Here is a 57,379-nt window from a genome sequence, read left to right as displayed (position 1 = left end):
TGATCATCGCCGCCAGCAGGACGTTCTTGACCCGCCGGTTGAACAGCGTGAACGGGAAGGCGACCTGCACCGCGACCGTCCCGTACGTCACCAGCATCACCATGACGCCGTGGGACGACAGCAGGTGGGCGAGAGCGGGCCACGGCGAGAAGGACTCCAGCTGGAGGGGGTAGTAAACGGCGGTGCCGTCCTGCCAGCGCGAACCCTGGATCTTGTACCAGCCCGCCGTCGCGTAGATCAGACAGGCCTCGGCCATGATCACGACCAGGGCGCCGTTGTGGACGATGTTGGCGACCACGTCGAGCGCGATCCGCGGCTGGTCCGACCTGGCGAAGCGCCCGATCACCCACCACAGGGCCTGCGTCAGCCACAGGGCCCACAGCAGCGCCGGAACCACCCAGTCGCCGCCCAGCTTGCCGAGGAACGCCGCCGCCCCCAGGACCAACCCGAGAGCGACCCACAGGGCCGGCCCGACCCGGTCCACGACGTGCTCCCCACGCGCGCGTGCCTCACGGGTACGCCGGGCCCGCCGCTCGTCCAGCGACCAGACCTGGCCGCAGCGCGTGAAGACGAGGTAGATGCACATCAGGTGCAGGACGTTGTCGCCGCCGTCGCCCATGAAGATGCTGCGGTTCTGCAGCGACAGCACGCCGACCATGAACAGAACGGACATCGTGCGAGTGCGCCAGCCCAGCAGCAGCAGGAAGCTCGACAGGACGGCGAGCACATAGACGGTCTCGAACCAGAATCGGCCGTCCGACCACATCAGCGCCGTGAACGCGCCGTTGGTCGCGATCAGCTGCTCGGCGAGATTCCAGTTCCACGGGCCGTCCGGGCCGTAGAGCTCCTGGCGGTGCGGGAACTCACGCAACAGGAACAGCAGCCAGGTCGCGCTGAAGCCGATGCGGATCATCGCGCTCTGCCAGGGGCCCAGGGTGGCTTCGGTGACGCGGGCGATGGCGTTGGACACCGCCAGGGCGAATCGGTTCACCGGGTGCTCCCCTCGGTGTCGTCCGCCGTCACGGCCCACCAGGACAGCTCACGGTAGACCGGCTGCACCGAGACCTTCTCCTCGCTCCACTTCGGCGGGGGGACGTTGGCGGTCCTGGAGCGGACCTGGACGCTTGTGAGGACGCCGCCCCGCGCGGTGGCGTTCTCGCGATCCAGCCGCAGCACCACGATGCGCCGCAGATACGTCTCGGACAGAGTGCCGCGCAGACCGATCGGACGGTTGCCGGAGTCGTGCGTGGCGACGAAGAAGTCCCAGGAGCGGCGCAACTCGTTCTGCTGGGTGTGACTCGGCAGCGGATTGCCGTCTATGGCCCGGCCGTCCTGGGCGGACAGGTCGTACCAGCCCGTCGTACGACTGCCGCCGTCTGCGCTGCGGATCCGGGCCCGTACCTGCACCGCGATGTCCTGCTGGAGCGGGTTCGGCGCGAACAGCTTCCAGTTCTGCTCGAACTCCGGGTAGATCCAGTCGTCGACCGCGCTGCCGTGCTGCTTGGTCACCGTGTTCGACGGCGCGACATGCAGGAACACCATTCCGATGTGCACACAGACGGCGATGGCTACGACGGCCAACGCCAGGGCGACACCGATCTGGTAGCGGAAGGAGAGTGCGGCGACACCGGTACGGGGGTCGGGGAACGCGGTGTGTCCGGCGGCGTGGCCGGGAGGTTCTTCGCGGAAGCCGGGGGGAGTCACGCCGGGTTCGTGGTGCGTAGCGGGCACGGGGCGACGTATCACGGTGTGGGTGTCCGTGTGCCCGGCAGGTCGGTCTGTGGTGACCGGGCGTCCGTCACCCGCGGGATGCTCGATAGGCGTCGTCGAATCCGCCCGCTCGGCGGGGGTGGTCGGTGCGGGGGCTGCGGTGGGTGCGGTCGGCTCGTCCCGGCCGTCCGGCCCGGGGGCATCGCCCGGCCCGCTCGGAGCACCCGGTCGTCGCCGGGCGTTCGAGCCTCCGTCGTACGCGTCCATTCCGCCCCGTTCCCGATTCCGGTCCGTCTTCCGGCCCCCACGGCCGCAGGGCGCCACGGCACCCGTGAACGGCACCTGCGCCCGCGTTGCCGCGGTGGCTCGCACCGGCACGGTACTCAGGCCCGACCACCCCGCACAGCCCTCGTCGACAGGCCCCGCCGTGGCCGTTCTCACGCCCACCGGGTTTTCCACAGGCGGCACCCCGGGTTTTCCACAGCGGTTGACACCATACGGCGCCCGGCACACCATGGAATCGCACGAACCGAACGATCGGTCGGGAGCGGATTCCGGCGGAGCCCAGGTCGAGGGGGCCTCATGGCGACAGCAGCCGTGCACCAGACGGCGAGTACACAGGCGTACGGCACTCAGGATGCCGTCGGCGACACGACCGCGTACGAGAGGGACTTCGACGCCGCCGTGGCCGCCGACGAGCGCATCGAGCCACGCGACTGGATGCCCGACGCCTACCGCGCGACCCTCGTCCGCCAGATCGCCCAGCACGCCCACTCCGAGATCATCGGCATGCAGCCGGAGGCGAACTGGATCACGCGTGCGCCCTCCCTGCGCCGCAAGGCCATCCTGATGGCCAAGGTCCAGGACGAGGCAGGGCACGGTCTCTACCTGTACAGCGCGGCCGAAACGCTCGGCACCAGCCGCGACGAACTCCTGGACAAGCTGCACTCCGGCCGCCAGAAATACTCCTCGATCTTCAACTACCCCACCCTGACCTGGGCGGACGTCGGTGCGATCGGCTGGCTGGTGGACGGCGCCGCGATCACCAACCAGGTCCCCCTGTGCCGCTGCTCCTACGGCCCGTACGCGCGCGCCATGGTCCGTGTCTGCAAGGAGGAGTCCTTCCACCAGCGCCAGGGCTACGAACTGCTGCTGGCCCTGAGCAACGGCACCCCCGAGCAGCACGCGATGGCCCAGGACGCGGTGAACCGCTGGTGGTGGCCGTCCCTGATGATGTTCGGCCCGCCCGACGACGAGTCCGCGCACTCCGCTCAGTCGATGGCGTGGAAGATCAAGCGCCACTCCAACGACGAGCTGCGCCGGCGCTTCGTGGACATCTGCGTCCCGCAGGCCGAGTCCCTGGGACTCACACTCCCGGACCCGGACCTCAGGTGGAACGAGGAGCGGGGGCACCACGACTTCGGCCCGATCGACTGGACGGAGTTCCGGGAGGTCCTGAAGGGCAACGGCCCGTGCAACGAACAGCGCATAAGCCGGCGCAGGAAGGCGCACGAAGAGGGCGCCTGGGTGCGGGAGGCGGCCGCGGCCTACGCGGCGAAGCACACCGGCGAGACAGGAGCGGCACGCGCATGACGAACATCGAATGGCCCCTGTGGGAGGTCTTCGTGCGCTCGCGCCGCGGTCTCTCCCACACCCACGCCGGCAGCCTGCACGCCCCGGACGCGGAACTCGCCCTGCGCAACGCCCGCGATCTGTACACCCGGCGCGGCGAGGGCATCTCGATCTGGGTGGTTCCCTCGTCCGCGATCACGGCTTCCTCACCCGACGAGAAGGACCCGTTCTTCGAGCCGTCCGCCGACAAGCCGTACCGGCACCCGACGTTCTACGAGATCCCGGAAGGGGTGAAGCACCTGTGACGACATCGGAGACGATGACCCCGCAGCCGACGACTGCGCCCACCCCGTCCGCCCCGGCCGCACACCCGCCCGCCCCCGTCATCGCCGCGGCCGCCCTCGCCCTCGGCGACGACGCGCTGGTGCTCTCCCACCGCCTGGGCGAATGGGCGGGCCACGCCCCCGTCCTGGAGGAGGAGGTCGCCCTCGCCAACATCGCCCTGGACCTGCTCGGCCAGGCCCGGGTGCTGCTGTCCATGGTCGGCGACGAGGACGAGTTGGCGTATCTGCGCGAGGAGCGCGCCTTCCGCAACCTCCAGCTGGTGGAGCAGCCGCGCGGCGACTTCGCCCACACCATCGTCCGCCAGCTCTACTTCTCCACCTACCAGCATCTGCTCCACGCCGAACTGGCCGCGGGCGGCGGCCCCTTCGCCCCGCTCGCCGCGAAGGCCGTCAAGGAGGTCGCGTATCACCGCGACCACGCCGAGCAGTGGACCCTGCGGCTCGGCGACGGCACCGAGGAGAGTCACAAGCTGATGCAGCGGGCCTGCGAGGCGCTGTGGCGGTTCACCGGCGAGATGTTCCAGCCGGTGAAGGGCCTCGACGTCGACGTGGAGCGCATGGAAGCGGCCTGGCTCGCGTCCGTCGGGGATGTGCTGCGCCGGGCCACCCTGACCGTGCCCGAGGGTCCGCGGACGGGTGCGTGGAAGGCCGGGGCGGGACGACAGGGCCTGCACACCGAGTCCTTCGGACGGATGCTCGCCGAGATGCAGCACCTGCACCGCAGCCACCCGGGGGCGTCATGGTGACGCTCACCCCCCTGGAGACCGAACTGTTCGCCCTCGCCGGTTCGGTACCCGACCCGGAACTGCCCGTCATCACCCTGCGCGAGCTGGGTGTGCTGCGCTCGGTGCGTGCGCGGGGCGCGGACTCGGTCGAGGTCGAGCTGACCCCGACCTACACCGGCTGCCCGGCCGTCGAGGCGATGTCCCTGGACATAGAGCGGGTGCTGCGCGAACACGGCATGCGCGAGGTCACCGTCCGCACGGTCCTCGCACCGGCCTGGTCGACCGACGACATCACGGCCGAAGGCCGCCGCAAGCTACGGGAGTTCGGCATCGCCCCACCCCGCGCGAACAGGGCGGCGGGGCCGGTCGCGATGCAGTTGGGGCCGACACGAACGCGCGATGCGGAAGCCGACCCGGTGACGCCCTCGTCGCAGACCAGCTCCGGCGCCACCATCGGAGCACCTCTCGCCGCCACTCCCGACGCGGAGCCCGTCCGCTGCCCGCTCTGCGGCTCCGCCGAGACGGAACTGCTCAGCCGCTTCTCCTCCACCGCGTGCAAGGCGCTGCGGCGGTGCCTCGACTGCCGTGAACCGTTCGACCACTTCAAGGAGTTGTGATGGCCCGCTTCCACCCGCTCCCGGTGGCCGCGGTCGACCGGCTCACCGAGGACTCCGTGGCCCTGACCTTCACCGTGCCGCCCGGGCTGCGCGAGGAGTACCGGCACGCACCGGGCCAGCATCTCGCGCTGCGCCGCACGGCCGACGGCGAGGAGATACGCCGGACCTACTCGATCTGCTCCCCGGCACCCGACGGCGAGGGACCGGGCGAACTGCGGGTCGGGGTGCGGCTGGTGGAGGGCGGGGCCTTCTCGACGTACGCGCTCAAGGAGATCAACGTCGGCGACGAGCTGGAGGTGATGACACCGGCGGGCCGGTTCACCCTGGACCCGGCGCCCGGGCTGTACGCGGCCATCGTCGGCGGCAGCGGCATCACCCCGGTGCTGTCGATCGTGGCGACGCTGCTGGCGCGTGAGCCCGAGGCACGGTTCTGTCTGATCCGCAGCGACCGCACCTCCGCGTCCACGATGTTCCTGGAGGAGGTGGCGGACCTGAAGGACCGCTACCCCGAGAGGTTCCAGCTCGTCACGATGCTCTCGCGTGAGGAGCAGCAGGCCGGGCTGCCGTCCGGCCGGCTCGACCGGGAGCGGCTGACCGGACTGCTGCCCGCGCTGTTGCCGGTGGAGCGGGTGGCGGGGTGGTTCCTGTGCGGGCCGTTCGGGCTGGTGCAGGGCGCGGAACGTGCGTTGCGGGAGCTCGGCGTTCCCCGCACCCACATCCACGAGGAGATCTTCCACGTGGACGCCGGAACGGCCCCGGCGCAGACCGTGCCCGCGCTCGCGCACAGCACGGTGACCGCCCGGCTCGACGGACGCGGCGGCAGCTGGCCCGTCCAGGACGGCGAGTCGCTCCTGGAGACGGTGCTGCGCAACCGGCCCGACGCGCCCTACGCCTGCAAGGGCGGGGTGTGCGGGACCTGCCGGGCGTTCCTCGTCTCGGGAGAGGTGCGCATGAACCGCAACTTCGCGCTGGAACCGGAGGAGACGGAAGCCGGGTACGTGCTGGCATGCCAGTCGCATCCGGTGACGGAGAAGGTGGAGCTCGACTTCGACAGGTGAACAACGGGACAGCGGAGCGACGGAACAGGGAGCGGGCGGGCCAGGGAGCCGGCCGGGAGCTGTTCACCGGCACGTCGGACTCGGCAGCCCGTTCCCTTCTTCTAGAACCTGTTCTATCTTGACGGACCGTCAGATCGGCTGACCGTCGGAAGGACAGGACCGTGGACTTCACCTTCAGCGAGGAGCAGCAGGCGGCGGCCGAGGCGGCACGGGGGGTGTTCGCCGATGTCGCACCGGACGCGGTGCCGAGCCCGGCGCTGACCACGGGCGCCGTGGCCGACACACACGACCGCGCGCTGTGGGCCAAGCTCGCCGACGCGGGCCTGCTGAGCCTGCTGGTGGCCGAGGAACACGGCGGGGCGGGCCTGGACGCCGTAGCGCTGTGCCTGGTGCTGCGCGAGTCGGCGAAGGTGCTGGCCCGGGTGCCGCTGCTGGAGAGCAGCGCGGCCATGGCGGTCGTACAGGCTCACGGCGGGCCGGAGTTGAGGGCCGAGTTGCTGGAGCGGGCCGGCCGCGGGGAGGTCGTGCTGACCGTCGCCTCGAGCGGCCGCACCGGCCACGACGCTGCCGAACTCGCCGTCACCGCGCGGCAGGACGAGGGGGAGGGCGGCGACTGGACGCTGGACGGAGTGCAGACGGCGGTGCCCTGGGCGTACGACGCGGACTTCGTCGTCGTACCCGCACACACGGCAGCAGGCCGGACCGTCCTCGCGCTGGTACCCCGGGTTCATGACGGGGTCGTGCTCGGTGAGCAGTTCTCCACCAGTGGGGAGCGGCTGGGTGAGCTGCGGCTGGAGTCGGCGCGGATCGTCGCGCGGGACGTGATCGACGTCGAGGGTGCGTGGGAGTGGCTGCGGGACCTGCTGACCACGGGGACGTGCGCGCTGGCGCTCGGTCTGGGCGAGCGGGTGCTGCGGATGAGCAGCGAATACACCAGCAAGCGGGAGCAGTTCGGGTTCCCGGTGGCCACCTTCCAGGCCGTCGCCGTGCAGGCCGCCGACCGCTACATCGACCTGCGCGCGATGGAGGTCACCCTTTGGCAGGCCGCGTGGCGGATCTCCTCGGGGGCGCGGGGCGCGCTGCCGGTCGCCGGGGACGTCGCGGTGGCGAAGATCTGGGCCTCGGAGGGGGTACGGCGGGTGGTGCAGACGGCCCAGCATCTGCACGGCGGCTTCGGCGCGGACGTCAGCTACCCTCTGCACCGCTACCACGCCTGGGCCAAGCACCTGGAGCTGTCGCTCGGTCCGGCGGCGGCACACGAGGAGGCGTTGGGGGACCTGCTGGCGGCACATCCCCTGGGGTGAGGCGGGACCGCGGTCTGCCTGGGCCGGCGGACCGAGAGGAGGCCGCGCACGATCACGCTCGTTCTGTCTTTTTCCGTCGGCTTCTGACCGGCGTTCTCGTGCTCGCCGTCGGCGGATGCGTCCGCGTCCCGTGGGCGGCACGGGACGGCCCGAACCGGGTCCGTGCGGTAGCCCCCACGCCCTCGCGGTGGGCGAGCCGGTCCGCGCGCGAACCGCGGGGACCGCCAGCCGAGCGGAGGGCACGAGGCCAGCACCCTGTACCGACCGACCGACGGCAGACCCCGGACCGCAGGCCCCGGGCCGCAGACCGAAAGCCGTCGGCGGCAGCCGGTCAGCCGGACGCCGCCGCCCGGTAGCTGTCGGCTGAAAACTGTCAGTCCGAAGCCGTCAGACAGACGCCGTCAGGCACAAGCCGCCGACCGAAACCTGTCGGCCAGAAGCCGTCCGCCATAAATGATCGGTCAGGGACCTTCGGCCAGAAACCTTCGGCTAGAGCACGAACCCCGGGCTGCCGTCGTCGGTCACCACAGGGCGCCCCGTCTCGGCCCACAACTGCATGCCGCCGTCGACGTTCGCGGCGTCGATGCCCTGCTGGGCGAGATACATCGTGACCTGGGCGGACCGGCCACCGGAACGGCAGATGACGTGGACGCGGCCGTCCTGCGGGGCGGCCTCGGTCAGCTCGCCGTAGCGGGCCACGAACTCACTGATGGGGATGTGAAGTGCCCCTTCGGCGTGACCCGCCTGCCATTCGTCGTCCTCGCGGACGTCCAGCAGGAAGTCGTCGTCCTTGAGGTCCGTGACCTGCACCGTGGGCACACCAGCACCGAAATTCATGGGCCCGACGCTACCTGACACCCACGGCGGGGTGGTCGGTCACTCCTGTGCGAGCAGCTCCGCGAGTTCCGCCTCGCGCGCGGAGACATCGGCGAGGAGCTTCTCGGCGATCTCCTCCAGGAGGCGGTCCGGGTCGTCCGGCGCCATCCGCAGCATCGAACCGATCGCGCCCTCCTCCAGTTCCCGCGCGACCACGGAGAGCAGTTCCTTGCGCCGGGCGAGCCATTCGAGGCGGGCGTAGAGCTCCTCGCTGGGCGTGGGTCCCTGCTCCGGAGGCTTGGGACCAGCGGCCCATTCCTCGGCCAGTTCGTGCAGGAGCACCTCGTCGCCGCGGGAGTAGGCCGCGTTGACCCGGGTGATGAACTCCTCGCGCCGCGCCCGCTCGGTCTCGTCCTGGGCCAGATCCGGGTGGGCCTTGCGGGCGAGCTCGCGGTAGAGCTTGCGGGCCTCGTCGCTGGGGCGCACCCGCTGCGGGGGCCGCACCGGCTGGTCGGTGAGCATCGCGGCGGCCTCGGGGAACAGGCCCTCCCCGTCCATCCAGCCGTGGAACAACTCCTCCACGCCGGGCATCGGCATCACCCGGGCGCGGGCCTCGTCCGCTCTGCGCTGGTCCTCCGGGTCGCCGGTTCGGGCGGCCCGGGCCTCGGCGAGCTGGGCGTCCAGCTCGTCGAGGCGGGTGTACATGGGGCCGAGCTTCTGGTGGTGCAGCCGGGAGAAGTTCTCCACCTCGATGCGGAAGGTCTCCACCGCGATCTCGTACTCGATGAGCGCCTGCTCCGCGGCGCGCACGGCCCGCTCCAACCGCTCCTCGGGCCGGGGCGTGCCCTGGCCCTCGGCAGTCACCTGCTCCGCGCCGGCGCCACCATCGTGCCGCTCAGCTTCCGGGGTCGTCATCCGAACAGCGTAGGCCACGACCGGAGCGCCGCCTCGACGATCGCCCCGGGTACCGCCGCACCGGCCCTCCTGGACCGTGTCCGGACACGTCGTCAGCCGGACGGCACGGGTGGCTCACACCCCCGGCTCACCCGCGATCCGCCCCGTCCGTACCGCTGTCACCAGGTCCGCGTGGTCCGCCTCCGTGCGGTCCGCGTAGGTCACGGCGAACGCGGCGATCGCCTCGTCGAGTTCGTCGCTCTTGCCGCAGTAGCCGGAGATCATGCGGGGGTCGACGCTGTGGGAGTGGGCGCGGGCCAGCAGGGCGCCGGTCATGCGGCCGTAGTCGTCTATCTGGTCGGCGGCGAGCGCGGCCGGGTCGACGCTGCCCTTGCGGTTGCGGAACTGGCGGACCTGGAAGGGGCGCCCCTCGACGGTCGTCCAGCCCAGCAGGATGTCGCTGACGACCTGCATCCGCTTCTGGCCCAGCACGACCCGGCGGCCCTCGTGGTCGACCGACGGTGTCTCGAAGCCCGCGGTGACCAGGTGGGGCAGCAGGGCCGAGGCCCTCGCCTCCTTGACCTGGAGGACCAGCGGTTCCCCGCGGTGGTCCAGGAGCAGCACCACGTACGAGCGCATGCCCACACTGCCCGTGCCCACGACGCGGAACGCCACATCGTGCACGGCGTGCCGGGCCAGCAGCGGGAGGCGGTCCTCGGAGAGCGTGCCCAGGTAGTGCTCCAGGGCCGCGGCCACCGCCGCCGCCTCCTCGTCCGGCACCCGGCGCAGCACCGGAGCGGCATCCACGAAACGGCGTCCGCCGTCCTCGGTGAGCTCCGTCGACTTCGCCGCGAAGCGTCCGCTGGTGTTGGCCCGCGCCTTCTCCGAGACCCGCTCCAGCGTCCCGACCAGGTCGTGGGCGTTCGCGTGGGAGACGAGTTCCTCGTCGGCGATCGCGTTCCACGCGTCCAGCACCGGGAGCTTGGCGAGCAGCCGCATGGTGCGCCGGTACGCGCCCACGGCGCCGTGCGCCGCCGCACGGCAGGTGTCCTCGTCCGCACCGATCTCCCGGCCCGCGAGGACCAGGGAGGCGGTGAGCCGCTTGAGATCCCACTCCCAGGGGCCGTGCACGGTCTCGTCGAAGTCGTTCAGGTCGATGACCAGGTCACCGCGCGCGTCGCCGTACAGGCCGAAGTTGCCCGCGTGCGCGTCACCGCAGATCTGGGCGCGGATCCTGGTCATGGGGGTGCGGGCCAGGTCGTACGCCATGAGGCCCGCGGAGCCGCGCAGGAAGGCGAACGGTGTGGCCGCCATGCGGCCCACCCGGATCGGCGCGAGCTCGGGAATGCGGCCGAGGCTCGACTCCTCGACCGCGCTCACCGCGCCCGGACGGTCGATGTCGAGGTCGAGCGCGGCGTGGGCACTGCGCGGGACGCTCGCACGCAGGGCCTTGCCCTCCTTCTTGGGCGAGCCCTCGACGGGCCACTGGGCGAAGCCGCGCACCAGGGGCCGCCGTGCCGATCCCGCACCGGCCGTCGGCGTCGCCGCCGATGACATCGCCGCAGACGGCTCCTGGGCATCGGCCGACCCACCGGCACGCGTCCCGGCCGTCGCCTCCACACCGGCCTCGGTCACCGTGACCGCCTCCCCCGTGACTAGCAAGAACATCAACTCGTGCCGACCGTACAACCACCGGCCGAAACGCGTCAGACCCTGTGGACAACTCCACAGTTGTGGACAACGGATGTCCACGCGGCCCCGTCCACGCGGACCCGGGGCTCAGTCCCACTCGTCCACCACCTGGCGGCACGTCCACGCCGTCACGTCGCACGACGACTCGCCCCGCCCCCTCACCCGGATGGCACAGCCTGACGTCACGCCCGCAAATACGCGAGCACCGCCAGCACCCGTCTGTGCGTCTCGTCCGCCGGCGGCAGATCCAGCTTCGTCAGGATCCCCCCGATGTGCTTGCCCACCGCGGCCTCGGACACGACCAGCTCCCGTGCGATCGCCCCGTTGGACCTGCCCTCCGCTACGAGCGCGAGGACCTCTCGCTCGCGCGGGGTGAGCCGCTCCAGCGGATCCCGGCGACGGCGCAGCAACTGCCGTACGACCTCGGGGTCCACGACCGTGCCGCCCTCCGCGACCTCGGACAGCGCGTCGACGAACTCCTCGACCTGTCCGACACGGTCCTTGAGCAGGTAGCCGATGCCCGTGCCGTCGCCGGAGTCGAGGAGTTCGGAGGCGTACGTCCGCTGCAAAGCTGGCCCACCCCCGCGCGGTACCCGAGGCGACCGTGGCGAGGCTCCGGCGGCTCGGCACGGTCGTCGCGGACCGGTCCTTCGCCGTGCGGGCCACGAAGGGCCCCGGCGATCTGGTCGGCCATCCCTGGTCCACGGCCGCCTTCGCGCCGTACGAGATCGGGGCGGGCCGTGCGCCCGCGTCGCCCGACGAGGTCGTCGTCACCGGTGACTGGGCCCGGCCCGGCGAGCACGTCACCACCGACCGCGGCACCGTGACGGTCGTCGGTACCGTCACCGCACGCGGCTTCGAGGACGCCGTCTTCTACACGGACGCCCGTGCCGCCGAACTGTCGCCGAAGAGCACACAGTTGGTGGTCGAGGCGCCCGCCGCGGACGTCCGCGCAGCCGTCGAGGGCCAGGATCTCCGGGTCCTCACCGGCCCCGGCCGCCGCCTCGCCGACGCTGACCCGGACCGCGACAGGGAAGCGCTCACCGCGATGAACGCCATGTTCGGCACCGCCGGCGGGGTCACCGCGTTCGTCTCGGTGTTCGTCGTGGCGTCCACGTTCGCCTTCGCGGTCGCCCAGCGGCGCCGGGAGTTCGGCCTGCTGCGCACGGCGGGGGCCACGCCCGGCCAGGTCCGCCGGATGGTCTTCGCGGAGGCGCTGGTGATCGGCGTGCTCGCGTCGGCCACCGGCTGTGTGCTCGGCGCGTACGGCGCCCCGAGGCTCGCCGCGTGGGTGGTGGACGGCGGTCTCGCACCCACGTGGTTCACCATCGGCGACTTCACCTGGCCCTACCACCTGGCCTTCTGGACCGGTCTGCTCGTCGCCCTGCTCGGAGTGCTCGCCGCGTCCTGGCGAGCCGGCCGCACCGGCCCCGCCCAAGCGCTGCGCGATGCGTCCGTGGACACGAAGGCGATGACGTGGGGCCGCCGACTTTCCGGGGCGGGCCTGCTGCTGACCGCTGCGGTGACCTTGGCCATGGCCCTGGCCGACGACCCCGGCGAGCTGCTGCACCGCAAGACCTACGTGAGCCGTCCGATGCTGCTGATCACCGCGATCGCGTTGCTCGCGCCGGTCCTGGTGCGCCCGCTCACCCGGCTGATCGCCTGGCTGCCGGCCCAACTGCCCGGTGCGGGCGGGATGCTGGCCCGGGAGAACGCGGCTGCCGGAATCCGTCGTACGGCGGCCGTCGCGGCTCCCGTCCTGGTCACCGTCGCCCTCACGGGGTCGCTGCTGGGAGCCACGGGCACGCTGAACGAGGCGAAGGCCACCGAGACGCGGGCGCAGACCGCCGCCGCGTTCGTCGTCACCCAGCCCCGGGGCAGCGGGTTCGACGCGGCGGCGGTGAAGAAGCTCGAAGCGGTCCGGGGCGCGGAGTTGTCGGCGACTTCGTCGAGTGCCGTGTACGTCCTGGAGGAGGGCGTCGCCCTCATCAAGTCCGAGGCCCGCGCGGCCGAGACGGGTCCGCTCGCAAGGACCGTACGTCTGCCGCTGGCCGCCGGGAAGGTGAGCGATCTCGACGACGGCTCGATCATCGTCAACGAGGAGTGGGAGAAGCACACCGTCGGGCAGACCGTCAACGTCTGGCTCGGCGACGGGACCAGGAAGACGCTGCGGATCGCCGCGGTGATGACGACCGGCACCGGCGACAACGGCGCCTACGTCACCCCCGCCAACGCACCCGGCGCGAGCGTCGACCGCGTGGACGTCACCCTCGCCGACGGCGCCGACCCTGCCGCCGTGGCCGCAGCGCTCACCAAGGCGGGCGGACACGTCTTCACCAGGAGCCAGTGGGTGCGGGCCAGCCGCCCCGAGACCAACCGGACCACGCGGTACGGCTTCGTGCTGGTCCTCGGCATAGCCCTCCTCTACACCGGAATCTCCCTGGCCAACACGATGGTCATGGCGACCTCCGACCGGGTCCGCGACCTGGCCGTCCTACGGCTGGCCGGAGCCACCCGGGGACAGGTGCTGCGGCTGATCGCCGGCGAGGCACTGATGGTCGTCGGGGTCGGCGGAGTGCTCGGCCTCCTGGTCGCCGGGCTCAATCTGGCGGGCATGTGGAGCGCGCTCGGCCTGCTGTCGGTGTGGAGCCCGATAGTGATGCCGTGGGCGGAGCTCGGGGTGACCGTGGGCGCGTGTGCCGTGCTCGCCGTGGCGTTCTCCGTCGTCCCGGCCGCGCTGGCCATGCGCCGCCGGGCAGTGGAGTCGGCCGGCCTGCGGGAGTGAGCCCCAGGCCCGGCACAGCCCGGCACCCCCCGGTATCTCCCTAGTCCCGGTCGGCGGGCAGCTACAACTCACCGTTCCGCTATGGCCGTCCAGTAGGCACATGTTTCACGTGAAACGTCGGCCGGTCAGCTCCCAAGTCGAACGCGACTGGCCGCCGTCGTTCAGGCCCGCCGTGGCGAGGCTGCTGGCGACGCGCTCCTGAGTCCGCCGGCTCAGCCCGCCCCGCTACCCGACACCGACAGACCCCACCCCCACCCGCACCCCCACACCCACCCGTGAAATTGATCACGGGCCGGAGCCCCCTGCATGTCCTGACAAGGTTGTGTGATGCCTCACAGGGACCAGCACAACGAGGAACGGGCCCCTGCGGTGACTTCCGTCACCAGCAGAGACCCGTTCCGTCGGTTCTTCGCTGTGCGCGAGGGGGGAGTTGAACCCCCACGCCCTTTCGGGCACTGGAACCTGAATCCAGCGCGTCTGCCTATTCCGCCACCCGCGCATTGGGTGTGTCCTCGGGCCCCGTGCCTTGCGGTGCGGCGCCCTGCGACATGCAGAACATTAGCACGCTGGAGGTGGTGGGTTCACAACTCATATCGGGGGGCAGCCGCCCACCAGCGGCTTCGCGGACGGCCCCCCGAACCGGGGTGCCGCGGGCCACGTATCAACCCGTGCCGGTTCACGTATCAACCTCGTACCGGTAGCCCCCGTCTCCCCAGGAGCCGGTCGGGGTGCACAGTCAGGTGCGGGACACTGGTCCACGGCCGCCTCTACGATCCTTGACAAAGGAGTTCGACAGCGGAGTTCGAAGTGGAGCTCCACAGGGAACTTCGGAGGCGTCGACACCTGTCGACAGTGCCGACAGGGGGAACCAGCCGATTCACCGGCGCGTGGATACGATCAGTAAGCAGTACCAGGTAGCCAGCACGCAGCGCAGTACCCAGGACGGCAAGGACGGAGGAGGTGCCTCATGGGAGTCCTGAAGAAGTTCGAGCAGCGTCTCGAAGGTCTGGTCAACGGCACCTTCGCCAAGGTGTTCAAGTCCGAGGTCCAGCCCGTGGAGATCGCGGGAGCGCTCCAGCGGGAGTGCGACAACAACGCGACCATCTGGAACCGCGACCGCACGGTCGTACCCAATGACTTCATCGTGGAGCTGAGCACGCCGGACTTCGAGCGGCTCAGCCCCTACTCGGGCCAGCTCGGCGACGAGCTCGCCGGCATGGTGCGCGACTACGCCAAGCAGCAGCGATACGCCTTCATGGGCCCGATCAAGGTCAACCTCGAGAAGGCGGACGACCTCGACACCGGCCTGTACCGGGTGCGCAGTCGTACGCTCGCCGGCTCCACCGACCAGCAGGCCCCCGGAACCGCGGCCCCGGCCGGCCGGCCCGGCGCGCAGGGACCCGGCGCGGGAGCCGGCGGCTACGGCTTCCCGCCGTCGGCCGCTCCCTCCGGCCCCCCGCCCATGCCGGCCGCACCGCCGCCCGCCGGCCGAGGCGCCGCGGGCGGCTACGGCTACCCGCAGCAGGCCCAGCCCCACCGCCCGGCAGGCGGCCCGGTCGGCGCGCCCGCTCCGGGCTCCCGCACCCGCCACTGGATCGAGATCAACGGCGCCCGCCATCAGATCTCCCGCGCAACGCTGGTGCTGGGACGCAGCACCGAAGCCGACGTGCGGATCGACGACCCCGGCGTCTCGCGCCGGCACTGTGAGATCCGGACCGGAACGCCCTCGACGATCCAGGATCTCGGGTCCACCAACGGCATCGTGGTGGACGGGCAGCACACCACCCGCGCTACGCTCCGCGACGGCTCGCGGATCGTCGTGGGCAACACCACCATCATTTACCGGCAAGCCGAAGGGTGAAGCGGGGGCAATGTCAGAGCTGACCCTCACGGTCATGCGGCTGGGTTTCCTGGCCGTACTGTGGCTGTTCGTGATCGTGGCCGTGCAGGTCATCCGCAGCGACCTGTTCGGTACACGGGTCACCCAGCGAGGAGCCAGGCGCGAAGCCGCCCGGCCCCAGCAGGCCGCCGCCCGGCAGCAGGCGGCGCCTCCGCAGCAGCGCCAGCAGGCCGGCGGCCGCCAGCGCCGTAACGCACCCACCAAGCTGGTCGTGTCCGAGGGCACCCTCACCGGCACCACCGTCGCCCTCCAGGGCCAGACCATCAGCCTGGGCCGGGCGCACGACAGCACCATCGTGCTGGACGACGACTACGCCTCCAGCCGCCATGCCAGGATCTACCCGGACCGCGACGGTCAGTGGATCGTCGAGGACCTGGGCTCGACCAACGGCACGTATCTCGACCGATCGCGGCTGACGACCCCCACACCGATTCCGCTGGGCGCGCCGATCCGCATCGGCAAGACCGTCATCGAGCTGCGGAAGTAGTGCTACATCATGAATAGGCGCGAGCGGAGCGAGCACGCGGCGTGGGCCCCCACCCCGGGCCCCGGCGCGCTCCCGACCGGAGGGTGGGCACCGTGCGGATGTACCCGGAGCCGACAGGCGAGGTGCGCATGAGTCTGTCACTGCGCTTCGCCGCCGGATCGCACAAAGGCATGATCCGGGAGGGCAACGAGGACTCCGGATACGCCGGACCCCGCCTGCTCGCCATCGCGGACGGCATGGGCGGCGCCGCCGCCGGCGAGGTCGCCTCCTCCGAGGCCATCTCCACCATCGTCGCCCTCGACGACGACGTCCCTGGCTCCGACGTCCTCACCTCGCTCGGCGTGGCCGTACAGCGCGCCAACGACCAGCTGCGCTCCATGGTCGAGGACGATCCCCAGCTGGAGGGCATGGGCACCACGCTCACCGCCCTGCTGTGGACCGGCCAGCGGCTCGGCCTCGTGCACGTCGGCGACTCGCGCGCCTACCTGCTGCGCGACGGCGTCCTCACCCAGATCACGCAGGACCACACCTGGGTGCAGCGGCTGGTCGACGAGGGCCGCATCACCGAGGAAGAGGCCACCACCCACCCCCAACGCTCCCTGCTGATGAGGGCGTTGGGCAGCGGTGAGCACGTCGAGCCCGACCTCTCCATCCGCGAGGTCCGCGCCGGCGACCGCTACCTGATCTGCTCCGACGGCCTGTCCGGCGTGGTCTCCCACCAGACCCTGGAAGACACCCTCGCCAGCTACCAGGGCCCCCAGGAGACCGTGCAGGAGCTGATCCAGCTCGCCCTGCGCGGCGGCGGCCCCGACAACATCACGGTGATCATCGCCGACGTCCTCGACCTGGACACCGGGGACACCCTCGCCGGGCAGCTCTCCGACACCCCCGTCGTGGTCGGCGCGGTCGCCGAGAACCAGAACCACCTGCACGACCCCGGAATCATGCAGACCCCCGCGGGCCGCGCCTCCGGGCTCGGCCGGCAGGTACCCGGGCAGGGTGGCGGCGAGTTCGGCCCGCCCGGGTCCGGCGACAGCACCGGCTACGACCCCGCGGGCAGCTACGGCGACTACACCGACGAGGACTTCGTCAAGCCCCGCAAGGGCCGCAGGTGGCTGAAGAGATCCTTCTACTCGGTCCTCGCGCTCGCCGTCATCGGCGGCGGCCTGTACGGCGGCTGGCGCTGGACTCAGACGCAGTACTACGTCGGCACCAACGGCGAGCACGTCGCCCTGTACCGGGGCATCAGCCAGGACCTGGCCTGGGTCTCGCTCTCGAAGGTGTCCAAGGACCACCCCGAGATCGAACTCAAGTACCTGCCGCCGTACCAGCAGAAGTCGGTCGAGGGCACCATCGCCGAGGGCGACCTGAAGACGGCCCAGAAGAAGATCGACGAACTGGGCGTCCAGGCCACCGCGTGCAAGAAGCAGGCTGCGGCGCAGGCCACGGAGAGCAAGAAGAACTCCAAGACGGGCGAGGGCGAGGCCGGCGGCACCACGGGAACCACACAGTCCTCCCTGACGTCCAAGGCCACACCGACCCCGACGAGCACGACCTCCCCGTCCCCGAACGCTTCCGCATCCCAGACGCCCACTCCCACTCCCGGCCCCACCCTCTCGGACGAGGAGAAGCAGGTCGTCGGGAACTGCGGTACGCAGTAGGCAAGCCGTGAGAGGCCCTGTCACACGATGAGCAGCAGTACTTCGAACACCTCGACGCACCACACGTCCACGATCGGCGCGATCGGCGCACCGAGCCGCCGCAACACCGAGCTGGCGCTACTGGTGTTCGCCGTCCTCATCCCGGTCTTCGCCTACGCCAACGTGGGCCTGGCCATCGACGACCAGGTCCCGGCCGGGCTGTTGAGCTACGGCCTGGGCCTCGGCCTGCTGGCCGGCGTCGCCCATCTCGTCGTCCGCAAGTTCGCCCCGTACGCGGACCCGCTGATGCTGCCGCTGGCCACCCTGCTCAACGGCCTCGGGCTCGTCGCGATCTGGCGCCTCGACCAGTCCAAGCTGCTCCAGTCGATCGGCCAGGCCGGCGGCAAGGCGACCAACCAGCTGATCTACACGGCGATGGGCATCGCCCTGTTCGCCGTGGTCCTGGTCTTCCTCAAGGACCACCGGGTCCTGCAGCGCTACACCTACATCTCCATGGTCGGCGCACTGGTCCTGTTGCTGCTCCCGCTCGTGCCGGGCCTCGGCGCCAACATCACCTACGGCGCCAAGATCTGGATCCAGGTCGGCAGCTTCACCATCCAGCCCGGTGAGTTCGCCAAGATCGTCCTGGCGATCTTCTTCGCCGGCTACCTGATGGTCAAGCGCGACGCGCTCGCCCTGGCCAGCCGCCGCTTCATGGGTCTCTACCTGCCGCGCGGCCGCGACCTCGGACCGATCATCGTCGTCTGGATGATCTCGATCCTCATCCTGGTGTTCGAGACGGACCTCGGTACCTCGCTGCTGTTCTTCGGAATGTTCATCATCATGCTGTACGTCGCCACCGAGCGGACCAGCTGGATCGTCTTCGGTCTGCTGATGTCCGCGGCCGGCGCCGTCGGCGTGGCCAGCTTCGAACCGCACGTCCAGACCCGCGTCCAGGCCTGGCTCGACCCGATGCGCGAGTACACCCTCAGCCGCAACGGCAGCACCGACGGCATCCTCCACTCCGAGCAGGCCATGCAGGCCCTGTGGGCCTTCGGCTCCGGCGGCACCCTCGGCACCGGCTGGGGCCAGGGCCACTCCGAGCTGATCCGCTTCGCCGCCAACTCCGACTTCATCCTCGCCACCTTCGGCGAGGAGCTGGGCCTGGCCGGCCTCATGGCGATCCTGCTGATCTACGGCCTGATCGTGGAGCGCGGCGTACGCACCGCCCTCGCCGCCCGCGACCCGTTCGGCAAGCTGCTCGCGATCGGCCTGTCCGGCGCCTTCGCGCTGCAGGTCTTCGTGGTGGCCGGCGGCGTGATGGGCCTCATCCCGCTGACCGGCATGACGATGCCCTTCCTGGCGTACGGCGGTTCCTCCGTCATCGCCAACTGGGCCCTGATCGGCATCCTGATCAGAATCAGCGACACCGCACGCCGCCCGGCGCCCGCCCCCGCCCCCAGCCCCGACGCCGAGATGACCCAGGTGGTCCGCCCGTCATGAACAAGCCCCTGCGCCGGATCGCGATCTTCTGCGGCCTCCTGGTCCTCGCCCTGCTCATCCGCGACAACTGGCTCCAGTACGTCAAGGCCGACAGCCTCCGCGAGGACCCCGACAACCGTCGCGTCCTCATCGCCCGGTACGCCACACCGCGCGGCGACATCATCGTCGACGGCAAGGCCATCACCGGGCACGCAGAGACGACCTCGGGCGACTTCAAGTACAAGCGCACCTACCAGGACGGCGCGATGTGGGCGCCGGTCACGGGCTTCGTCTCCCAGTCCTACGGCGCCACCCAGCTGGAGTCCATCGAGGACGGCATCCTCACCGGCAACGACGACCGGCTCTTCTTCCGCAACACCCTCGACATGCTCACCGGCAAGCCGAAGGAGGGCGGCAACGTCGTCACCACCCTCAACGCCGCCGCCCAGAAGGCCGCCTACGACGGTCTGAAGAAGCAGGGCGGCAAGGGCGCGGTCGCCGCCCTGGACCCCTCCACCGGCAAGATCCTGGCGCTGGCCTCCTACCCGTCGTACGACCCGTCGACGATCGCCGGCGGCAGCGACTCCGACGCGACGGCCTGGAAGAACCTCGACAAGAAGAACAACCCCGCCGACCCGATGCTCAACCGGGCCCTGCGCGAGGTCTACCCCCCCGGCTCCACCTTCAAGGTCGTCACCGCGGCCGCCGCGCTGGAGAACGGCCTGTACAAGGACGCCGACTCGCCCACAAAGTCGCCGCTGCCGTGGACCATGCCGGGCACCACGACCCAGCTGCCCAACGAGGGCAACATCCCCTGCAAGAACGCCACCCTGCGGGTCGCGCTCCAGGTCTCCTGCAACACCGTCTTCGGCAAGGTCGGCTCCGACCTCGGCAACGACAAGATGCTGGAAGAGGCCAAGAAGTTCGGCTTCGACGAGGAGCAGTTCACCCCGGTGCGCTCCAGCGCCTCCGTCTTCTCCAAGGACATGGCGCCCTCCGAGGTGGCCCTGTCCTCCATCGGCCAGTTCAACACCGCCGCGTCTCCGCTCCAGATGGCCATGGTCGCCTCGGCGGTCGCCAACAACGGCACCCTGATGAAGCCGTACATGGTCGACTCCCTCCAGGCCCCCAACGTCGACACCCTCGAAAAGACCGAGCCGGAGAAGATGAGCGAGCCGCTGTCCGCGGAGAACGCCCAGATCCTCCAGTCGATGATGGAGACGGTCGTGAAGGACGGCACCGGCAAGAAGGCGCAGATCAGCGGCGTCACGGTGGGCGGCAAGACCGGTACCGCCCAGCAGGGCGAGAACAACAGCAAGAACCCCTACGCCTGGTTCATCTCGTACGCCAAGGTCGGTGACAGCTCACCGGTCGCGGTCGCCGTCGTGATCCAGGACGACGATGCCGAGGCCCGCGAGAACATCTCCGGCGGCGGTCTCGCGGCCCCCATCGCGAAGAACGTGATGGAGGCCGTCATCAACTCCCAGAAGTGACCCCGATCACGTCCCCTTCGCATCGGTGCACGTTGCGATACCGGTCCTGTATCGGGTGACGCACTTGGCCAGGTCACACAAAGCCAGACGGGTACGGTAGGCCCGGACGGCAGCCTCCGACCGCACACACGTGCCGGTCGGGACCGACGGAGAGGGCTGGTAGGAAGCTATGGAAGAGCCGCGTCGCCTCGGCGGCCGGTACGAGCTGGGCCAGGTGCTCGGCCGTGGTGGCATGGCAGAGGTATACCTCGCCATGGACACGCGCCTCGGCCGCACCGTTGCGGTGAAGACGCTCCGCGCGGACCTCGCGCGCGACCCGTCCTTCCAGGCCCGGTTCCGCCGGGAGGCCCAGTCGGCCGCCTCGCTCAACCATCCCGCGATCGTGGCGGTCTACGACACGGGCGAGGACTACATCGACGGGGTCTCGATCCCGTACATCGTCATGGAGTACGTCGACGGCTCCACCCTGCGTGAACTCCTCCACAGCGGCCGCAAGCTGCTGCCGGAGCGCACGCTGGAGATGACCATCGGCATCCTCCAGGCCCTGGAGTACTCGCACCGGGCCGGCATCGTCCACCGCGACATCAAGCCCGCGAACGTCATGCTGACGCGCAACGGCCAGGTCAAGGTCATGGACTTCGGCATCGCCCGCGCCATGGGCGACTCCGGCATGACGATGACGCAGACCTCCGCGGTCATCGGCACCGCCCAGTACCTCTCACCGGAGCAGGCGAAGGGCGAGCAGGTCGACGCCCGTTCCGACCTGTACTCCTCGGGCTGCCTGCTCTACGAGCTCCTGACGGTACGGCCGCCCTTCGTCGGGGACTCCCCGGTCGCGGTGGCCTACCAGCACGTCCGGGAGGAGCCACAGCCCCCGAGCGTCTTCGACCCCGAGATCACGCCCGAGATGGACGCCATCGTCCTCAAGGCCCTGGTCAAGGACCCGAACTACCGCTACCAGTCGGCCGACGAGATGCGCGCCGACATCGAGGCCTGCCTCGACGGCCAGCCGGTCGCCGCCACCGCCGCGATGGGCTCCGTGGGTTACGGCGGCTACCCCAACGACCAGCCGACGACGGCCCTGCGCTCCGACGCGGGCGCCACCACCATGCTGCCGCCCATGGGCCCGGACGACGGCGGCTTCGGCTACGACGACCGCCCCGACCGGCGCCGCCAGAAGAAGTCGAACACCTCGACGATCCTGCTGGTGGTGGCGGGCGTCCTGGTGCTCGTCGGCGCGATCCTCATCGGCAAGTGGATCTTCAGCGGCAACGGGGGGGCGAACAACGACACGGTCTCCGTGCCGAACCTCGTCAACCAGTCGCAGGCCGACGCCACGAAACTGCTGACCAACAGCGACCTCAAACTCGGGACGGTCACCCCGAAGACCTGCGAGAACACGGCCAAGGGCAACGTGTGTTCCACGGACCCGGCGGGCGGCCAGACGGTCGACAAGCAGTCCAGCGTCAACATCGTGGTGTCCACCGGTGCCCCGAAGGTCGCCGTCCCGAGCGTCCTCGGCAAGGACATCGACGATGCCACGCAGACGCTGACGGACGACAAGTACCAGTTCGTCATCAAGACCAAGAAGCAGGTGTCCACCGAGGAGCCGGGCACCGTCCTGGAGCAGGACCCGAAACTGGGCGCTGAGGTGGAGAAGGGTTCCACCGTCACCCTCACCATCGCCAAGGCCGAGGAGAAGTCCACGGTCCCGGACGTCACCGGCCAGTCCTGCGACGACGCCAAGGCACAGATGCAGGCGAACAACCTCGTCGGCAACTGCACCGAGGTGGAGACCGACGACACCAACAAGATCGGCAAGGTCATCTCGACCACGCCGCAGGCCGGCAACCAGGTCGAGAAGAACTCGTCGGTGAACATCCAGATCGGCAAGGCGGCGGACAAGACCGAGGTCCCGGACGTTCGCAACCAGACGGTGGCCCAGGCCAAGCAGATTCTCAACAACGCCGGCTTCAACAAGATCCAGTTCACGAACGGCAGCGACCAGAGCGACACCGCGATCGTGATACAGCAGAGCCCGAACCCGGGTGACGAGGTCGACGACCCAGGCAACACCCAGGTCACCCTGGCCAGCGTGAGCGTCGGCAACGGCAACAACAACGGCGGCAACAACGGCGGCGGCTTCTTCGGCGGCACCACCGGAACGGCGGCCCGCACGGAGGACTGACACCCTCCCCGCGCCAGAACAGCGGCCCCGGACCTCGCTACTTGCGGAGGTCCGGGGCCGCTGTCACATGCATGTGCGTCACCTGGAGCCCGGCTCAAGACGCTGCGCTGAGCCCAAGACAAGAGGCCGGGCTAGGTCAGTTCCTTCGGCAACGTCCGCTCGCTGTCCACCTTCTCCGTGCGGACCAGCTCGCCCCACACCACGTACCGGTAGCGAGAGGTGTACACCGGCGTGCACGTCGTGAGCGTGATGTAGTGACCGGCCTTCTTCTTGCCGGACTCCTTGGGGATCTGGCCGAGGACCTTGACGTTGTACTTGGAGGTCTCGGACAGAACGGCGTAGACCTTGTAGACGTACCACTCGTCCTTGGTCTCGAAGACGACCGCGTCGCCCTTTTTGACCTTGTCGATGTTGTGGAACTTCGCGCCGTGGCCGTCGCGGTGGGCGGCGAGGGAGAAGTTGCCGGTCTTGCCGCTGGTGGGGAGCACGGCCTTCACGGGGTCCGTGTAGTAGCCGGCGACTCCGTCGTTGAGGATCTTCGTCGAGGTGCCCTTCTCGACCAGCACCTCGCCGTTCTTCATCGCGGGAACGTGCAGGAAACCGATCCCGTTCTTGGTGTCCAGCGCTCCGGGACCGCCGGTGGTCCGCTCGGTCCAGCTGTCGCGCACCTTGTCGGCCTGCTTGTCGGCCGCACGGTCGGCGACGACGTTCGTCCACCACAGCGAGTAGACGACGAACAGGCCGAGCACCAGGCCTGCGGTGATGAGGAGTTCACCGAAGACGCTCACCGCCATGGCGATCCGGCCGGTACCGCGGCGGCGCGGCGCGGACTGCTCGGATCTCCGGATGTCGGTGTGCTCTGCGGTGCCGTCGGTGGTCGGTGCCACTAGTCATCTGCCCTTACTGGACGAGCTCATCCGGTTTGCCCTTGCTGCGCGGCCGTTCCTCGACCATCTTGCCCCAGACGATCAACCGGTACTTGCTGGTGAACTCCGGCGTACACGTGGTGAGAGTGATGTAGCGCCCGGCCGTGGTGAACCCGGACCCCTTGGGGATCGGGGCGATCACGCTCGTGTTGCTCGGAGCCGTCACCGGAAGCGTCGACGTCATCTTGTAGACGAAATATTCGTCCTGCGTCTCGACGACGATCGAGTCACCCGGGCTGAGCTTGTTGATGTATCGGAAGGGCTCGCCATGCGTGTTGCGGTGGCCGGCGAGAGCGAAGTTGCCGGTCTTGGCGTCGGGCATCGCCGTCTTCAACGCGCCCTCGCTGTAGTGCCCGACCATGCCCTTGTCGAGCACCTTCTTGTTGCTGACGCCCTCGGCGATCGGCACGACCACGTCCAGCTTGGGGATGTGCAGCAGGGCGAAGCCCTGGCCCGGCTCGAAGGTGCCGGGGGCGCCCTTGCCGCTCGCCCAGTCGTTCTGGAGGCTGCTCGCCTCCTTGTCCGCCGCCGCGTGCGCCCGGACGTTGGTCCACCACAGCTGGTAGCTGACGAACAGCAGCATCAACACGCCGGTGGTGATGAACACCTCACCCACCGCCCGGCTAGCGACGACGGCCGCTCCGGGTTTGCGGGCCTTGGCCCGCTTACGGGCCTCGACGCGGGAAAGCGGCTTCCCGTCAGGCGTCGCCGAGGACCCCGAGGACCCCGAGAACTCCTGTTCCGACTGCGACTCGGGGACGGCCGCGCCACCGTGACGCCCGTGACGGCCCTTGGCGGCCTTTCTACGGGCCGCACGGCCACCCTGCGGGGTTCCAGTGGCGGATGTGACGGAAGGGCCCGCAGAGGCGGATATGGAGGGCGGCGGCGGATCGGGTATCCGCAGCGCCACCGTCTCGTCGTCGCCGAGGGGTACGTACGGTGCCCGCGCCCCGCCCGAAGACGCTCCACCCGAGCGTCCCGCGGCGTGGGACTGCGTGGCGCCGGAGCCACCGCCGAAGGACTCCCCGCTGTAGGGATCGCCGCCGTAGGACTCGTACGACGCATCGCCGTGCAAGTCCTCGCGCTCGGGGCGCAGGGCCGTCACGCCGTGGCCCTGCCCACCACCGGGGCGAGCCCCACCGACCTCGCCACCGCGCCCTGGTCCCCGCACTCCACCAGCCAGTTGGCCAGCATCAGATGGCCGTGCTCCGTCAACACCGACTCGGGGTGGAACTGCACACCCTCGACCGGGAGTTCACGGTGCCGAAGCCCCATGACGATCCCGTCCTGCGTCCGCGCGGTGACCTCCAGCTCGGCCGGGACCGTCGCCGGCTCGGCGGCCAGCGAGTGGTACCGGGTCGCCGTGAACGGCGTCGGCAGACCGGCGAAGACGCCCTTGCCCTCGTGCTCCACGAGAGAGGTCTTGCCGTGCAGCAGCTCGGGCGCGCGGTCCACGACACCGCCGTACGCCACCTGCATCGACTGCATGCCCAGGCAGACGCCGAAGACGGGCACCCCGGTCGCGGCGCAGTGACGGACCATGTCCACGCACACGCCCGCCTCCTCCGGTGTCCCCGGGCCCGGCGACAGGAGCACGCCGTCGAAGCCGTCCTGGGCGTGCGCCGTCGACACCTCGTCGTTGCGCAGCACCTCGCACTCGGCGCCCAGCTGGTACAGGTACTGCACGAGGTTGAAGACGAAGCTGTCGTAGTTGTCGACGACGAGAATGCGCGCGCTCACTGGTTGTCCACCGTCACATCGTTGAAGGGCAGCAGTGGTTCGGCCCACGGGAAGACGTACTGGAAGAGGACGTAGACCACAGCAAGCGCCAGCACGAGTGAGAGCAACGCCTTCACCCATGCGTTCCCCGGCAGATTCCGCCAGATCCAGCCGTACATGCCGTCCCTTCCCTCGCACCACGGCACCGGACACACGCCGTACCGCACCAGACTAACGGCGCAGGGCAACAGGCTTGCCGTCCTCCACAGGCTGTGTGGAGTCCAGGTGTGCCCAGACGATCAGCCGGTGACTGTGTCCCCACTCCGGATCGCACGTGGTCAGCGTGAGATAGCGGCCAGGCCGCGTGTACCCGGAATTACGTGGCACAGGATCGATCACCTCAATGTCGGTGGGCACTGTTTTGTAAGGCCCTTTGTCGATCCGATACGTGAACCAGGTCGTCCCGTCGGTCAGCACCACCGCGTCACCGCGCCGCAGCCTCGGGAAGTCCTTGAACGGATCGCCGTACGTGCGCCGATGCCCGGCGACCGAGAAGTTGCCCTGCTCTCCGAGCTGCGCGGTGTTCGCGTAATGGCCGAGCCCCTTCTTCAGGGTGCCGACCTCTGTGCCCTCCAGCACCGGCTTGTTCCACGTGAAACCAAGCCTCGGGATGTACATGATCGCGAAGGGCTTCCCGCTCCGGTACGGCGCCGGCCCGGCCACGGACGCCGTCGCGGTGGCGCCGGCGGTCACCTTCGGCTGCTGCACGCTCCCCTGCGACCACTGGTTCTGTAACTGGTCGATCTGGTCGTCCATGACGGTGTCGGCCTTCACACCGGTCCAGAACAGCACATAGGCGACGAACAACACGATCAGGGCGCCGACGGTGATGCACAGCTCGCTGACGGTCCTGACGACGACACGCACCGGCGACTCCAGGGACTCACACCGTGCTCACTCCACGGGCTTGGCGTACTGCAGATCCACTGTGCCCGAGTAGCCGGGAAGAGTCACCGTGCCGTCGTCGACGACATTCCAGCCGAGGCCGTAGACGTTGACGTAGACCATGTAGTTCTGGATCGCCTTGGAGTCCGCGAGGGCCTGCTTCAGCTTCCCCGGAGCGCCGACCGCCTGAATCTTGTACGGCGGCGAGTAGACGCGGCCCTGGAGGATCAGCGTGTTGCCGACGCAGCGCACGGCACTGGTCGAGATCAGCCGCTGGTCCATCACCTTGATGCCCTTGGCGCCGCCCTTCCACAGGGCGTTGACCACGGCCTGGAGGTCCTGCTGGTGGATGACCAGGTAGTCCGGCTGCGGCTCGGGATAGCCGGGGAGCTTGGCGGTGGCGTTCGGCGGAGCGTCGTCGAGCGTGACCGTGACGGCGTCGCCCTTGATCTTCTGGGTGCCCGCCCTGTCCTCCAGGGCGGCGAGCTTGGCGTCCTCGGCCTTGGTGCTGCCGTCGTCCCGCTCGGCGAGCGACTCGACGTCCCGGCGCAGCGAACCGTTCGACTCGTCGAGCCCGGCGTTCTTGTGGCTGCGCTCCTGGATCAGGTCCGAGAGCTTCAGCAAGGACGCGTCGGTGCGGATGTTGGTGCCCTTGGCGGTGTTGAAACTCGTGAAGAAGATGAGTCCCGCGAGAGCGAAGACGCCCACCGTGAGCACCCTGACCGGCCGGAAACCCCGCCTGCGGACAGGACTGGATCCGGACTGGGGAGAGTCGGCAGAATTGCTCAACGTACCCTTATCTCCTTCGGCGCCGCGGAAGCACTACGCTAACGGACGCCCGGGGGAGTGCTCAGTGTCCCCTTGTACGCTGCCCGGAGCCCGACCCAGTTACCTGCGCGGCCACGCAGCGCATCGACAGGAGAGACCCTCGTGCCGAAGTCACGTATCCGCAAGAAGGCCGACTACACGCCGCCCGCGGCGAAGCAGGCGACCGCCATCAAGCTGAACAGCCGCGCTTGGGTCGCCCCTGTGATGCTGGCCATGTTCCTCATCGGTCTGGCCTGGATCGTCGTCTTCTATGTGACCGACGGTTCGCTGCCCATCGATGCTCTGGATAACTGGAACATCGTGGTGGGATTCGGCTTCATCGCCGCCGGATTCGCCGTCTCCACCCAGTGGAAATAGCTCTGCCCACGGGTATCCACTGAGTTATCCACAACCCCTGTCCACACGCTGGGGAAAAAAGACGACGATCTGTGGATAACTCATCGGGTGTTGACGCCGGTACGACCATCGCACCAGCCTCGCAAGCCTGTTCGCCCCCTGCCTGACCTGCGGAAACACTGGTCGGTGACAGGGGGCACAGCTGTTCCCGCACTCTATGCACAAGATTCGCCACTCACTGTGGACAACGTGCTGGTCAGGTGAGCTGTGCGGTCCTCACCAGGGTCATGACCACGACGACCAGCAGGACCAGCGCGCAGGTGCCGTACTGCACCAGTGACCGCCGCTCGCGCGGGGCGTGGACCATCCCGTACCCCGTGACGATGCCGGCGACCAGCCCGCCGATGTGGGCCTGCCAGGAGATGTTGAACGCCGGGTTGAAGGTGAAGACCAGGTTGATCGCCAGCAGCGCGATGATCGGTCGCAGGTCGTAGTTGAGCCGGCGCATCAGGACCGCGGTCGCGCCGAAGAGACCGAAGATGGCACCGGAGGCGCCGAGCGTGGCCGTGTTCGGCGACGCCAGCAGATAGGCCAGTGCGCTGCCCGCGAGACCGGAGACGAAGTAGACCGCGAGGTAGCGTGCGCGGCCGAGGGCGGCTTCGAGGGGGCCGCCGAGCCACCACAGGCTCATCATGTTGAAACCGATGTGCCAGATCTCCTGGTGAACGAACATCGAGGTCACCAGGCGGTAGTACTGCCCGTCCGCGACGCCTTCGGTGGGCGCGAAGGGTGCCGGCGGCCATGCGCCGATGAGGCTGAGGTCTGTTGCGAGGGACGCCTTGGCCTGGACGGCGATGAACACCGCGACGTTGATCGCGATCAGGATCTTCGTGAACAGCCGGGGGTCCGCCGTGACGGTGCCGCCCGCGATCGTGCGGGGCCGGGCCGCGGCCGGAGCGGGTCCGGTGCCGCCGCCGTCGCGCACGCAGTCGGGGCAGTGGAAGCCGACGGAGGCGCTGACCATGCACTCGGGGCAGATCGGGCGGTCGCAGCGGGTGCAGCGGATGCCGGTCTCACGGTCCGGGTGCCGGTAGCAGCCGGGCAGGCTCTGGGCCTGAGGTGATCCGCCTGCCGCCTGTTCCATGACATCCCCTAGATCGTCGTACGCACGTGCACCGCCCCGCTCATCCTTACGGTTGAGCGGGGCGTTCGGTTCCCTTGGCGGAGTTTTCCGCGGGACCTCAGCGGGTCTCGATGACGACCGACTCGATGACGACGTCGTTCACCGGGCGGTCGTTGGGCCGGCTGGTCTTGACGCCTGCGATGGCGTCCACGACCTTCTGGCTAGCCGCGTCCGTGACCTCGCCGAAGATGGTGTGCTTGCGGTTCAGCCAGGCCGTCGGGGAGACGGTGATGAAGAACTGCGAGCCGTTGGTGCCCGGTCCTGCGTTGGCCATCGCGAGCAGGTAGGGCTTGTTGAAGCCGAGGTCGGGGTGGAACTCGTCCTCGAACTCGTAGCCCGGGCCGCCGATGCCGGTGCCCAGGGGGTCGCCGCCCTGGATCATGAAGCCGCTGATGACGCGGTGGAAGACCGTGCCGTCGTAGAGCTTGTTGGTGGACTTCTCGCCGGTGCCGGGGTGGGTCCACTCGCGCTCGCCCTGGGCGAGTTCGACGAAGTTCCTGACCGTCTTCGGGGCATGGTTCGGCAGGAGCCGGACTTCGATGTCGCCGTGGTTGGTCTTCAGGGTGGCGTAAAGCTGCTCGGCCACGATCTGCCTTCCGTTGTCTTCTTTTGCCCCACCGATCCTCGCACGGATCCAGCCGAGGAGGCTCCGGGCAGGGGCGCGGAGCGGCGATCCGTGGCATTGTCGTCGACAAGCTCCTGTTGCCACGTATTCATCCGCTATTGATCCGGATGCCCGTCCCTCAGGTGCCGGGTTGTGCTCCGGCATGCATGATCCGGAAAAGGGTGGAAAGTCGAATTACCGTACGCCACCGAGGAGGAGGATCCCGTGACCCGCATTGACAGCGTGCGCGCCGCGACCGGCTCGGCGAAGGACAGCGTGCTGCACGCCGCGGAAGTGGTGGCGCCCTACGCCGACACGGCCAAGGACAAGGCCTCGCACTACGCGCAGGAGGCACGCGTACGGCTCGCGCCGAAGGTCACCCAGGCGGCCGGGCAGGCGCGTGTCCAGTACGGCGCTCATGTCGCGCCGCGTCTTGAGCAGGCTCGCACGCATGTTCCGCCGAAGGTCGATCAGGCCGCCCATGAGGCGGCCGTCCGTACCCGCAAGGCGGCCCGCCAGGCCGCCGACTACTCGCGTCCGAGGATCGAGCAGGCCGTCGCCGCGGCCGGTCCGGTCCGGGAGGAGGCCACGGCACGGAGCGCGGCCGCACTGGCCGCACTGCGTGGCCAGATCACGCCCAAGGAAGTCCGGAAGCTGGTCCGCAAGCACGAACGGCGGGCCCGGGCCGGACGGCTCGCCAAGGCGCTGGCCGTCGCGGGCATCGTCGCCGGCGGGGCCTACGCCGCGTGGAAGTGGTGGGACAAGCAGGCCAATCCGGACTGGCTGGTCGAGCCCCCCGCCGCGACCGAGGTCCCCGAGACGGGCCGCCTGACGTCCGTGGACGGCACCGGCCAGTCGGTGCTGGACCCGGAGGTCCAGGTCAAGGAGGCCGAGGAGGACGCCGCGAGGCACGACGAAGGGCGCTGACGCCGTTTCGACCGGCGTGTGTAGCAGTGGTGGGGCGGAAAAGTTTCCGCCCCACCGTTGTGTTCACCCGACGGTGTGGCCGAACCGGTAGGGGAGGGCTCGGGCAGGGCCCGGGTGCGTCACAGTCTCGGGACCACGTCTCCCGAACCGGATGGACCGCCGTCTCATGAAGCACTCGCGCCGTGGGCCGGTCGCCCTGGCCGCCGTACTGCTGCTCCTGGCGGCTTCCGCCTGTACCGCTCGCGCTCCTGAACCGGCTTCGGTTTCCGCGGTCGGCGCGTACGGCGCCTACGTCGGTTACGAGCCCTCCGACGTGGGGCGCCTCGGGGAACTCGGTGCCTGGCTCGGCGGGCCCGCGCCCCGGGTGGGACACGTCTATCTGCCCGGTGACCGCTGGAGCAACATCGAGGGCGCTCCGGGCTATCTGGAGTCCTGGGCGGCGTGGCGACGAGCCGTTCCGAAGCGGATGTTCGTCCTCAACGTGCCGATGCTCGAACGCACGGAGGCCCACCTCCCTGACAGCGTGGTCCGTGCGGAGCTCCGGCGCGGGGCGAGCGGCGCCTACGACGGTCATTTCCGCGCCCTGGCCCGGCGGTTGGTGGATCTGGGTGTGCCGGACACGATCGTCGTGCTGGGCTGGGAGATGAACGGCACCACCTACACCCACCGCTGCGGCCCGGATCCGGCCGCCTGGAAGGTGTACTGGACGAGGATCGTGCGCGCGATGCGCTCGGTTCCGGGAGAGCGTCTGCGCTTCGAGTTCACGCCGAACCGCGGCCGCGACGCGATCCCGTGGCCGCGCTGCTATCCGGGCGACGAGGTCGTCGACATCATCGGCATGGACGCCTACGACGCCCCGCGCGGGCTGCGTTTCGCCGCTCAGGTCGATGAGCCGTACGGCCTGCGCGCCCACGTCCGTTTCGCCCGCGCCCACGGCAAGCCGATCTCGTACCAGGAGTGGGGCCTGTACAAGAACGGTGACAATCCGGCCTATATGCACGGCATGCTCACCTGGTTCGCCCGCCAACGCCCCCTCTATCAGTCGCTCAGCGACTACTGCCCGCACGGCGTGTGGGGGTGCCGTTCCCATCCGAGATCGTCGGCGGTGTACCGCTCCTTGATGGGCGGCGGCGGTGATCCGGCCGCACGGTGAGCGAGGGCAGGTCGGTCAGTCGTGTGCCGCCCGCGCCGGGTCCGGTGCGCGCTCAGGTCGCCAGTACCCGGCCGGTGGTCTGCAACGGCAGGTCACAGGTCCTGTCCGACTCCCCCGGCCGTCTGATCCACAGGTGGGCGCCCACGCTCTGGACGCCGGTGTCCGTCGTGGGCGGGCTGCCCGATCCGCGGCCCGGCGGATTGCACCACGCATCGACGCCTGTGCAGGGGTGCAGGGGCCGTTGACGTTTCGACCTCTGTCGACGACGAAGTGCGCGCCACCGCCGAGCGCGTCCGCCACGCGTCGTCCGTACGACGGGACTGCCTGCCGCAGCGCGCGGGCCGGCCAGGACACGTCAGTGATCCAGCCGGGGTTCCCGGCGTCGACGCGGACCCGAGCCCATGCCGTCTTACGTCGTACGTCGTGAGCAGCAGCTCTGTGCCCGGTCTGGTCCGGTCATGTTCCGACAGCCCGCCGCCGTCAATTCCGGCCGGCCCCCTTCGACTCCCATCCCGACTCGCGCACCAAAAACCCCTCCGCCCGCGTTTCCGCAGGTCGGAGGGGTTATGTGGAGTGGAGCCTAGGGGAGTCGAACCCCTGACATCTGCCATGCAAAGACAGCGCTCTACCAACTGAGCTAAGGCCCCGGGAGGAGATACGTCCGCCGGAAGAACCGCGTACCGGTGGGCGTCGCAGACCAGAGTACCGGGTCACCCCGGGTATTCCGCAAAATGATTAGGGCTCCCCGCGAACGACCACTCTCCGTAAGATGCTCGGCGTGGTTCGCTGTCGCGAACCACGGTTTTTTTGGGGAAGCGATGGGGAGACGCACATGGACGCCGCACAGCAGGAAGCGACCGCAAGAGCGCGGGAGCTTCAGCGGAACTGGTACGGGGAGCCGCTGGGGGCGCTCTTCCGTAAGCTCATAGATGACCTCGGCCTCAACCAGGCTCGTCTCGCGGGGGTACTGGGACTGTCCGCGCCGATGCTGTCACAGCTGATGAGCGGTCAGCGGGCGAAGATCGGCAATCCCGCCGTGGTCCAGCGCGTGCAGCTGCTGCAGGACCTGGCGGGGCAGGTCGCCGACGGCAGCGTGAGCGCGGCCGAGGCGACGGAGCGCATGGACGAGATCAAGAAGTCGCAGGGGGGCTCGGTGCTCAGCAACACCACGACCACGACGAGCAGTTCGGGTGCGCCGACGGTCAAGCGGGTCGTCCGCGAGATCCAGTCGCTGCTGCGCTCGGTGGCCGCCGCCGGAGACATCATCGACGCGGCCGACAGCCTCGCCCCGACCCACCCGGAACTGGCAGAGTTCCTCCGGGTCTACGGAGCCGGCCGCACTTCCGACGCGGTCACGCACTACCAGTCCCACCAGAGTTGAGCCGTCCGCCCGGCAGCCGGAGGGGGTTCGGCAGCCGGGCCGAGGGCAGTACGGGAGCCACGGGGGAGCGCGAGGGGGTCGCGCTCCTCACCGGGGACTGACACACGGGGGTGTGTCAGCCGCCGAGGAGACGAGGAACACGGGGCCGTATCTCTCATCCGGGAGGCCACGAAGGGTCGTATCGCTCATCAAGGGGGAAGCAACGGGGGTAAGCGCAGGGGGAGGAGCGACGCACAGCCATGGGTGAGGTGTTCGCCGGCCGGTACGAGCTGGCCGATCCGATCGGACGCGGAGGCGTCGGCGCCGTCTGGCGTGCCTGGGACCATCGGCGCCGCCGCTATGTGGCCGCCAAGGTCCTGTTGCAGAGCGACGCGCACTCCCTGTTGCGCTTCGTCCGCGAACAGGCCCTGCGGATCGACCACCCCCATGTCCTTGCGCCCGCCAGTTGGGCCGCCGACGACGACAAGGTCCTGTTCACCATGGACCTGGTCGCCGGCGGTTCGCTCGTCCACCTGATCGGGGACTACGGCCCCCTGCCACCCGCCTTCGTCTGCACCCTGCTCGACCAACTCCTCGCCGGGCTGGCCGCGGTGCACGCGGAAGGCGTCGTCCACCGCGACATCAAGCCCGCCAACATCCTGCTCGAAGCTACCGGCACCGGGCGCCCCCGGCTGCGCCTGTCCGACTTCGGCATCGCCATGCGGCTGGGCGAGCCGCGCCTGACCGAGACCAACCTCGTCGTGGGCACGCCCGGCTATCTGGCCCCCGAGCAGATGATGGGCGCGGAACCCGACTTCCCCGCCGACCTGTTCGCCGTCGGCCTGGTCGCGCTGTACCTCCTGGAGGGCGCCAAGCCCGACGCCAAGGCACTCATCCAGTACTTCGCCGCCCACGGCACCCCCGGCGCGCCCCAGAGCGTCCCCGAGCCGCTCTGGCAGGTCGTGGCCTCGCTCCTCCAGCCGGACCCCCAGGCCCGCTTCCGCACCGCCACAGGCGCCCGCAAAGCCCTCGCCGCCGCCAGGGAGCTCCTCACCGAACCCGGCCCCGACGACGAGTCGATCGAGATCTTCGACCAACTCGGGCCCCTGCCCCCGGGGTTCGGCCCGGAGGGGCCGTTCAAGCGGGCACCGGGGGTGGATCCGAGCAGGACTCGGCCTGGAGACACCGGGGCGGGGGGAGACACGCGCTTCCGGACCGGTGACGGTAGTGGGCCGCCTTCGGGGAGCAGCGAAGGCAGCGGGGTACCGTACGGGCGCGCTGGGGCTGGTGGGGTGCCGTCCGGGGTTGGTGGACAGAGCGCAGCGCCGCCCGCAGCCGGTGGAGGAAGCGCGAATTTCGACGCGCGTGGCGGAAGCGGCGGTTCTCCCTGGCCCGGTTACGAGGCCGGTGCCGGTGCCGGTGCTGGTTCCAGTTCTGGTGCTGGTGCTGATCCCGGTGACGTGGGTGGGGTGCCTTCCTGGCCCAGCGGGGGGAGCGGCATGGCTTCCCGGCCCGGGGAGGCTGGTGGAGCGTCCTCCTGGTTCGGCGAGGGGAGCGAAAGGCCTTCCCGACCGCAAGAGCCGAGTGAGGCGTCTTCCCATCCCGGTGGAGCGCACAGGGCGACTCCTCGGCCCGGCGAGGGAAACGAGTCGTCCTGGCCCGGGAAGGGAAACGAGGAGTCCTGGCAAGCGGCAGAAAACACAGCCGCCCGGCCCGGTGAGGGAGATCCACAGCCCTGGCCCGGTGAGTCGAGCTCGCCTTCCTGGCCAGGGCAAGCGAACCCGGCGCCCTGGTCCGAGCACGCCAACCCGCCGTCCTGGCCCGCCGGGACAAGCCTCCCGCCCGCCCCGGGTGCCGTCCCGCCCTCCCCAAGTGCCGTCCCCTTCGGTCCAGGTACCGATGCCCCGTCCGCCCATGCCGGCACCGGCGCATCCTCCCCGACCACCGACCCGGGAACGGACTCCAGGACTCCCTGGGCCACGCACCACACCCCGCCCGCTCCTACCCGGCCTGCCCGGCCGCCCTCGACGTCGGACACCGGCAGCTTCCATCTGCCACCGCCCCAGCCCCCCGTCCCGCCGGAGCACCAGCAACAGCCCTACCACCACAGTCCACAGGCGCAGGCCCATTCCTCCTACGCCTCCCCCAGTGACCCCACACCCCCCACTCACGTCCTGCCCTCCCCCCAGCCGCACGCCTCACGCTTCCCCACGCAGGCTCCGAAGCCGATCCCGCACCAGTCCCGTGCCGATGCCTCTACTGCTTCGTACACCGCTCAGAGCCCGCAGGTTCCACGTCCCGCCCGGGCAATTTCGCGAGCACGCCGCAGCGGACCGCCCGCCAAGGTGGCGATCCCCCTCCTGCTGCTGGCCCTGGCCTGCTACGCCGTGGGGTTCTGGGCGCTCACCCAGATCTGAGAGCCCGGAATCCCGGAGGAACCTGGCATCCCGGAGGAACCCGCCATCCGGAGCTGCCCTCGCAACGGGGCACCACGCGGTCCTGCATCACGCGCCCCCCTCACGTCCCCGGGTAGATCACGTGCCCACGGTTCCGGTCAATGTGCCCACGGTTCCCAGCCGCCCGAATGCCTGGATCGCGCACAAGCCGCAACGCCGCGCAATCCGAAGCCCGTGCCCGGTGCCGGAGGGCCAGGCTCCAGGCGCCCCGCAGTTGAAGCCCACCCGCCCGCCGGCGCCCGAGCCCCGCCGCCTCACACCCTCGCCGCCCTCCGCCGCCCCACCACGGTCCACACCCCGAGAACCACCAACACCACGGTTCCCGCCCCGATCCCTCCGACGGCCACCAGCTTCATCCCGGCGTCGGCGCCCCCAGCGCCGTCGCCGTCCTCCGCAGCCGTCCCGTCCACAGCGTCCGACCCCCGCCCAGCAGTCCCGACCTGGAAGATCCCCAAGGGCTCGGACTGCCCCGCGTACCCGGGTCCTCCCGTCGCCTCCCCCTTCACCCGCACCCGCAGCGTCAGCCCGAGCGGTCCGTCGCCGAACTCCTCGCCCACCCGCGCGGCGAGATGCACGACGAGGTAGTAGGACCCGGCGAACCGCATCCCGTTGACCCGGTCGGAGACGGCGTACCGGTTGGCGTACCCGACCGGCGGCAGGGCAGCCAGAGCGCCCGACTTCCGGCTGCCGTTGTAGCTGATGCTCGTGGCGTCGACGAGCCCGCGCACGGGGTTGTACAGGGCCAGATTCACGGCACCCGGCACGAAGGCGCTCCCGCTCGGCCCGCCGTCGCTCGAACTGCTCAGACCGGCGGTGGCGTACAGCTGCTGTCCCCAGCCGACCGGCACCTTGTAGAACAAGGTCTGGCCCGGCCGTATGTCATCCCGCCAGACCCCCTGCTCCAGCGCGGTCGCCGGACCGAAGCCCGCACCGCCCCGGAGCTGTGCGGCCGCGCCACCGGGAGGCGAGGGGGTGGCTGAGTCCCAGGCCTCGGGGGCGCTGGTCGAACCTGCCTGACGCAGCCGCGGTTCCCGCACGGGCGAGAGTTCCAGGTCCCAGGTGTCCGGTGAGGACTCGGTGCGCAGTACCCGTTCGACGACGACGTAGTACGTTCCGGAGCCCTGGCACAGGGACCGGTTGGACGGCAGTACACGCGCACCCCACGCGGTGAGGGGGCGTGGGCTGCGGCCGGAGCCGATGGTGGCGGTGTCCGGCGCGGAGCAGGAGTGACCGTCGGCGTCCTGCACGGACACCCTGACGCCCTCCGTGGCGGTGACCGCGGCGTCCGTCGGAGGTACGGCCGTGGCGGCGACGTACACGGTCGACGTGCCGTCGAGTTCGAGGCGGTAGCGGACCTTGCCGGCGCTCGGCAGCGAACTCCGGTAGATCGTGCCGGGTTCGAGGAGTTCGGCGTCCGCGGTACGCACCGCCCCTGTGACCGACGGGGCGCCCTCGGCGAAGGCGTACGAGGAAGAGGCAGAGCTCGAAGGAGAGGCGGAGGCGGACGTAGAGGAAGAAGGAGAAGGAGAGCCGGAGGCGGCGTGGACAAGGGCCCCGGGCGCACCGGCCACCGCGCCCAGCACCGCCCCCACGACGGCCGCCCGCCACCACGCCGTACGCCGCCCCATCCCGCGCCACCCCTCCGTGCCCGCGCCCAAGCTTCTACGGCCGTCCGCGCGACGTGACCATGACCGACCGCCTGTACGACATGACCTGGTCGGCTCGCAGCCGACAGTTCGCACAGCCGACCGTGGCCCATCCTGCCCCGCCGGACCACCGTCCACCCTCGCAATCCGCACGGCCGTCCGAAACCCCCACCCGGCCCGGCCCCAGGCAACACAAAACCCCGACCGCAACCACGGCCGGGGTCTGCTCAGAATCGAATCTCGTTACTCACGAACCCGTGGGCACGGAGTCAGTTGCCTCCGTCCACAGATCCTGCTCGGCGCGATCCGCCTGGATCTGGCGGTACACGAGGAGCCCGCCGATAGCGGCCAGTGCGACCAGGAGAAGCTTCTTCACCGCGCGACCTCGTCTTTCCTTGACGTTGGGGACCTCTGGCGCCCGACTATACACACCGACCGATACCGATCGGTGACCTGCGTCGGGCCCTCAACTCCCGTCCGGGACAGCCCAGTAGATGCGGAATAAGCACCTCCGATCAGAGGGTGATCACATCTCCACGGAAGGTCACTTCGGCCTCTATCGCCCCGCTTCTTCTCATTTTCTACCGATGTACACCCATCCGTGTGGTGTTCATCTGAAGATCGACGCGCCACAGGCGCCGGTCCGTGCTTTCGCGGCGCATATACACATCATGAGGAAAGTACGCAAATCGCCCAAGCCGAAAGTGAGGGACCATGGCCCAGATCAAGGTCATGAAGTTGTGGACCGCCGTCATCACCGCCTTCCTCGCGCTGTTCACCGCGCTCGGACTCATCACGACCACCGCCGCCGCGGCTGTACCGCAGACCCAGCCGGCCCGCAACAGCGCCGCCGTGCACCCGGAGCCGCCGGCGGTGTCCCCGGCACTCTGGTCGCACCCTCGATCGCTGCCTCCCACGATGAAGCAGCGCATCCGGGCCGAGGCCCACGGCAAGACCCCCCACTGCCGCCACCGCTCCCCCGCGGACACGGAGAACGACGCGGCCACGGCGGCGACCGAGGCTCTGGCCGACCGCGCCGCCGACGCCCCTCTGGACCACTGACAGTGCGGAAGCGCAGGTGCCACCGCTCACAGACCCGTGACGCAGTGGCGGACCCGAGTACACCACCACCCGCAAACGCACCGGGAAAAGCCGAAGACCCCCAACCGGAATCGGCTGAAGGTCTTCGTGGTGGTGGGGCTAACAGGATTTGAACCTGTGGCCTCATCCTTATCAGGGATGCGCTCTAACCAACTGAGCTATAGCCCCGCCGCGCTCTGCGGGGTGTGTCCCGCGCGCTGACTCCTGAAGATTAGCGCACGACGTGGGCAGTCCCAAAATCGGTTAGCCGAGGACCGCCCCCACAGGTTTGAAGCAGTGGTTACTCGTCTTCGGCCAGCGTCAGTTCGACGCCGCCGACGAAGCCAGCGGAGAGGTTGTAGATGAACGCGCCGAGAGTCGCGAGTGCCGTCGCGAGGACGACGTCGATGACCGCGATGATCGACGTGAACGTCAGGACGTTCGGCAGGGAGAGGAACGCCTGGAGGTCGAAGCCGTTCGACTCGTTCGAACCGGTCGCCTCGGAGATCGTCCCGCCGACCGTCGAGAAGACACCCATCGCGTCCATGACCATCCACAGCACGGCGGCCGCCACGATCGTGCAGATGCCCAGGGCGATGGAGAGCAGGAAGCTGACTTTCATGACGGACCACGGGTCGGCCTTGGCCACCCGCAGACGTGCTTTGCGCGTACGGGGCGTGGTGCGCGCACCGGTGCGCGGGCGGCGTACGGCACCCGCCGGGGTGGCCTGTGCCGGGTAGGCCTGCGGCGGGTGGTACGGACCGGCCTGCTGCTGCGGCTGCCGTTCGCCCGGCAGCGGAGAGGGCGACTGCGGATGTGCCGCAGGCTGGGGCTGCGGCTGAGCCGCCGCCTGCGGCGGTGCGGCGGGCGCCGTCGGCCGGGCCGGCGGCTGGGTGTCCGTCACAGGTCCCCCCTGGGATCCATGCGTCTCGGGCGAGCGCGGCTCCGTCGCGGGAGGCTTGATCGCCTTGAGTTGAGTCGTGTGCGTATCCGTCGTGTGCGTTTCTGTCGCACGCGCGGCAGAGCCACGGCCGCCGCCGTCCGCCCCCGTGCCGGGGGAAGACCCCGTAGAGGTTCCGGTCGATCCGGCGCCCGTGGCTCCGCTCACGATGATTCTCTCCTCGTGCTACTCGACCGAGGGTGCCTCACCCTCGTCCGTGCCGATGGTCTCGGCGGCATCCTCGGCGGTCTCGTCGTCGGCCACATCGCCGTCGACCTCCTCCGCCTCCCGTCCCGCCTCGGCGTTACGCGCGATGCCGACCACGGCATCGCGCTTGCCCAGGTTGATCAGTTGGACGCCCATGGTGTCACGGCCCGTCTCCCTGACCCCGCTGACTCGCGTACGAATCACACCGCCGGACAGCGTGATGGCGAGGATTTCGTCGCTCTCCTCGACCACCAGCGCACCGACGAGTGATCCACGATCCTCCACGATCTTGGCAGCCTTGATACCGAGGCCGCCGCGACCCTGGACGCGGTACTCGTCGACAGGGGTCCGCTTCGCGTACCCGCCGTCCGTAGCAGTGAACACGAACGTACCGGGTCGAACAACATTCATCGAGAGGAGCTCGTCACCTTCACGGAAGCTCATGCCCTTGACACCCGAGGTCGCACGGCCCATGGGACGCAGCGTGTCGTCCGATGCGGTGAACCTGATCGACTGCGCCTTTTTGCTGATCAGAAGCAGATCACTGTCGGCCGAGACGAGTTCGGCTCCGATCAGTTCGTCGTCCGAACCGTCCTCGCGCTCGCGCAGGTTGATGGCGATGACACCACCGGAACGCGGAGAGTCGTAATCCTTCAGTGACGTCTTCTTGACCAGACCCGCCTTCGTCGCGAGCACCAGGTAGGGCGCCGCGTCGTAGTCGCGGATCGCCAGGATCTCGGCGATCGCCTCGTCCGGCTGGAAGGCCAGCAGGTTCGCGACGTGCTGGCCACGCGCGTCCCGTCCGGCGTCCGGCAGCTCGTACGCCTTGGCCCGGTAGACGCGGCCCTTGTTGGTGAAGAACAGCAGCCAGTGGTGCGTGGTCGACACGAAGAAGTGGTCGACGATGTCGTCTTCCTTGAGCTTCGTACCGCGTACGCCCTTGCCGCCGCGCTTCTGCGAGCGGTAGTCCTCGGTCTTGGTGCGCTTGACGTAACCGCCGCGCGAGATGGTGACGACGATGTCCTCTTCGGCGATCAGGTCCTCGATGGACATGTCACCGTCGTAGGGCACCAGCATGGTCTTGCGGTCGTCGCCGAACTTCTCGACGATCGCGGCCAGTTCCGCACTGACGATGCCGCGCTGGCGGACCGGCGAGGCCAGGATCTCGTTGTACTCGGTGATCTTCGCCTGGAGTTCGTCGTGCTCCTGGATGATCTTCTGGCGCTCCAGGGCGGCCAGTCGGCGCAGCTGCATCTCGAGGATGGCGTTGGCCTGGATCTCGTCGATCTCCAGGAGCTCCATCAGGCCCCCGCGCGCGATGTCGACGGTGTCGCTGCGCCGGATCAGCGCGATGACCTCGTCGATGGCGTCCAGGGCCTTCAGCAGGCCGCGCAGGATGTGCGCCCGCTCCTCGGCCTTGCGCAGCCGGAACTTCGTACGCCGGACGATGACCTCGATCTGGTGCGCCACCCAGTGCCGGATGAACGCGTCGAGCGAGAGGGTGCGCGGGACGCCGTCGACGAGCGCCAGCATGTTGGCGCCGAAGTTCGACTGCAGGTCCGTGTGCTTGTAGAGGTTGTTCAGTACGACCTTGGCGACCGCGTCCCTCTTGAGCACGATGACCAGGCGCTGACCGGTACGGGAGCTGGTCTCGTCCCGGACGTCCGCGATGCCGCCGACCTTGCCGTCCTTCACCAGGTCGGCGATCTTCTGCGCGAGGTTGTCGGGGTTGGTCTGGTACGGCAGTTCCGTGACCACCAGGCACTGGCGGTTCTGGATCTCCTCGACCGCGACGACGGCGCGCATGGTGATCGAGCCACGACCGGTGCGGTAGGCCTCCTCGATGCCCTTGCGGCCGACCACCAGGGCGCCGGTCGGGAAGTCGGGGCCCTTGATGCGCTCGATGAGGGCGTCGAGCAGCTCCTCGTGGCTCGCTTCCGGGTTCTCCAGGTACCACTGGGCGCCGGACGCGACCTCGCGCAGGTTGTGCGGCGGGATGTTGGTCGCCATGCCGACCGCGATGCCGGCGGAGCCGTTGATCAGCAGGTTGGGGAACCGGGCCGGCAGGACCGTCGGCTCCTGGGAGCGGCCGTCGTAGTTGTCCGTGAAGTCGACGGTCTCCTCGTCGATGTCGCGGACCATCTCCATGGACAGCGGCATCATCTTGCACTCGGTGTACCGCATCGCGGCCGCCGGGTCGTTGCCGGGAGATCCGAAGTTGCCGTTGGAGTCCACCAGCGGCATCCGCATCGACCACGGCTGCGCGAGGCGGACCAGCGCGTCGTAGATCGAGGAGTCGCCGTGCGGGTGGTAGTTGCCCATGACGTCGCCGACGACGCGGGCGCACTTGTAGAAGCCCTTCTCGGGCCGGTAGCCGCCGTCGTACATGGCGTACAGGACGCGGCGGTGGACGGGCTTGAGGCCGTCCCGGACGTCCGGCAGCGCACGGGACACGATGACGGACATCGCATAGTCCAGGTACGAACGCTGCATCTCCGTCTCGAGCCCGACGGGCTCGACACGCATCACGATTTCGCCGCCCTCTTCAGGGGCGATGGGAGTGTTCTCGTCGGCCATTGCTGGTGAAGATCCTTCCTGGCGCGGTCAGCTGAGACCGACTCAGATGTCGAGGAACCGGACGTCCTTGGCGTTGCGCTGGATGAACTGGCGGCGGGCCTCGACGTCCTCGCCCATCAGGACGGAGAACAGGTCGTCGGCCTGGGCGGCGTCGTCCAGGGTGACCTGGCCGAGGACGCGGTGCTCCTGGTCCATGGTCGTGATGCGCAGTTCCTCGGCGTTCATCTCGCCGAGGCCCTTGAAGCGCTGGATGGAGTCCTCACGGATGCGCTTGCCACGCTGCCGGCCCATCTCGATCAGCGCGTCGCGCTCGCGGTCCGAGTACGCGTACTCGATGTCGTCCCGGCCCCACTTGATCTTGTACAGCGGGGGGCGGGAGAGGTACACGTGCCCGGCCTCGACCAGCGGCCGCATGAAGCGGAACAGGAAGGTCAGCAGCAGGGTGGAGATGTGCTGGCCGTCGACGTCGGCGTCCGCCATCAGGATGATCTTGTGATAGCGCAGCTTCGCGATGTCGAAGTCCTCGTGGACTCCGGTGCCGAAGGCCGAGATCAGCGCCTGGATCTCCTGGTTCTGCAGGATCTTGTCGATCCGCGCCTTCTCGACGTTCAGGATCTTGCCGCGGATCGGGAGGATCGCCTGGTACTCGGGGTTTCGGCCGGACTTGGCCGAACCGCCGGCGGAGTCACCCTCGACGATGAAGATCTCGCACTTGGTCGGGTCGTTCGACTGGCAGTCGGAGAGCTTGCCCGGCAGGGACGCCGTCTCCAGCAGGCCCTTGCGCCGGGTCAGGTCGCGGGCCTTGCGGGCCGCCACGCGCGCGGTGGCCGCCTGGATGCTCTTGCGGATGATGTCCGCGGCCTCGACGGGGTTGCGGTCCAGCCAGTCGGTGAGGTGTTCGTAGACGACCTTCTGGACGAAGGTCTTCACCTCGGTGTTGCCCAGCTTGGTCTTGGTCTGGCCCTCGAACTGCGGCTCGCTCAGCTTCACCGAGATGATCGCGGTCAGACCCTCGCGGATGTCGTCACCCGTGAGGTTGTCGTCCTTCTCGCGGAGCAGCTTCTTGTCGCGCGCGTACTTGTTGACGAGGTTCGTCAGCGCCGCACGGAAGCCCTCCTCGTGGGTACCGCCCTCGTGCGTGTGGATGATGTTCGCGAAGGAGTAGACACCCTCGGTGTAGCTGCTGTTCCACTGCATCGCGACTTCGAGGGAGAGGAGCTTGTCCTTGTCCTCGGCCTCGAGGTCGATCACGGTGGGGTGCACCACGTCGCCCTTGCGGGAGTTGAGGTACTTCACGAAGTCGACGATGCCGCCCTCGTAGTGGTACTCGACGGTCTTGACCTCGGCCTTGTCGTCGGCGCCCGCCTCGTCCGCCCCGGTGGTGGCCTTCGCCGACTCGCGCTCGTCAGTGAGTTTGATCCTCAAACCCTTGTTGAGGAACGCCATCTCCTGGAAGCGCCGGGAGAGCGTCTCGAAGGAGTACTCGGTCGTCTCGAAGATGTCGCCGTCGGCCCAGAAGGTGACCGACGTGCCGTGCTCGTCCGTCGCCTCGTGCTGGGCCAGCGGAGCCGTCGGGACACCCAGCTTGTAGTCCTGCGTCCAGCGGTAGCCGTCGGTCTTGACCTCGACGGCGACCCTGCTGGACAGGGCGTTCACCACGGAGACGCCGACGCCGTGCAGACCACCGGAGACCGCGTAGCCGCCGCCGCCGAACTTGCCTCCCGCGTGCAGCACCGTCAGCACGACCTCGACGGCCGGCTTGCCCTCGGAGGGGACGATGCCCACCGGGATACCGCGGCCGTTGTCGATGACGCGGACGCCGCCGTCGGCGAGGATCGTCACGTCGATGGTGTCCGCGTGCCCGGCCAGCGCCTCGTCGACGGAGTTGTCGACGACCTCCTGCACCAGGTGGTGCAGGCCACGCTCACCGGTCGAGCCGATGTACATACCGGGTCGCTTGCGGACCGCGTCCAGACCCTCGAGGACGGTGATGGCGCTGGCGTCGTACGAGGCGGTGACCTCGCCGTTCGACGAGGTCGCCTCGGCGTCGGTGGACGGGATGTTCTCGTTGGGGTTGCCGGAATCGGCCACGAAGCGCCCTTTCTGGCACAGCACGAGCCAGGCTCGTCGGCGGGTTGCCGGAGCGGCTGCGGCATGTTGCGTTGGTAAGCCTTGATCAGCGTTGCTCAGCGTTTCCCGGGCGGTCCCCACGTTTGGGGCGGGATCGGCTTCCAGTCTACCGGTAGCGCCGACAGTGATGGGGGTTTGCCGGTACCTGAGTCCTCATGTGCCGCCCTCAACCGGCGTCTTCCGGGTCCCCATATACGGAGCGGGGCTCCAGGAGGCTCAAGGAGGCATTCAGCGCTTCGGGCTGTCAACCGTTGGCTACTTGGGAGTCACGTCGCAGTTCGCAACCGCGCGCGGTGCCAAGACAAAGGCGTCGGCGGCGCCCCGATGGCACCGCCGACGCCCTTGATGTGATGTCCGTCACCCGTAGGTGTCGCCGGGTCCCACGCTGCCGGGGGCGCGCAACGGGCCGTAGCGACGAGGGGCACCACCGGGGCCGTTCACCTTGATCACCTTCACGGCGCCGTGCCCGAGATCCTCGTTCAGACGCGCCACCAACTGCGGCGCGAGCAGCCGCAGATTCGTCGCCCACGCCGTCGAGTCGCAGCGCACCACCAGCACCCGCTCGTCCTCGTCGTACGTCTCCGGCGCACAGTGCTTGGCCAGGTCCTCGCCCACGATCTGCGGCCAGCGCCCCATCACCCCGCCCACCGCGGCAGGCGTCTCCCAGCCGCGCTCGGTGATCAGACGGTTGATGGCGGCGCCGAACGCCATGGGGTCGCGGCCGTCGGCGCGCGCCCCGGAGCGCAGGCCACCACCGCGCCGTACCTGCTTCTTCTGCTGCGCCGCGTCCCCACGCGCGCGTGCCTGCTCCTTGGCGGCCCGCAGCGCCACACGCGCGAGGTCGACTCCGGACGGCTCGGACGGCCCCGGGGGGGCCTTGGCCTCTTCGTCGCTCATACCCGCTCCACCGCTCCCTCGGACACCGCGTACCGCGTCCCCGTCAGCACGTGCGGCACGTCGTCGTCCACCGCCGCCGTCACCAGAACCTGCTCACCGGGCGCGACCAGCTCGGCCAGGCGCTCACGGCGCCGGGTGTCCAACTCGGCGAACACGTCGTCCAGGATCAGCACGGGCTCGTTTCCCTCCGCCCGAAGGAGGTCGTACGACGCCAGGCGCAACGCCAGCGCGTACGACCAGGACTCGCCGTGCGAGGCGTACCCCTTGGCGGGCAGCTGACCGAGCTTGAGATTCACGTCGTCCCGATGCGGTCCGACAAGGGTCACGCCCCGCTCGATCTCCTGCTTGCGCACCTCCGCGAGCGCGGCCATCAGCTGCTCCAGGAGATCCTCGCGCGTGTGCGCCTCGCCCGGCGCGGACGGCTTGTACTCCAGTGCGACCGGACCACCGCCGGGCGCCAGCTGCTCATACGCCTTGTCGGCCAGCGGCTGCAGCGCGGCGATCAGGTCGAGCCGCTGGGCGAGCAACTCCGCACCGACGCGCGCGAGATGCTGGTCCCACACGTCGAGCGTCGACAGGTCCATGGAACGGCCGCCGTGCCGTCGCGCGAGCGCGGCCGACTTCAGCAGTGTGTTGCGCTGCTTGAGCACCCGCTCGTAGTCGGACCGCACACCGGCCATGCGCGGGGAGCGCGCGGTGATCAGTTCGTCCAGGAAACGACGTCGCTCACCCGGATCGCCCTTCACCAGCGCGAGATCCTCCGGCGCGAACAGCACGGTCCGCACGATCCCGAGCACATCGCGCGGCCTGACCTGCGAAGACCTGTTGATCCGGGCCCGGTTCGCCTTACCGGGGTTCAACTCCAGCTCGACCAGCTGCTGCCGCTCGCCCTGCCTGACCTGCGCCCGGACGATGGCACGGTCGGCGCCCATGCGGACGAGGGGAGCGTCGGAGGCGACCCGGTGACTTGCGAGAGTGGCGAGATAGCCGATCGCCTCGACCAGGTTCGTCTTGCCCTGCCCGTTGGGACCCACGAACGCGGTGACGCCCGGGTCGAGCGGAACCTCGACCCGGGCGTACGAGCGGAAGTCGGCCAGCGACAGATGCGTGACGTGCATGGTCGGGCGCCGACCTCCCCCGGCTTGTGGACTGTGTGAACAGTCCTGTGGATTACTTCGTCTCGACCGCGTGGCCGCCGAACTGGTTGCGCAGCGCCGCGATCATCTTCATCTGCGGCGAGTCGTCCTGGCGGGACGCGAACCGCGCGAACAACGACGCGGTGATCGCCGGCAGCGGCACCGCGTGGTCTATGGCGGCCTCCACGGTCCACCGGCCCTCGCCGGAGTCCTGTGCGAAACCGCGCAGCCTCTCCAGGTGCTCGTCCTCGTCGAGGGCGTTGACCGCGAGGTCGAGCAGCCAGGAACGGATGACCGTGCCCTCCTGCCAGGAGCGGAAGACCTCCCGGACGTCGGTCACGGAGTCGACCTTCTCCAGGAGCTCCCAGCCCTCGGCATAGGCCTGCATCATCGCGTACTCGATGCCGTTGTGGACCATCTTGGCGAAGTGGCCCGCGCCGACCTTGCCCGCGTGCACCGCGCCGGCCTCGCCCTTGGGCTTGAGGGCGTCGAAGACCGGCTGCACCTTGGCGACGTCCTCCGGGGCGCCGCCGTACATCAGCGCGTAGCCGTTCTCCAGGCCCCACACGCCGCCGGAGACACCGCAGTCGACGAATCCGATGCCCTTGGCGGCCAGTTCCCCGGCGTGCTTCTCGTCGTCCGTCCAGCGGGAGTTCCCGCCGTCCACCACGACGTCACCGGGCTCCAGGAGCTCGGCCAGCTCGTCGACGGTCGCCTGGGTCGGCGCACCGGCCGGGACCATGACCCACACGACCCGCGGGCCCTCTAGCGCGTCCACAAGCTCCTTCAGGCTGTGGACGTCGGCGAGGTCCGGGTTGCGGTCGTATCCGATCACGGTGTGGCCTGCGCGGCGGATCCGCTCGCGCATGTTGCCGCCCATCTTGCCGAGGCCGACGAGACCGAGCTCCATCAGATGTTCCTTAGGTTGCGGTGACGTGTGGGGCACTTTCGTACCCACGTACGAGCCTAAACCCGGACGCTCACGCACACCTGTGGGCATACGCGCTCAAACGTATGCCCTCACCTGGGGCTTTCCGACAGCGCCCGCTCAGCCGCTGAGGCGCACCGGCATACGGCGATCTTGTGGGGGACAACCCCCACAGCCCCGGCAGGCGTCCCGGCAGAGCCGGCCGACATGCTCAGCCGCTGAGGCGCACCGGCATGATCAGGTACTTGTAGGCCTCGTCCGCCTCGGCGTCCAGGGCGGGCTTGCCGCTCAGCAGCGCCGGCTTGGTCGACGTCGTGAAGGAGAGCTGCGCCACCGGGGAGTCGATCGCGCTCAGGCCGTCCAGCAGGAAGGTCGGGTTGAAGGCGATCGACACGTCATCGCCCTCCAGCTGGGCGTCGACCCGCTCCACAGCCTGTGCGTCGTCGCTGGAACCGGCCTCCAGGATGAGCACACCCTGCTCGAAGCTGAGCCGCACCGGGGTGTTGCGCTCGGCGACCAGGGCCACACGCTTGACGGCCTCCACGAAGGGGGCGGTCTCGATGACGGCGATGGAGTTGAACTCCGTGGGGAACAGCGAGCGGTACTTCGGAAGGTCGCCCTCAAGGAGCCGCGTCGTCGTACGACGGCCCGCGCCCTCGAAACCGATCAGCCCCTCACCCGCGCCCGAGCCGGACAGCGCCAGGATGACGCTGTCGCCGCTCGTGAGCGCCTTGGCGGTGTCCAGGAGCGTCTTGGCGGGCACCAGGGCCACCGCGGACGCCTCGGGGTTCTCCGGCTTCCACAGGAACTCACGGACCGCGAAGCGGTAGCGGTCGGTCGAGGCCAGGGTGACGGTGTCGCCCTCGATCTCGATGCGCACACCGGTCAGGACGGGCAGCGTGTCGTCGCGGCCGGCCGCGATGGCGACCTGGGCGGCAGCGGAGGCGAAGACCTCACCGGGGACGGTGCCGGTGGCGGTCGGCATCTGCGGCAGCGCCGGGTACTCCTCCACAGGCAGGGTGTGGAGTGTGAACCGGGAGGATCCGCACACCACCGTCGCCCGTACACCGTCTGTGGAAATCTCCACCGGGCGGTTGGGGAGGGCACGGCAGATGTCGGCGAGCAGGCGGCCGGAGACCAGCACCGTGCCCACCTCCTCGACCTCGGCTTCCACCGACACCCGCGCGGAGACCTCGTAGTCGAAGCTGGACAGGCTCAGCTGGCCTTCCTCGGCCTTCAGGAGAAGGCCGGCGAGGACAGGCGCCGGCGGACGGGCCGGGAGGCTGCGTGCCGCCCAGGCCACTGCCTCCGCGAGTACGTCGCGTTCCACCCGGATCTTCACTGTTGCCGCCTCCTGCTGTTGCCGGCGCTGCTCGGCCTGCCTGGCTTCGTCGTCTGTTGTCTCGGTGTCGTCGGCCCCTGTGACGGGAAGGACACCGGGGAACAGTCTGACGCACCCCACTGACAGTAGGTGCCTCTCGGGTCAAGTCGTGACGAGGGGCAGCCGGGCACCGGACAGCGAGTTGTGCACAGGACCCCCTTCTAAACGGATTCCCAGCTCTCTCTAGTTGGGAGTAGTAGTAGGGGCTGTGGATACCGTGGATAACCCTGTTTTCCCAGCTCAGAGGGGAAATTTTGTCCACCGGCCCTGTGGGCGGAGGCGGTGGACAACCAGGCGTCTCTGTGGAGAACGGAAAGTTCTGCACACTCCGTGCACAGCCTGGGGCGAGTTCTCCCCAGCGCCGTCCCCAGCTTTACCCCCGTTTCCCACAGGTCAACCCGGCACCTTCGTGTGACGCCTTTCACTCGACCCGGTGAGGAGGCGCGTCGCGTTGCCGAACAGTGGACAGGCATGTGGAGAAACCACTGATCGCTGGGGACAACCGGGCCCGGCCTGTGGGTTGTCGGTGGACAACTCGACGCACAGCCTGTGGATCATTTCGCTGTCCACAGTCTGTGGAGATCGTTCGTCCACGAATCCACAGCCCTCTGACCTGGGCTGACGATCTTTCGGCGGCGAGCCTGTGGACCGCGATCTGGACAACTTCGCAGTCCCCAGGATGTGGACGGGAGAAAGTCACCGAATCTGTGGAGGGAGGCCGTAACCCGGCGGCTAATCGAACAGCCGGCTACGGCGGTATGACGAAGGGCGCCCTCGGGATCTCGTCCCCAGGGCGCCCTTCGGTGCCGAAACCGTCGTGACTCTGCCCGTGTCAGCCGTTCTTGATGCGGTTCGTCAGCTCGGTCACCTGGTTGTAGATGGAGCGCCGCTCGGCCATCAGATTGCGGATCTTGCGGTCGGCGTGCATCACGGTCGTGTGGTCGCGGCCGCCGAACAGCGCGCCGATCTTCGGCAGCGAGAGGTCCGTCAACTCACGGCACAGGTACATGGCGATCTGGCGGGCGGTGACGAGCGCGCGGCCGCGCGAGGTGCCGCACAGGTCCTCGATGGTCAGGCCGAAGTAGGCCGCCGTGGCGCTCATGATGGCCGTGGACGTGATCTCGGGGGCCGAGTCCTCGCCCCCGGGGATCAGGTCCTTGAGCACGATCTCGGTGAGGCCCAGGTCCACCGGCTGCCGGTTGAGCGAGGCGAACGCCGTCACCCGGATCAGCGCCCCCTCCAGCTCGCGGATGTTGCGCGAGATGCGGGAGGCGATGAACTCCAGGACCTCCGGCGGGGCGTTGAGCTGCTCCTGCACCGCCTTCTTGCGGAGGATCGCGATCCGCGTCTCCAGCTCGGGCGGCTGGACGTCGGTGATCAGGCCCCACTCGAAACGGTTCCGCAGCCTGTCCTCCAGCGTCACCAGCTGCTTGGGCGGCCGGTCGCTGGAGAGCACGATCTGCTTGTTGGCGTTGTGGAGCGTGTTGAAGGTGTGGAAGAACTCCTCCTGCGTCGACTCCTTGTCCGCGAGGAACTGGATGTCGTCGACGAGCAGGATGTCCATCTCGCGGTAGCGCTTGCGGAAGCTGTCGCCCTTGCCGTCGCGGATGGAGTTGATGAACTCGTTGGTGAACTCCTCCGAGCTCACGTACCGCACACGTGTGCCGGGATACAGGCTGCGCGCGTAGTGCCCGATCGCGTGCAGCAGGTGCGTCTTGCCGAGTCCGGACTCCCCGTAGATGAAGAGGGGGTTGTACGCCTTGGCCGGCGCCTCGGCGACCGCGACGGCGGCCGCGTGTGCGAAGCGGTTGGAGGCCCCGATGACGAACGTGTCGAAGAGGTACTTCGGGTTCAGCCGAGCGGTGGGCTCCCCGGGCCTCGTCGCCGGTGCGGGCTGCGCGGCCAGCGGACCGGGGGCGCCGGTGGTGGGCAGGTTGGAGCCGACGGGTCCGCCGCGGTGCACCCGCCCGGAGCCGGAGGGAGGCTCGGACAGGTCGCGGCGGTTGTCGCGCTGGTCGTAGTCGGAGCGCGGCTTGTCGTAGTCGGGACGTGGCTTGTCGTAGTCCGGCCGCTGGTCGTAGTCGGGGCGCGGGTTGTCGTACGACTGCCGTTCCATCGGCTGCGGCCGGTAGTCCTGTGACGGGGTGCCGTACGACTCCTGCGGGTACGGCTCCTGCGACGGCGACGCGTACGGGTCGCGCTCGGGGAAGCCGAGCCGCTGCTGCTGCCAGCTGTACTCGTCCTGCGCGGGGCGCGGCCACGCACCGGGTTCGGGGCGCTGGTACTCCGAGGGGTAGGCGGGGCGGGGTGTGGGGAGCTGGTCCGCCCTGGGGGCGTGGTCACCCTGGGGCCCGGGGCGTTGTTCGCCGCGGCCCGGCCTGGAGTCGTCGTCGGCGCGGTGGCGGCCGTAGCCCTTGTACTGGTTGTTGTCGTACTGGTTGCCGTACCCGTCGTCGTACTGGCCGGCGGGGAGCTCGGGCTCCTCGTAGCGCTGCTGGTGCCGGGGGGCCGGGGGGCCGGGCGGCGGCGAGGGTTCGCCCGCGGTGTCGTCGACGGTGATCGCGATCCGGATCGGGCGGCCGCACTCGCGGCTCAGCGTCTCGCTGACAGCGGGGGCCAGCCGGCCCTCCAGTACGCCTTTCGCAAATTCGTTCGGTACGGCGAGCAGGGCGGTGTCGGCGACCAGCGCGAGCGGCTGGCAGCGCCGGATCCAGTGTTCGTCCTTCGCCTCGACACCCTGGACGCGGCCCTCACCGAGGAGTTGCTCGAGTACGCGTGGCCACACTGCGGCAAGATCGGCAGGTACGTCAGCCACAGGGCACGCTCTCTCACGGGTCCCACGAACGTGTGGTTGTGGGACGAGTTGGGATTCAAAAGGGGTGGAGCCGAAACAGAGGGGTCAGGGGAACGAGTCGGAGTTCAGCCAAGGTAGTCAGGGCGACGGGTGCGGTTCAAGTTGTTGTCCCCAGGCTGTGGATAGTGTCTCCCGGTGACCCCTGGTTTGACCGGATGGCGTAGCCCCGCGTACCGTGACCAGGTCGAGTTGTCGATGGCTGCTGCCGCCTGCCTCCGATGGGCACAGATCGCTTCGGGTGATCGGGAAGCGGTGCACTCGGGCGTTACTGCGAGCTTCTCGTGGGCGCACGGTGACAGCCAGGACGGCACCCGCCACCACCGATTGATTTCTGGAGCCCCCGAGTGAGCAAGCGCACCTTCCAGCCGAACAACCGTCGCCGCGCGAAGACCCACGGTTTCCGCCTGCGGATGCGTACCCGTGCCGGTCGCGCGATTCTCGCGAACCGCCGTGGCAAGGGTCGCTCGAGCCTGTCCGCCTGATTCTGATCAGGTCATGACGTCGTGCTGCCTACCGAGCATCGGCTGAGGCGGCGCGAAGACTTCGCGACCGCGGTACGACGGGGGCGCCGGGCAGGCCGCCCGTCCCTCGTCGTCCATCTTCGTAGCGGTGCCACGGACCCGCACGCGCCTGGGGAGAGCGCTCCCCCGACGCGTGCGGGTTTCGTCGTGAGCAAAGCGGTGGGAGGCGCGGTCGTGCGCAACAAGGTGAAGCGCAGGCTTCGCCATCTGATGCGCGACCGCGTCGCCCTGTTGCCCCCCGGTAGCCTGGTAGTCGTACGAGCGTTGCCCGAGGCGGGCGACGCCGATCATGAACAACTGGCCCGAGACCTGGATGCCGCCCTGCAGCGGCTGCTGGGAGGGGGCGCACGATGAAGTACCCGCTGCTGGCGTTGATCAAGCTGTACCAGTGGACCATCAGTCCGCTGCTCGGGCCGGTGTGCAAGTACTACCCGTCGTGCTCCCACTACGGCTACCAATCCATCGATCGGCACGGTGCGATCAAGGGCACGGCGCTCACCGCCTGGCGCATCCTGCGGTGCAATCCGTGGTCGCTGGGGGGTGTGGATCATGTCCCGCCACGCAAGCGGCCCCGGTGGCACGAAATGCTGCGTAACGCCTGGCGTGCACGCAGGGGCGGGCCCTCCGCCGCCGACTCGGCCGCCGAGGGACAGACTCCTTCGAGCCCGGCCGCCGAGACTCCGTCCCATGCCCAAGGAGCATGATTAGTGGACACGATTGCCAGTCTTTTCAGCTTCATCACGACACCCGTCTCCTGGGTCATCGTCCAGTTCCACACGGTGTACGGCAAGATCTTCGGCCCTGACACCGGGTGGGCCTGGGGCCTGTCGATCGTGTCCCTCGTGATCCTGATCCGTATCTGCCTGATCCCGCTCTTCGTGAAGCAGATCAAGTCGACGCGGGCCATGCAGACGCTCCAGCCCGAGATGAAGAAGATCCAGGAGCGCTACAAGAACGACAAGCAGCGTCAGTCCGAAGAGATGATGAAGCTGTACAAGGAGACGGGCACCAACCCGCTCTCCTCGTGCCTTCCCATCCTGGCGCAGTCCCCGTTCTTCTTCGCCCTGTACCACGTGCTCAACGGCATCGCGACCGGTGACACCATCGGTGTCATCAACGAGTCGCTGCTGGCCAGCGCCCGTAAGGCGCACATCTTCGGCGCCCCGCTCGCCGCGAAGTTCAAGGACGGCTCCGCCACCGTCCAGGCGCTGGGCGCCACGGTCACCGATGTGCGGGTCGTCACCGCGATCATGATCGTCATGATGTCGGCGTCGCAGTTCTACACGCAGCGCCAGCTGATGACGAAGAACGTCGACACCACGGTCAAGACGCCGTTCATGCAGCAGCAGAAGATGCTGATGTACGTCTTCCCCGTCATGTTCGCCGTCTTCGGCATCAACTTCCCGGTCGGTGTCCTCGTCTACTGGCTGACCACCAACGTGTGGACCATGGGCCAGCAGATGTACGTGATCCACAACAACCCGACCCCGGGTTCCAAGGCTCAGGCCGCCTACCTGGAGCGTCTGACCAAGCACGTCACCAGCCATGGCAAGACGCGCAAGCGCAGCGAGCGCACGATCATCAAGGCGATCGTCGCCAAGGGCCGGGACCGCAACGAGTTCGAGCGCAAGTTCATCAACGGTCTGAACAAGGCGGGGCTCGCGGCCCAGGCCGACGGCACCGTGATCCAGAGCGATTCCCAGGCCGTGGTTCAGACCGAGGACGGCTCGCCGGCCAGTGCGGCCACGCCCAAGCGCCAGCAGCCCAAGCGGCAGAGCAAGTCCCAGCGTCAGTCGGGCAGTGCGGTGGGTGCCGCTTCAGGCGGCCCGAAGACCGGCGATGACACCCCGACGTCGGAGCCGACCTCGCTGACCAAGTCCGACGAGCCCGAGGACGCCAAGCCCGCTGCTCCGGCCAAGAAGCAGCCCGGCGCCGGTACCCGCAGCAAGGCCCAGTCCGGACAGCGCAAGGGTCCGCAGCGGCCCAAGTCCCCGTCCAAGAAGTAAGAAGGAGTCCATCCCGTGACGGAAGGCACCACCACCTCCGCCGCTGCCGAGGGCGCAGACACACTGAACCGCCTGGAGCAGGAGGGTGAGATCGCGGCGGACTACCTCGAAGGTCTGCTCGACATCGCCGATCTCGACGGCGACATCGACATGGACGTCGAGGCCGACCGTGCCGCTGTCTCGATCATCAGCGACTCGGGCGGCCGCGACCTCAACAAGTTGGTCGGCCGTGACGGCGAGGTGCTGGAAGCCCTCCAGGAGCTCACGCGCCTGGCCGTGCACCGGGAGACCGGCGACCGCAGCCGGCTGATGCTGGACATCGCCGGTTACCGGGCCAAGAAGCGCACAGAGCTCTCCGAGCTGGGCGCCAAGGCCGCCGCCGAGGTCAAGAGCACCGGCGAGTCCGTGAAGCTCGACGCGATGACGCCGTTCGAGCGCAAGGTCGTGCACGACGCGGTCAAGGCCGCCGGCCTGCGCAGCGAGTCCGAGGGCGAGGAGCCGCAGCGCTTCGTCGTTGTGCTTCCCGCCTGATCGGTCCGTACGTTCCTCCGGCCCCGTCTGTAGAGCAGGCGGGGCCGAACTTTGTCAGCCTGATAGTTCTGGTGGTCGGCGCCCGGTGCGCTGATGCGCTACGGAAGGACGGTTCCCCGTGACGGAGGCAGCGGAGCTTCCCCCCGCGCCCGAACAGGCGCGAGAGGTGTTCGGTGATCGCTACGCGGACGCGGTGCGTTATGCCGAGCTGCTGGCGGAGGCAGGTGTGCAGCGTGGGCTCATCGGCCCGCGAGAAGTGCCCCGCCTGTGGGAACGGCATCTGCTGAACTGCGCGGTGCTCTCAGAGGTCGTTCCTGAGGGCGTGACGGTATGCGATGTCGGCTCCGGGGCCGGCCTGCCCGGTATCCCTCTGGCTCTCGTCCGTCAGGACCTGAAGATCACGCTGCTGGAGCCCCTGCTGAGGCGTACGACCTTCCTGACCGAGGTCGTGGAGCTGCTGGGCCTGGACCATGTGACGGTTGTCCGGGGCCGTGCTGAGGAAGTCATGGGCAAGGTGACTCCGGTACACGTGGTGACAGCACGTGCAGTGGCCCCGCTGGACAGGCTGGCCGCCTGGGGCATTCCTCTCCTGCGGCCCTACGGGGAGATGCTCGCGCTCAAGGGCGACACCGCGGAGGAGGAGCTCAAAGCCTCGGCCACGGCGCTGAGCAAGCTCGGTGCGGTGGAGACATCCATCCTGCATGTGGGTGAGGGAGTGGTGGATCCGTTGTCCACTGTGGTGCGGGTCGAGGTGGGGGAGAGCCCCGGTGGTGTGCGGTTCGCGGCCAAGCGAGCCAAGGCCGCCCGGACGGGACGGACCCGTCGGCGTCGTTGATCCGTCCTGACGACGAGACGTACTCCACACAAGCTGCCAAACCTACGCATGCCGGAGTGTCGGCAGCAAAACGGTCACGACTGCTGTGCATCGTGTTTCACGTGAAACGTCGCTCACTGCTGCACGGCATCATCAGCCGGGGCCGCGCCGCGGCCGAACCCCGCGACCGGAAGCCTCTCGGGTCACTCGGAGAGGTAACGGAGTTGTCCACAGAGGTGGATTTCTCCACAGAACAACAGGCCTCACTGGTTCATGACCCCGAAGACATGGGAGGCTCTGTTCATTGCGAGCCTGAAGTCGAGGAGAGTGAATCCGTGCGGTCCGACGCCAACATCGCGGGACCGATGACCGATCCGGTCCCCGGTCCCCGAACCGAGTCGATGGGGGACGATGTTTCACGTGAAACACCGCCCCCAATGGACGACACTCCGATCGGTCGTGCTGCCCAACTGGCGGTGGAGGCTTTGGGTCGCGCCGGCGAGGGTCTGCCACGGCCCGAGCAGACCCGGATCATGGTCGTCGCCAATCAGAAGGGTGGCGTGGGCAAGACGACGACAACCGTCAATCTTGCTGCTTCGCTGGCTCTGCACGGTGGCCGTGTCCTGGTGATCGACCTCGACCCCCAGGGCAACGCGTCCACCGCACTGGGTATCGACCACCACGCCGAAGTTCCTTCCATCTACGACGTCCTGGTCGACAGCAGGCCGCTGGCTGAGGTTGTCCAGCCCGTTCCCGATGTCGAAGGCCTCTTCTGTGCCCCCGCCACGATCGATCTCGCCGGTGCGGAGATCGAGCTGGTGTCCCTGGTGGCACGCGAGAGCCGATTGCAACGAGCGATCCAGGCGTACGAGCAGCCCTTGGACTACATCCTCATCGACTGCCCGCCCTCGCTCGGCCTGCTGACGGTCAACGCGCTGGTGGCCGGTGCGGAGGTCCTCATCCCGATCCAGTGCGAGTACTACGCACTGGAGGGCCTGGGCCAGCTGCTGCGTAACGTCGACCTGGTGCGGGGCCACCTCAACCCCACCCTGCACGTATCGACCATCCTGCTCACCATGTACGACGGCCGGACGCGCCTCGCGTCCCAGGTCGCGGACGAGGTGCGCACCCACTTCGGCGACGAGGTGCTGCGGACGAGCATTCCCCGCTCGGTCCGTATCTCCGAGGCGCCGAGTTATGGACAGACGGTGCTGACGTACGATCCCGGATCGAGCGGTGCGCTGTCCTATCTTGAGGCGGCGCGAGAGATCGCGCTGAGGGGCGTCGGAATCAGCTACGACCCGACGCAGGCGCACATCGGCGCACAGAGCAACCCGAGCATGGTGGAAGGGATCCAGTGAGCGAGCGACGGAGGGGTTTGGGCCGTGGTCTCGGCGCACTCATCCCTGCTGCCCCGACGGAGAAGACGCCGACCCCAGCGGCGATGGGGGGCGCTGGTTCCGCGTCCCCGACGTCGGTCCCGGTGTTGACGACCGACCGTGGAGTGGCTGCGGCGAAGGTGGCCATGCTGCCGCCTGTTTCACATGAAACCGAAGAGCCGTCGACCAACGGTTATGGAGACACGCCCGCTCCTCCTGTGGGCGCGTACTTCGCGGAGCTCCCCCTCGACTCCATCACGCCGAACCCGCGCCAGCCGCGTGAGGTCTTCGACGAGGACGCGCTTCAGGAACTGGTGACCTCCATCCAGGAGGTCGGTCTTCTCCAGCCGGTCGTCGTACGGGAGCTGGGTCCCGCCCGCTATGAGCTCATCATGGGCGAGCGGCGCTGGCGGGCCTGCCGTGAGGCGGGCCTGGAGGCGATCCCGGCGATCGTGCGGGCCACGGACGACGAGAAGCTTCTCCTGGACGCGCTCCTGGAGAACCTGCACCGTGCTCAGCTGAACCCGCTGGAAGAGGCAGCCGCCTACGACCAGTTGCTGAAGGACTTCAACTGCACGCACGACCAGCTGGCGGACCGCATCGGCCGGTCCCGCCCGCAGGTCTCGAACACTCTGCGTCTGCTGAAGCTGTCTCCGGCCGTGCAGCGTCGAGTGGCTGCGGGGGTGCTCTCCGCCGGACACGCCCGGGCGCTGCTCTCCGTCGACGACTCGGAGGAGCAGGACAGGCTGGCTCACCGGATCGTGGCCGAGGGACTCTCGGTGCGTGCCGTCGAGGAGATCGTGACCCTCATGGGGTCGCGGCCGCAGACTGCCCAGCGTTCCAAGGGGCCTCGGGCAGGCACCCGGCTCTCTCCGGCACTGAGTGACCTCGCCGGCCGTCTTTCGGACCGGTTCGAGACGCGGGTGAAGGTCGATCTGGGGCAGAAGAAGGGCAAGATCACGGTCGAGTTCGCCTCCATGGAGGACCTTGAGCGCATCCTCAGCAGCCTCGCCCCCGGTGAGGGGCCGGTCCTCCAGAAGAGCCTGCTGGACGGCGACGACGAGGAGACGGAAGCCTAGCCTCGCCGGGATGATGCCCTTCAGGCAGAGTGCGAAGAGCGGGGGGGGGGGGGGGGGGGGGGGGGGGGGGGGGGGGGGGGGGGGGGGGGGGGGGGGGGGGGGGGGGGAGTGGGGGGGGGGGGGGGTAGG

51 protein-coding genes, 3 tRNA genes and 1 pseudogene (1 of these 55 cut by a window edge) are annotated in these 57,379 nt (G+C 69.1%); 27 read left to right on the top strand and 28 right to left on the bottom strand.

Going from position 1 to position 57,379, the window contains the following annotated elements:
- Window positions 1-991, bottom strand: the 5' portion of a protein-coding gene (locus ACZ48Z_RS22630; protein WP_468737659.1) for an HTTM domain-containing protein. Its footprint begins 383 nt before the window's first position; only the first 991 of its 1,374 coding nucleotides appear in the window; it begins with the start codon at window positions 989-991; the stop codon falls past the left edge of the window.
- A complete protein-coding gene (locus tag ACZ48Z_RS22625; protein WP_468737658.1) occupies window positions 988-1,977 on the bottom strand; it encodes a DUF5819 family protein in 990 nt (329 codons plus the stop codon). Before ACZ48Z_RS22625 ends, ACZ48Z_RS22630 begins: the two co-directional genes overlap by 4 nt.
- Window positions 1,978-2,292: 315 nt before the next feature.
- Between ACZ48Z_RS22625 and paaA the strand changes: the two genes are divergently transcribed.
- The 6 genes from paaA (at window position 2,293) to ACZ48Z_RS22595 (ending at window position 7,330) form a co-directional block, all read left to right on the top strand.
- A complete protein-coding gene (gene paaA, locus ACZ48Z_RS22620; protein ID WP_468737657.1) occupies window positions 2,293-3,303 on the top strand; it encodes a 1,2-phenylacetyl-CoA epoxidase subunit PaaA in 1,011 nt (336 codons plus the stop codon).
- Window positions 3,300-3,587: a 1,2-phenylacetyl-CoA epoxidase subunit PaaB gene (gene paaB, locus ACZ48Z_RS22615; RefSeq protein ID WP_468737656.1), complete on the top strand. Its 288-nt coding sequence runs from the start codon at window positions 3,300-3,302 to the stop codon at window positions 3,585-3,587. The genes paaA and paaB overlap by 4 nt, the downstream gene beginning before the upstream one ends.
- Window positions 3,588-3,601: 14 nt before the next feature.
- A complete protein-coding gene (gene paaC, locus ACZ48Z_RS22610; RefSeq protein WP_468737838.1) occupies window positions 3,602-4,372 on the top strand; it encodes a 1,2-phenylacetyl-CoA epoxidase subunit PaaC in 771 nt (256 codons plus the stop codon).
- Complete coding sequence (gene paaD / locus ACZ48Z_RS22605) at window positions 4,366-4,968, top strand: 1,2-phenylacetyl-CoA epoxidase subunit PaaD (RefSeq protein WP_468737655.1); 603 nt, start codon at window positions 4,366-4,368, stop codon at window positions 4,966-4,968. Before paaC ends, paaD begins: the two co-directional genes overlap by 7 nt.
- Window positions 4,968-6,026, top strand: a complete 1,059-nt coding sequence (locus ACZ48Z_RS22600; RefSeq protein ID WP_468737654.1) for a 2Fe-2S iron-sulfur cluster-binding protein — start codon at window positions 4,968-4,970, stop codon at window positions 6,024-6,026. Before paaD ends, ACZ48Z_RS22600 begins: the two co-directional genes overlap by 1 nt.
- A gap of 161 nt (window positions 6,027-6,187) precedes the next feature.
- Window positions 6,188-7,330 carry an acyl-CoA dehydrogenase family protein gene (locus ACZ48Z_RS22595; RefSeq protein WP_468737653.1) on the top strand — a complete coding sequence of 381 codons (1,143 nt, stop codon included), beginning with the start codon at window positions 6,188-6,190 and terminating at the stop codon, window positions 7,328-7,330.
- 489 nt (window positions 7,331-7,819) lie between these two features.
- Here ACZ48Z_RS22595 and ACZ48Z_RS22590 read toward each other — a convergent pair whose 3' ends face one another.
- The 4 genes and pseudogenes from ACZ48Z_RS22590 to ACZ48Z_RS22575 all read right to left on the bottom strand — a co-directional run.
- Window positions 7,820-8,149, bottom strand: a complete 330-nt coding sequence (locus ACZ48Z_RS22590; RefSeq protein ID WP_468737837.1) for a rhodanese-like domain-containing protein — start codon at window positions 8,147-8,149, stop codon at window positions 7,820-7,822.
- A gap of 57 nt (window positions 8,150-8,206) precedes the next feature.
- A complete protein-coding gene (locus tag ACZ48Z_RS22585) occupies window positions 8,207-9,061 on the bottom strand; it encodes a J domain-containing protein (protein WP_468737652.1) in 855 nt (284 codons plus the stop codon).
- A gap of 114 nt (window positions 9,062-9,175) precedes the next feature.
- The gene (locus ACZ48Z_RS22580) at window positions 9,176-10,708 is read right to left on the bottom strand and encodes a DUF2252 domain-containing protein (protein ID WP_468737651.1); all 1,533 of its coding nucleotides are present in this window, start codon (window positions 10,706-10,708) and stop codon (window positions 9,176-9,178) included.
- Between the two features lie 206 nt (window positions 10,709-10,914).
- Window positions 10,915-11,301, bottom strand: a pseudogene (locus ACZ48Z_RS22575) (response regulator transcription factor); the annotation flags it as partial.
- 35 nt (window positions 11,302-11,336) lie between these two features.
- On the opposite strand from ACZ48Z_RS22575, the gene ACZ48Z_RS22570 reads away from it, so the two are divergent.
- A complete protein-coding gene (locus ACZ48Z_RS22570; RefSeq protein WP_468737650.1) occupies window positions 11,337-13,517 on the top strand; it encodes an FtsX-like permease family protein in 2,181 nt (726 codons plus the stop codon).
- 415 nt (window positions 13,518-13,932) lie between these two features.
- On the opposite strand, the gene ACZ48Z_RS22565 is transcribed toward ACZ48Z_RS22570, so the two are convergent.
- Window positions 13,933-14,016: transfer RNA gene (locus tag ACZ48Z_RS22565), tRNA-Leu, on the bottom strand.
- A 468-nt stretch (window positions 14,017-14,484) separates the two neighbouring features.
- Between ACZ48Z_RS22565 and ACZ48Z_RS22560 the strand changes: the two genes are divergently transcribed.
- From ACZ48Z_RS22560 to pknB, 6 genes are all read left to right on the top strand, one after another.
- Window positions 14,485-15,378: an FhaA domain-containing protein gene (locus ACZ48Z_RS22560; RefSeq protein ID WP_468737649.1), complete on the top strand. Its 894-nt coding sequence runs from the start codon at window positions 14,485-14,487 to the stop codon at window positions 15,376-15,378.
- Between the two features lie 10 nt (window positions 15,379-15,388).
- On the top strand, window positions 15,389-15,904 hold the full coding sequence (locus tag ACZ48Z_RS22555) for an FHA domain-containing protein FhaB/FipA (RefSeq protein ID WP_328748763.1): 516 nt from the start codon (window positions 15,389-15,391) through the stop codon (window positions 15,902-15,904).
- A gap of 98 nt (window positions 15,905-16,002) precedes the next feature.
- The gene (locus ACZ48Z_RS22550) at window positions 16,003-17,565 is read left to right on the top strand and encodes a Stp1/IreP family PP2C-type Ser/Thr phosphatase (protein WP_468737836.1); all 1,563 of its coding nucleotides are present in this window, start codon (window positions 16,003-16,005) and stop codon (window positions 17,563-17,565) included.
- Window positions 17,566-17,592: 27 nt separating this feature from the next.
- Window positions 17,593-19,047 (top strand): FtsW/RodA/SpoVE family cell cycle protein, encoded by a 1,455-nt coding sequence (locus ACZ48Z_RS22545; RefSeq protein WP_468737648.1) that lies wholly within the window; start codon window positions 17,593-17,595, stop codon window positions 19,045-19,047.
- Window positions 19,044-20,519 carry a peptidoglycan D,D-transpeptidase FtsI family protein gene (locus ACZ48Z_RS22540; protein ID WP_468737647.1) on the top strand — a complete coding sequence of 492 codons (1,476 nt, stop codon included), beginning with the start codon at window positions 19,044-19,046 and terminating at the stop codon, window positions 20,517-20,519. Before ACZ48Z_RS22545 ends, ACZ48Z_RS22540 begins: the two co-directional genes overlap by 4 nt.
- 169 nt (window positions 20,520-20,688) lie before the next feature.
- Complete coding sequence (pknB, locus tag ACZ48Z_RS22535; protein WP_468737646.1) at window positions 20,689-22,707, top strand: Stk1 family PASTA domain-containing Ser/Thr kinase; 2,019 nt, start codon at window positions 20,689-20,691, stop codon at window positions 22,705-22,707.
- A 131-nt stretch (window positions 22,708-22,838) separates the two neighbouring features.
- Here pknB and ACZ48Z_RS22530 read toward each other — a convergent pair whose 3' ends face one another.
- Genes ACZ48Z_RS22530 through ACZ48Z_RS22505 form a run of 6 tightly spaced genes read right to left on the bottom strand, consistent with a single transcriptional unit; the run spans window position 22,839 to window position 27,086 of the window.
- Entirely contained in the window at window positions 22,839-23,594 is a 756-nt protein-coding gene (locus tag ACZ48Z_RS22530; RefSeq protein ID WP_468737645.1) for a class E sortase, read from the bottom strand.
- A 13-nt stretch (window positions 23,595-23,607) separates the two neighbouring features.
- Window positions 23,608-24,738, bottom strand: a complete 1,131-nt coding sequence (locus ACZ48Z_RS22525; RefSeq protein ID WP_468737644.1) for a class E sortase — start codon at window positions 24,736-24,738, stop codon at window positions 23,608-23,610.
- On the bottom strand, window positions 24,735-25,373 hold the full coding sequence (locus ACZ48Z_RS22520; protein ID WP_468737643.1) for an aminodeoxychorismate/anthranilate synthase component II: 639 nt from the start codon (window positions 25,371-25,373) through the stop codon (window positions 24,735-24,737). Before ACZ48Z_RS22520 ends, ACZ48Z_RS22525 begins: the two co-directional genes overlap by 4 nt.
- Window positions 25,370-25,531, bottom strand: coding sequence for a hypothetical protein (locus ACZ48Z_RS22515; protein WP_328748753.1), 162 nt, complete (start codon window positions 25,529-25,531; stop codon window positions 25,370-25,372). The genes ACZ48Z_RS22520 and ACZ48Z_RS22515 overlap by 4 nt, the downstream gene beginning before the upstream one ends.
- Before the next feature lie 52 nt (window positions 25,532-25,583).
- The gene (locus tag ACZ48Z_RS22510; RefSeq protein WP_468737642.1) at window positions 25,584-26,279 is read right to left on the bottom strand and encodes a class E sortase; all 696 of its coding nucleotides are present in this window, start codon (window positions 26,277-26,279) and stop codon (window positions 25,584-25,586) included.
- 27 nt (window positions 26,280-26,306) lie between these two features.
- On the bottom strand, window positions 26,307-27,086 hold the full coding sequence (locus ACZ48Z_RS22505; protein WP_468737641.1) for a DUF881 domain-containing protein: 780 nt from the start codon (window positions 27,084-27,086) through the stop codon (window positions 26,307-26,309).
- A gap of 141 nt (window positions 27,087-27,227) precedes the next feature.
- On the opposite strand from ACZ48Z_RS22505, the gene crgA reads away from it, so the two are divergent.
- The gene (gene crgA / locus ACZ48Z_RS22500) at window positions 27,228-27,482 is read left to right on the top strand and encodes a cell division protein CrgA (RefSeq protein WP_123990399.1); all 255 of its coding nucleotides are present in this window, start codon (window positions 27,228-27,230) and stop codon (window positions 27,480-27,482) included.
- 235 nt (window positions 27,483-27,717) lie between these two features.
- On the opposite strand, the gene ACZ48Z_RS22495 is transcribed toward crgA, so the two are convergent.
- Together ACZ48Z_RS22495 and ACZ48Z_RS22490 are read right to left on the bottom strand one after the other, a co-directional pair.
- Window positions 27,718-28,605, bottom strand: coding sequence for a rhomboid family intramembrane serine protease (locus ACZ48Z_RS22495; RefSeq protein ID WP_468737640.1), 888 nt, complete (start codon window positions 28,603-28,605; stop codon window positions 27,718-27,720).
- 97 nt (window positions 28,606-28,702) lie between these two features.
- Complete coding sequence (locus ACZ48Z_RS22490; RefSeq protein ID WP_468737639.1) at window positions 28,703-29,230, bottom strand: peptidylprolyl isomerase; 528 nt, start codon at window positions 29,228-29,230, stop codon at window positions 28,703-28,705.
- 243 nt (window positions 29,231-29,473) lie between these two features.
- Between ACZ48Z_RS22490 and ACZ48Z_RS22485 the strand changes: the two genes are divergently transcribed.
- Together ACZ48Z_RS22485 and ACZ48Z_RS22480 are read left to right on the top strand one after the other, a co-directional pair.
- Window positions 29,474-30,175, top strand: coding sequence for a DUF5324 family protein (locus ACZ48Z_RS22485; protein WP_468737638.1), 702 nt, complete (start codon window positions 29,474-29,476; stop codon window positions 30,173-30,175).
- A 166-nt stretch (window positions 30,176-30,341) separates the two neighbouring features.
- Window positions 30,342-31,328, top strand: coding sequence for a glycoside hydrolase family 26 protein (locus tag ACZ48Z_RS22480; protein ID WP_468737637.1), 987 nt, complete (start codon window positions 30,342-30,344; stop codon window positions 31,326-31,328).
- Between the two features lie 52 nt (window positions 31,329-31,380).
- Here the strand turns inward: ACZ48Z_RS22480 and ACZ48Z_RS22475 are convergent, their stop codons facing one another.
- Together ACZ48Z_RS22475 and ACZ48Z_RS22470 are read right to left on the bottom strand one after the other, a co-directional pair.
- Window positions 31,381-31,677, bottom strand: coding sequence for a glycoside hydrolase family 6 protein (locus ACZ48Z_RS22475; RefSeq protein ID WP_468737835.1), 297 nt, complete (start codon window positions 31,675-31,677; stop codon window positions 31,381-31,383).
- Window positions 31,678-31,902: 225 nt separating this feature from the next.
- Window positions 31,903-31,975, bottom strand: a tRNA-Ala gene (locus ACZ48Z_RS22470).
- Window positions 31,976-32,160: 185 nt separating this feature from the next.
- Between ACZ48Z_RS22470 and ACZ48Z_RS22465 the strand changes: the two genes are divergently transcribed.
- Together ACZ48Z_RS22465 and ACZ48Z_RS22460 are read left to right on the top strand one after the other, a co-directional pair.
- Window positions 32,161-32,709: a helix-turn-helix domain-containing protein gene (locus ACZ48Z_RS22465; RefSeq protein ID WP_328748744.1), complete on the top strand. Its 549-nt coding sequence runs from the start codon at window positions 32,161-32,163 to the stop codon at window positions 32,707-32,709.
- Window positions 32,710-32,948: 239 nt separating this feature from the next.
- Window positions 32,949-35,105, top strand: a complete 2,157-nt coding sequence (locus ACZ48Z_RS22460) for a serine/threonine-protein kinase (protein ID WP_468737636.1) — start codon at window positions 32,949-32,951, stop codon at window positions 35,103-35,105.
- A 293-nt stretch (window positions 35,106-35,398) separates the two neighbouring features.
- On the opposite strand, the gene ACZ48Z_RS22455 is transcribed toward ACZ48Z_RS22460, so the two are convergent.
- Together ACZ48Z_RS22455 and ACZ48Z_RS22450 are read right to left on the bottom strand one after the other, a co-directional pair.
- Complete coding sequence (locus ACZ48Z_RS22455) at window positions 35,399-36,772, bottom strand: hypothetical protein (RefSeq protein WP_468737635.1); 1,374 nt, start codon at window positions 36,770-36,772, stop codon at window positions 35,399-35,401.
- 265 nt (window positions 36,773-37,037) lie between these two features.
- Window positions 37,038-37,166: a DLW-39 family protein gene (locus ACZ48Z_RS22450; protein WP_003999697.1), complete on the bottom strand. Its 129-nt coding sequence runs from the start codon at window positions 37,164-37,166 to the stop codon at window positions 37,038-37,040.
- A 338-nt stretch (window positions 37,167-37,504) separates the two neighbouring features.
- On the opposite strand from ACZ48Z_RS22450, the gene ACZ48Z_RS22445 reads away from it, so the two are divergent.
- Window positions 37,505-37,852 carry a DUF6344 domain-containing protein gene (locus ACZ48Z_RS22445; protein ID WP_468737634.1) on the top strand — a complete coding sequence of 116 codons (348 nt, stop codon included), beginning with the start codon at window positions 37,505-37,507 and terminating at the stop codon, window positions 37,850-37,852.
- Between the two features lie 130 nt (window positions 37,853-37,982).
- Here ACZ48Z_RS22445 and ACZ48Z_RS22440 read toward each other — a convergent pair.
- From ACZ48Z_RS22440 to dnaA, 9 genes are all read right to left on the bottom strand, one after another.
- Window positions 37,983-38,059: transfer RNA gene (locus ACZ48Z_RS22440), tRNA-Ile, on the bottom strand.
- 112 nt (window positions 38,060-38,171) lie between these two features.
- Window positions 38,172-38,978, bottom strand: a complete 807-nt coding sequence (locus ACZ48Z_RS22435; protein ID WP_468737633.1) for a DUF3566 domain-containing protein — start codon at window positions 38,976-38,978, stop codon at window positions 38,172-38,174.
- A gap of 18 nt (window positions 38,979-38,996) precedes the next feature.
- A complete protein-coding gene (gene gyrA / locus ACZ48Z_RS22430; RefSeq protein WP_468737632.1) occupies window positions 38,997-41,594 on the bottom strand; it encodes a DNA gyrase subunit A in 2,598 nt (865 codons plus the stop codon).
- A 42-nt stretch (window positions 41,595-41,636) separates the two neighbouring features.
- Window positions 41,637-43,709 carry a DNA topoisomerase (ATP-hydrolyzing) subunit B gene (gyrB, locus tag ACZ48Z_RS22425; RefSeq protein ID WP_468737631.1) on the bottom strand — a complete coding sequence of 691 codons (2,073 nt, stop codon included), beginning with the start codon at window positions 43,707-43,709 and terminating at the stop codon, window positions 41,637-41,639.
- A gap of 372 nt (window positions 43,710-44,081) precedes the next feature.
- On the bottom strand, window positions 44,082-44,621 hold the full coding sequence (locus tag ACZ48Z_RS22420; protein ID WP_468737630.1) for a DciA family protein: 540 nt from the start codon (window positions 44,619-44,621) through the stop codon (window positions 44,082-44,084).
- Complete coding sequence (gene recF / locus ACZ48Z_RS22415; RefSeq protein ID WP_468737629.1) at window positions 44,618-45,739, bottom strand: DNA replication/repair protein RecF; 1,122 nt, start codon at window positions 45,737-45,739, stop codon at window positions 44,618-44,620. Before recF ends, ACZ48Z_RS22420 begins: the two co-directional genes overlap by 4 nt.
- A 52-nt stretch (window positions 45,740-45,791) precedes the next feature.
- The gene (gene gnd / locus ACZ48Z_RS22410) at window positions 45,792-46,667 is read right to left on the bottom strand and encodes a phosphogluconate dehydrogenase (NAD(+)-dependent, decarboxylating) (protein ID WP_468737628.1); all 876 of its coding nucleotides are present in this window, start codon (window positions 46,665-46,667) and stop codon (window positions 45,792-45,794) included.
- A gap of 229 nt (window positions 46,668-46,896) precedes the next feature.
- On the bottom strand, window positions 46,897-48,027 hold the full coding sequence (gene dnaN, locus ACZ48Z_RS22405) for a DNA polymerase III subunit beta (RefSeq protein WP_468737627.1): 1,131 nt from the start codon (window positions 48,025-48,027) through the stop codon (window positions 46,897-46,899).
- An 871-nt stretch (window positions 48,028-48,898) separates the two neighbouring features.
- Window positions 48,899-50,881, bottom strand: a complete 1,983-nt coding sequence (gene dnaA / locus ACZ48Z_RS22400; protein WP_468737626.1) for a chromosomal replication initiator protein DnaA — start codon at window positions 50,879-50,881, stop codon at window positions 48,899-48,901.
- Window positions 50,882-51,264: 383 nt separating this feature from the next.
- On the opposite strand from dnaA, the gene rpmH reads away from it, so the two are divergent.
- The 8 genes from rpmH to ACZ48Z_RS22360 all read left to right on the top strand — a co-directional run bounded on the left by rpmH (window position 51,265) and on the right by ACZ48Z_RS22360 (window position 57,250).
- On the top strand, window positions 51,265-51,402 hold the full coding sequence (gene rpmH / locus ACZ48Z_RS22395; protein ID WP_003967884.1) for a 50S ribosomal protein L34: 138 nt from the start codon (window positions 51,265-51,267) through the stop codon (window positions 51,400-51,402).
- A 21-nt stretch (window positions 51,403-51,423) separates the two neighbouring features.
- On the top strand, window positions 51,424-51,795 hold the full coding sequence (gene rnpA / locus ACZ48Z_RS22390) for a ribonuclease P protein component (protein WP_389099593.1): 372 nt from the start codon (window positions 51,424-51,426) through the stop codon (window positions 51,793-51,795).
- Window positions 51,792-52,145: a membrane protein insertion efficiency factor YidD gene (gene yidD, locus ACZ48Z_RS22385; protein WP_468737625.1), complete on the top strand. Its 354-nt coding sequence runs from the start codon at window positions 51,792-51,794 to the stop codon at window positions 52,143-52,145. Before rnpA ends, yidD begins: the two co-directional genes overlap by 4 nt.
- Before the next feature lie 3 nt (window positions 52,146-52,148).
- Window positions 52,149-53,447, top strand: a complete 1,299-nt coding sequence (gene yidC, locus ACZ48Z_RS22380) for a membrane protein insertase YidC (protein ID WP_468737624.1) — start codon at window positions 52,149-52,151, stop codon at window positions 53,445-53,447.
- Between the two features lie 15 nt (window positions 53,448-53,462).
- Window positions 53,463-53,978, top strand: a complete 516-nt coding sequence (locus ACZ48Z_RS22375) for a Jag family protein (RefSeq protein ID WP_468737623.1) — start codon at window positions 53,463-53,465, stop codon at window positions 53,976-53,978.
- Between the two features lie 118 nt (window positions 53,979-54,096).
- The gene (gene rsmG / locus ACZ48Z_RS22370; RefSeq protein ID WP_468737622.1) at window positions 54,097-54,813 is read left to right on the top strand and encodes a 16S rRNA (guanine(527)-N(7))-methyltransferase RsmG; all 717 of its coding nucleotides are present in this window, start codon (window positions 54,097-54,099) and stop codon (window positions 54,811-54,813) included.
- A 266-nt stretch (window positions 54,814-55,079) separates the two neighbouring features.
- A complete protein-coding gene (locus tag ACZ48Z_RS22365; protein ID WP_468737834.1) occupies window positions 55,080-56,153 on the top strand; it encodes a ParA family protein in 1,074 nt (357 codons plus the stop codon).
- Window positions 56,150-57,250 (top strand): ParB/RepB/Spo0J family partition protein, encoded by a 1,101-nt coding sequence (locus ACZ48Z_RS22360; protein ID WP_468737621.1) that lies wholly within the window; start codon window positions 56,150-56,152, stop codon window positions 57,248-57,250. Before ACZ48Z_RS22365 ends, ACZ48Z_RS22360 begins: the two co-directional genes overlap by 4 nt.
- Window positions 57,251-57,379: the final 129 nt, after the last annotated feature.

Source organism: Streptomyces sp. NPDC031225 (assembly GCF_055570355.1).
This window is presented reverse-complemented; position numbering and strand designations above follow the sequence as displayed.

Bases quoted from the DNA above. Each gene is read 5' to 3' on its own strand.
- paaC (WP_468737838.1), top strand. From the start codon at position 3,602: ATGACCCCGCAGCCGACGACTGCGCCCACCCCGTCCGCCCCGGCCGCA.
- paaA (WP_468737657.1), top strand. From the start codon at position 2,293: ATGGCGACAGCAGCCGTGCACCAGACGGCGAGTACACAGGCGTACGGC.
- gnd (WP_468737628.1), bottom strand. From the start codon at position 46,667: ATGGAGCTCGGTCTCGTCGGCCTCGGCAAGATGGGCGGCAACATGCGC.
- ACZ48Z_RS22515 (WP_328748753.1), bottom strand. From the start codon at position 25,531: ATGTACGGCTGGATCTGGCGGAATCTGCCGGGGAACGCATGGGTGAAG.
- recF (WP_468737629.1), bottom strand. From the start codon at position 45,739: ATGCACGTCACGCATCTGTCGCTGGCCGACTTCCGCTCGTACGCCCGG.
- ACZ48Z_RS22625 (WP_468737658.1), bottom strand. From the start codon at position 1,977: ATGGACGCGTACGACGGAGGCTCGAACGCCCGGCGACGACCGGGTGCT.
- ACZ48Z_RS22540 (WP_468737647.1), top strand. From the start codon at position 19,044: ATGAACAAGCCCCTGCGCCGGATCGCGATCTTCTGCGGCCTCCTGGTC.
- ACZ48Z_RS22550 (WP_468737836.1), top strand. From the start codon at position 16,003: ATGTACCCGGAGCCGACAGGCGAGGTGCGCATGAGTCTGTCACTGCGC.
- ACZ48Z_RS22420 (WP_468737630.1), bottom strand. From the start codon at position 44,621: ATGAGCGACGAAGAGGCCAAGGCCCCCCCGGGGCCGTCCGAGCCGTCC.
- ACZ48Z_RS22460 (WP_468737636.1), top strand. From the start codon at position 32,949: ATGGGTGAGGTGTTCGCCGGCCGGTACGAGCTGGCCGATCCGATCGGA.
- yidD (WP_468737625.1), top strand. From the start codon at position 51,792: ATGAAGTACCCGCTGCTGGCGTTGATCAAGCTGTACCAGTGGACCATC.
- ACZ48Z_RS22455 (WP_468737635.1), bottom strand. From the start codon at position 36,772: ATGGGGCGGCGTACGGCGTGGTGGCGGGCGGCCGTCGTGGGGGCGGTG.
- ACZ48Z_RS22445 (WP_468737634.1), top strand. From the start codon at position 37,505: ATGGCCCAGATCAAGGTCATGAAGTTGTGGACCGCCGTCATCACCGCC.
- ACZ48Z_RS22465 (WP_328748744.1), top strand. From the start codon at position 32,161: ATGGACGCCGCACAGCAGGAAGCGACCGCAAGAGCGCGGGAGCTTCAG.
- ACZ48Z_RS22585 (WP_468737652.1), bottom strand. From the start codon at position 9,061: ATGACGACCCCGGAAGCTGAGCGGCACGATGGTGGCGCCGGCGCGGAG.
- ACZ48Z_RS22560 (WP_468737649.1), top strand. From the start codon at position 14,485: ATGGGAGTCCTGAAGAAGTTCGAGCAGCGTCTCGAAGGTCTGGTCAAC.
- ACZ48Z_RS22545 (WP_468737648.1), top strand. From the start codon at position 17,593: ATGAGCAGCAGTACTTCGAACACCTCGACGCACCACACGTCCACGATC.
- pknB (WP_468737646.1), top strand. From the start codon at position 20,689: ATGGAAGAGCCGCGTCGCCTCGGCGGCCGGTACGAGCTGGGCCAGGTG.
- gyrA (WP_468737632.1), bottom strand. From the start codon at position 41,594: ATGGCCGACGAGAACACTCCCATCGCCCCTGAAGAGGGCGGCGAAATC.
- ACZ48Z_RS22555 (WP_328748763.1), top strand. From the start codon at position 15,389: ATGTCAGAGCTGACCCTCACGGTCATGCGGCTGGGTTTCCTGGCCGTA.
- ACZ48Z_RS22365 (WP_468737834.1), top strand. From the start codon at position 55,080: ATGGGAGGCTCTGTTCATTGCGAGCCTGAAGTCGAGGAGAGTGAATCC.
- paaB (WP_468737656.1), top strand. From the start codon at position 3,300: ATGACGAACATCGAATGGCCCCTGTGGGAGGTCTTCGTGCGCTCGCGC.
- ACZ48Z_RS22600 (WP_468737654.1), top strand. From the start codon at position 4,968: ATGGCCCGCTTCCACCCGCTCCCGGTGGCCGCGGTCGACCGGCTCACC.
- ACZ48Z_RS22580 (WP_468737651.1), bottom strand. From the start codon at position 10,708: ATGTTCTTGCTAGTCACGGGGGAGGCGGTCACGGTGACCGAGGCCGGT.
- paaD (WP_468737655.1), top strand. From the start codon at position 4,366: ATGGTGACGCTCACCCCCCTGGAGACCGAACTGTTCGCCCTCGCCGGT.
- ACZ48Z_RS22495 (WP_468737640.1), bottom strand. From the start codon at position 28,605: ATGGAACAGGCGGCAGGCGGATCACCTCAGGCCCAGAGCCTGCCCGGC.
- ACZ48Z_RS22480 (WP_468737637.1), top strand. From the start codon at position 30,342: ATGAAGCACTCGCGCCGTGGGCCGGTCGCCCTGGCCGCCGTACTGCTG.